Genomic DNA, 57671 nt, shown 5'->3' with positions numbered 1-57671 from the left:
TGGTCGGCGCATCGCCGCTGCAGGTGGAATTTTCGCTGGTGCGCATCGGCGCGCACAAGGCCAAGAACACCTCCGAAGAGCATCTGCTTGCTTTTTACGAGACCTGGGAAGAAGTGAAGCACCGCAAGTTCGACGGCTTCATCATCACCGGCGCGCCGATCGAGCTGCTGGATTATGAAGACGTCACCTACTGGAAGGAAATGCAGGAGATCTTCGAGTGGACGGCCACCAATGTCCACTCGACGCTGAACGTCTGCTGGGGCGCCATGGCGGCGATCTACCATTTCCACAAGGTGCCGAAATATACGCTGACGGAAAAGGCCTTCGGCGTCTATCGCCACCAGAACCTGAAGCCCTCCTCGGTCTACCTCAACGGCTTCTCCGACGATTTCGCCATTCCGGTCTCGCGCTGGACGGAAGTGAAGCGCGCCGACATCGAAAAAGTGCCAGGCCTGCAGATCCTGATGGATTCGAGCGAGATGGGCGTCTGCCTCGTGCACGAGCAGGCCTGCAACCGGCTCTACATGTTCAATCACGTGGAGTATGATTCCACATCGCTGGCGGACGAATATTTCCGGGATGTGAATTCGGGCGTGCCGATCAAGATGCCGCACAACTACTTCCCGCATAACGACCCGGAAATTCCCCCGCAGAACCGGTGGCGCAGCCACGCGCATCTGTTCTTCGGCAACTGGATCAACGAGATCTACCAGACCACGCCGTATGATCTGGAGGAGATCGGCCAGGAAAGGTCATAGGCTTGTTCATTCCCTTCTTCCTGAAACTGAAGGAAGCGAAGGTACCGGTGACGCTCCGGGAATTCCTGTCGCTGCTTGAAGGAATGGAAGAAGGGATTGCCGACTATGATGTTGAGGCCTTCTACTATCTGGCCCGCACGACGCTCATCAAGGACGAGCGCTTCATCGATCGCTTCGATCAGATTTTTGCCGACTATTTCCGCGGCGTCGAGGCGATCGGCGGCAATACCGAGGGTGATGCGGTCGAGCCGAGGGCCATACCCGAGGAATGGCTGCGCAAGCTCGCCGAGCGGCATCTGACCGAAGAGGAAAGACGAGAGATCGAGGCGCTCGGCGGCTTCGACAAGCTCATGGAGACGCTGCGCCAGCGGCTGGCCGAACAGAAAGGCCGGCACCAGGGCGGCTCGAAGTGGATCGGCACGGCAGGCACCTCCCCCTTCGGCGCCTATGGCTACAATCCGGAAGGCGTGCGCATCGGCCAGGAAACATCACGCCACCGCCGCGCGGTAAAAGTCTGGGATCGGCGCGACTTCCAGAATCTCGACGACGGCGTCGAGCTCGGCACCCGCAACATCAAGGTGGCCCTGAAACGCCTGCGCCGCTGGGTGCGCGAGGGGGCAGCCGAGGAGCTGGACCTCTCCGGCACCATCCGCTCCACCGCCGAGCATGGCTATCTCGACGTCCAGACCCGACCGGAACGGCGCAACGCCGTCAAACTCCTGATGTTCTTCGACGTCGGCGGCTCGATGGACGACCATATCCGCGTCGTCGAGGAACTGTTTTCCGCCGCCCGCGCGGAGTTTCGCCACATGGAATATTTTTACTTCCACAACTGTCTCTACGAGGGCGTGTGGAAGGACAATCGCCGCCGGCGCGTCGACATCACGGCGACGAATGACCTGATCCGCACCTTCGGCCCCGACTACCGCATCGCCTTCGTCGGCGACGCCTCCATGAGCCCTTATGAGATCACTCAGCCAGGCGGCTCGGTGGAGCACTGGAACAAGGAGGCTGGCGAGACCTGGCTCGCCCGAATGACCGGCCATTTCCGCAAATGCATCTGGATCAATCCCGTGCCGGAAAGCTATTGGGGCCATACGACCTCGATCTCGATGATCCGCCGGCTGATGACCAATCGCATGTACCCCCTGACGCTCGGCGGGTTGGAAAAGGCGACGAAGGAATTGTCACGCTAAGGCTGGATCAGCCTGGGTTTTGCAATAGTCACGCGCGCACTGTTCTGCTGTACCCTCCTGCCTGGCCCCTCACCCCAACCCTCTCCCCGCTAGCGGGGAGAGGGGGCTCTACGGCGACCTCACCACGAACCAAAGGCCAAGTCATCTGCCACTGTCGTCCCCTCTCCCCGCAAGCGGGGAGAGGGCTAGGGTGAGGGGCTGTTACAGAAACAGACCGCTCTGTCATAGGCATTGCACACTTCCAGCGCAGCGTAGCGTCTCGAGAACTAGGCGGAGCCTTGCCTCTCCTCCGCCCGCCTCTAAATTTCGCCATCGGACAGGTTGCGGAACCGCACGAATGGAGGCAGGGTCTGGCCTCACATACTCAAAAGCGATGGATGAGTTGATATGACGGAAAGCACTTTGCAGCGGGAAGTTTTTGGGACGACGGCCGATGGGGATACCGTTTATCGCGTCAAGATCGTCGGCGGCGGCCTGACGGCGCATATCATGTCATGGGGCGCGGTCATCCAGGATCTGCGTCTTGACGGCCACGGGCCTTCGCTCCTGCTCGGCTTCGACGATTTTGCCGATTATCCCGCTCATTCCTCCTATTTCGGCGCCACGCCCGGCCGCTGCGCCAACCGCATTGGCGCCGGCCGCTTCACGCTTGATGGTAAGCAGTACCAGCTCGAACTCAACGAGAAGGGCGTCACACATCTGCACGGCGGCAAGGACAATATCGCCAAGCGCAACTGGACCATCGTCGAGCACGATACCGACCGCGTCGTCCTGAAGATCGTCGATCCCGATGGCCGCGCCGGCTATCCCGGCAACTGCACGATCCAGGCGACCTATTGGGTGCATGGCAACGGCGAACTGTCGGTGACCTACGAATCCACAACCGACCAGCCGACGCTCGCCAATGTCTGCCAGCATGCCTATTTCAACCTCGACGGTCGTGACGATGCGCTCGGCCACGACATCATGATCGCCGCCGATCACTATACGCCGACGGACGACAAGCAGGTCCCGACCGGCGAGATCCGCTCCGTCGAGGGCACCGTCTTCGATTTCCGCGAGATGTCGCCGATGAAGCGCTTCGACGGAAGCGAACAGGCGCTTTACGACCACAATTTCTGCCTGTCGACCGAACGCACCGCCAAGCGCTCCGTCGTGCTCGCCCGCAGCGTCAATTCCGGCGTGTCGCTTGAGGTCCGCACCACCGAGCCCGGCGTGCAGTTCTATACCGGTTTCAAGCTGGACGTGCCGGTTCCCGGCCATGACGGCCGCAAGATCGGCCCGTTCGCCGGCTTCTGCCTGGAAACGCAGGTCTGGCCCGACGCCATCAACCACGAAGGCTTTCCCAATGCCGTGCTCCGCCCGGGCGAGGTGTTGCGGCAGGAAACGGATTACATCTTCACCAAGAACTGAGTTGGGCATGTCCCGCTCACTTGAAAAATCGGCCGGGCGTCCAAAACGCCCGGCCGATTCTTTTTTGCGATGCGACCAAATTCACCTTGTGAATTGGTTCTAAATAGGTTCTATATAAACACCATGGATAGAACCAGTTTGATCCTCGAATTGAGCAATCGCGGTTTGAGCGACGGGACCGCGAGCGGACCGCTGTACAAGCGCCTGGCGCAGGCACTGACCGGCTTGATTCAAGAGGGTCTGCTGAAACCGGGTACGGCGCTTCCGGGCGAGCGCGATCTCGCCGGCGCCCTGCAGATCGGCCGCGTCACGGTGAGAACCGCCTATCGCGACCTTCTCACCTCGGGCGTCATCGAATCCCGCCACGGCAGCGGCACCTTCGTTTCGCAGCATGTCGAGCGCATCGAACAACCGCTCTGGCGCCTCTCCTCCTTCTCCGCCGATATGCGCTCGCGCGGTCGCGAACCGGCGGCGCGCATCCTGTCACGTACCGTCAGCGCGCCGGCGCCGGAGGAATCGTTCCTGCTAGGTCTCGGCCTTGATGAGCCCGTGCTGCGGCTTGACCGCCTGCGCCTGGCGGATGGCCAGCCGCTTGCCATCGAGCGCGCCGTCGTTCCCATCAAATTCCTTGGCGAAGACGCCATATCCGAAGGCTCCCTCTACGATGCGCTCGCCGCCAAGGGCTTCAAGCCGGTGCGCGCCCAGCAAAGGCTGACCGCCGTGACGCTCGACCCCACCTCCGCATCGATCCTGACCGTCAAGGCCGGGGCGCCAGCGCTTCTGATCGAGCGCGTTTCCCGCCTGGCCGACCAGCGCGTCGTTGAATACACCCGCTCGCACTATCGCGGCGATGCCTATGATTTTGTTGCTGAATTGAGAATTGGAGATGACCTATGAGCGAGACCCAATCCCTGATGCTGACGGAAGCCGGCCAATCGCCTGAGGTGGTTGCTACGCTGCTTGAAAAGGAAAAGCCCGCTTTCGCCGAGATCGCGAAGCTCTTCTCCTCGGGCCGCCCGTCGCTGATCACGACGGCAGCGCGCGGCTCGTCCGACCACGCCGCCACCTTTTTCAAATACCTCCTGGAAATCTCCTGCGGCATCCCGGTCGCCTCCGTCGGCCCGTCGATCGCCTCGGTCTATGGCGCGCCGCTGCACCTGAAAGGCGGCATCCACTTCACTGTCTCGCAATCCGGCGGCAGCCCCGACATCATCGCCATGCAGGCTGCGGCCAGGAAGGGCGGCGCCACCACCATCGCCGTCGTCAACGTCACCGACAGCCCGCTTGCCAAGGAAGCCGACATCGTGCTCGGCCTCAATGCCGGCAAGGAACAGAGCGTCGCCGCCACCAAATCCTTCATCGCCTCGGTCGCAGCCCTTGCCGGCGTCACCGCTGCGGTTTCGCAGGATAAGGCACTGATCGACGGCCTTGCCAAGCTGCCGGAAGCGCTGGCCGCTACCTCAGGCATCGACGGCAAGGCTGCCGAGGATGTGCTCTTCAATGCCTCCTCGCTCTATACCGGCGGTCGCGGCCCCGCATTTGCGATCGCGCTGGAAGCGGCACTGAAGGCCAAGGAAACCGCCGGCCTTCACGCCGAAGCCTTCTCGCTGGCCGAACTCATGCACGGCCCGATGCGCCTCGTGCAGCCGGGCTTCCCGATCGTCGCCTTCTCGCCCGACGATGCCGCCTTCGCCAACAATGCCCAGGCGCTCGAACGCCTGCAGAAACTCGGCGCGACCGCCGTCTCCTTCTCGACCGCACCACTCGCCGGCATCAACCTGCGCATGCCCAGCACCGGCAACGGCCTGCTCGATCCGCTGGTATCGCTGCTATGCTATTATCGCCTCATCGAGTCGGTAACGCGTCGCAAAGGCTTCGATCCGGACAAGCCGGCTAATCTTCTCAAGGTAACGGAGACCATGTGATGGACTACAAGGTCTTTACCGGCGCCCGCATCTTCGATGGCGATCGCTTCCATGAAGACAGCGCGCTTGTCATCGGCAATGGCCGCATCCACGCCATCACCGGCGCCAATGACGTACCCGACAATGCCGAGACGATCGCGCTGAACGGCGGTGTGCTTGCTCCCGGCTTCATCGACGCTCAGGTCAATGGCGGTGGCGGCCGTATGCTGAATGACGAGCCCTCGGCCGACTCCATGTACATGATCGCCGCCGGGCACCGCCCCTACGGCACGACATCGCTGCTGCCGACGCTCATCACCGATGTCGCAGCCGCCACAACGGCATCCATCGAAGCGGCCGTCGAGGCCGTGAAGGCCAATCGCGGCGTCGCCGGCCTGCATCTGGAAGGCCCGCATCTGGCGCCGGCCCGCAAGGGCGCGCATCTTGCCGAACTGATGCGCCCGGTCGAAGATAGCGACGTCCGGACCTTCATCCGCGCCCGTGAGGAAATCGGCACGCTTCTGGTGACGATTGCAGCCGAGCAGGTCACGGAGCGGCAGGTGCAGGCGCTTGCCGAAGGCGGTGTCATCGTCAGCATCGGCCACAGCGATTGCACGGCTGAAGCTGCCGATGCGCGCTTCGATGCCGGCGCTCGCGGCGTCACCCACCTTTTCAACGCCATGAGCCAGATGGGTCATCGCATGCCGGGTCTCGTCGGCGCGGCGATCGACCACCCCGCTCCCTGGTGCGGCATCATCGCCGATGGCCACCATGTCGACCCGATCGCGCTCCGCGTCGCGCTGCGCGCCAAGCGCGGCGAGGGCCGGCTGTTCTTCGTCACAGACGCGATGTCGCTCGTCGGCACCGATCTTCCGAGCTTCACGCTGAACGGCCGCACGGTCTATCGCACCAAGGGTGGCTACTGCTCGAAGCTGACGCTGGACGACGGCACGCTGGCCGGCTCCGACGTCGATATGGCCTCGACGATCCGTTATGGCGTCAATATTCTTGAGCTGCCACTGACTGAGGCCCTGCGCATGGCGACGTCCTACCCCGCCCGCTTCCTGCGGCTCGCCGACCGCGGCCATCTCACGCCCGGAACCCGCGCCGATCTCGTCCACATCAACGACGGCATCGAAGTCACGGAAACATGGATCTCCGGCCAGCCTTCGGCCTAAAATTTGAAAAGGAGGCGCGGCATGAGCGCAGTCACGGACAGCTATTTCACCGCCCTCATCGGCCGGCTGGAAACCTTGCGTGAAACGCTGGCCGAGCCCATGGCCCGGGCCTCGGCCGCCATCTGTGCGGCCGCGCGTGCCGATCGTCGTGTCTATGTCTTCGGCACCGGCCACTCGCATATGCTGGCCGAAGAGGTGCATTATCGCGCCGGCGGCCTCGCCTTCACCATCCCCGTGCTTGTAGGCTCCGCCATGCTGCATGAAGGCGCTGTCATCAGCTCGGTCTATGAGCGCACCGAAGGACTCATCCGCCCGGTCTTCGAACGCTACGGCATGCAGCCGGGTGACGTGCTGGTCATCGCCTCCAATTCCGGCGTCAATGCCGCGCCGATCGAGGCGGCGGATTATGGCCGCGAAATCGGCGCGACAGTCATCGCCATCACATCGCTTGCCTATTCGGCCGCCATCGCCAATGGCCGCCGGAGACTGGCCGATATCGCTGATATCGTGCTGGACAACGGCCTGCCGCCAGGCGATGCCATGATCGACCTGCCGGGCACGGAGCTGAAGGTCGGGCCAGCCTCGACGGCCGTCGGTACGACGGTCCTGAACGCGATCTTCGCCGATGTCGCCGCCGAACTCTGCAAGGATGGCAATCCGCCCGTCTACCTCAGTGCCAATATGCCGGGCGCCAAGGAAACCAACCAGCAGCTGGTTAGGAAATACCGGCCGCGCAATCCGCATCTTTAAGGCGGCTACGGGAAAGCTCTCAGCAGCTTCCTATCTGAAGCCGCGTAAAAACAATCAGATAGAGCGGCTGAGCGTTTCCCGTGAAACACCCAGCCACTTCGTCAGGTATCATTGTGCCGCGGCATCGGTGGCCGAAGACTCCTGAGCGGTTTCCGCCTGCTTGCGCCGCCGGCGCAGGACGACGTAGAAGACCGGCGTCAGGAACAGGCCGAACAGCGTGACGCCGAGCATACCGGAGAAGACGGCCGTGCCGAGAGACTGGCGCATTTCCGCGCCGGGGCCTGTCGCGATCATCAGAGGCACGACGCCGAAGATGAAGGCAAAGGCCGTCATCAGGATCGGGCGCAAACGCAGATGGCTGGCCTCAATCGCCGCCTCGACGGCACTCTTTCCCTCAGCCTGCGCCTGTCGCGCAAACTCGACGATCAGGATGGCGTTCTTGGCTGCAAGGCCGATCAGCACGATCAAGCCGATCTGGGTGAGGATATTGTTGTCCATCCCCCGGAGATGCACGCCGATCAATGCCGCCAGAACCGCCAACGGCACGATGAGGATGATGGCAAGCGGCAGGATCCAGCTCTCATACTGCGCCGACAGCGCCAGGAAGACGAAGATGACCGACAGCGCGAAGATGTAGATCGCCGTATTGCCGGTATGTTTCTCCTGGTAGGCGAGTTCCGTCCATTCGAAGGTCGTTCCCGACGGCAGCAGGTTCTTTGCTATCCCCTCCATAGTGTCGAGCGCCGTACCGGTGGAGACCCCCGGCCCCGGATTGCCCTGCACGGGAACCGAAACATACATGTTGTAGCGTTGCACGAGCGTCGGTCCGGTCGTATCGCGGATGTCGACCAGCGTGCCGAGCGGCACCAGCGCACCGGTCGCCGAACGAACCTTCAGTGCCAGAATATCCTCCCGCTCCATGCGATATTGCTGATCGGCCTGCGCCCGCACCTGGTAAACGCGGCCGAAGGCATTGAAGTCGTTGACGTAGGATGTGCCGAGATTGATCGACAGCGTCTCGAAGATATTCGGGATCGGCACGTTGAGCGCCCGCGCCTTGTCGCGGTCGATCGCCAGGAAATATTGCGGACTGTTGGCTGAGAATGTCGTAAAGACCCCGCTGACACCCTTGTTCTGCGCGGCAACGCCCATCATCTGGTAGGCGAGCGGCAGGATGCGGCGCATGTCCGGATTTTCCCGGTCCATGATCTGCATCTTGAAGCCGCCGGAATTGCCGATGCCGCGGATCGACGGCGGCGGGATGGCGATGATGAAGGCTTCCTGGATGCCCTGCAGGCTGCCGAAGAGCTGTCCGATGATCTTGGTGGCGCTATCTCCGCTCTTCAATCGCTCTTCGAACGGCTTGAACGGCGTAAAGATGACACCGGAATTGGATGCATTGGTAAAGGTCGCGCCGTTGAAGCCGGCGAAGGCAACGGCGTTGGCAATGCCCGGCGTCTTGGAGATGATCTCGGTCGCCTTCTGTATGACGGCATTGGTGCGCGCCAGCGAGGCGCCATCAGGCAGCTGCACGACGACGATCGCATAGCCCTGGTCCATGGTGGGAACGAAACCCTGCGGCACGATCCTGCCCATATACCATGTGCCGGCCAGCAGCCCGGCGAAGACGAGAAGCGCGCAGGCGAGCGCCGCCCATGTCGTCACAAGGTGGCGCACGATCCAGGAATAGCCGCGGCTCATCCGCTCGAAGCCGCGGTTGAACCCGTCTCCCAAGGCGCGGCCGAACCGCGCGAAGATATTGTTGGATTTCTCGTGGCTGTGCGGGCGCAGCACGATCGCCGCGATCGCCGGTGAGAGTGTCAGCGAATTCAGACAGGAGATCGCCGTCGCGACCGAAATCGTCACCGCGAACTGTCTGTAGAACTGACCGGAGATGCCTGGGATAAACGCCGTCGGCACGAAGACCGCGATCAGCACGAGCGAGATCGCAAGCACGGCCGTGCCCACCTCGTTCATCGTCACATGCGACGCCTCCTTCGGCGTCATGCCGAGCGACAGATTGCGCTCGACATTCTCCACCACCACGATCGCATCGTCGACGACGATACCGATGGCAAGCACCAGGCCGAACAGCGTCAGCATGTTCAGCGAGAAGCCGAAGGCGAGCAGGAAGGCGAAGGTGCCGATCAGCGAAACGGGGATTGCGACGATCGGAATGATTGCCGTTCGCCAGGATTGCAGGAACACCAGCACGACGATGGCGACGAGAATGGCCGCCTCGAAGATCGTCTTGTAGACCTCGTGGATCGACTCGGCGATGAACTCGGTGGGATTGTAGATGATGCGGTATTCAAGCCCCTGCGGAAAATCCTGCGACAGGTCCTCCATCGTCTTCTGGATGTCGGCAGCGGCGGCAAGCGCATTCGTACCAGGCCGGGCGAAGACGCCGAGCGCAACCGCCGGACTGCCGTTCAGATAGCTGTTGGTGACGTAATCCTGAGCGCCAAGCTCGATGCGCGCGACATCCTGCAGCTGTACGAGACGGCCATTGCCTGTTGCCTTGACGATGACATAGCGGAATTGCCGGGCATCGGAAAAGCGCCCTTGCGTTGTCACCGTATATTGGAAGGCATTCGTGCCCGAGACGGGCGGGCCGCCGATGGAGCCGCCGGATACCTGCACGTTCTGGTCCCTGAGGGCCTGCACGATGTCGCCGGCAGTCATGCCGTAGGCCGCGAGCTTTTCCGGATCGAGCCAGATGCGCAGCGAATATTGCCGCTCGCCGAAGAGCTGCACGTCGCCGACGCCATCCAGACGGACGAGAATGTCACGGATGCGCGTGCGCGCGTAGTTGGAAATATAAAGCTGATCGTAACGGTTGTTCGGCGACAGGAGGTGCACGACCATCATCAGGTCCGGCGAGCTTTTGACCGTGGTGATGCCGATGCGGCGAACGTCGTCGGGCAGGCGCGGCTCGGCGATGGCGACGCGGTTCTGCACCAGCACCTGCGCCTTGTCGAGATCGGTGCCGAGCTTGAAGGTGATTGTCAGCGCCATGGAACCGTCGGCGCTCGAATACGAGGACATATAGAGCATGTCCTCGACACCGTTGACCTCCTGCTCGATCGGCGTTGCCACCGTATCGGCAATGGTTTGGGCGTCAGCGCCGGGATAGGAGGTACGCACGACGATTGTCGGCGGCGCGACTTCGGGATATTGCGCCACGGGCAGCTGGAAATAGGCAATGCCGCCGACGATCAGCAGCACGATGGATAGGACCGACGCGAAGATCGGCCGATCGACGAAGAAATGGGAAAACCTCATTGGCTCGTCCCCTGTGCATCGGCCTGAGCCGGCGGCTCGTCATTCGTCGCCTGCTGCGGCAGCTCGATCAGCTGCGGCGTCACCTTGACGCCGGGCCGAATGCGCATCAGCCCGTTGACGACGATGGTCTCGTCGCCGGTCATGCCGTCGCGGATGACACGATAGCCATAAAGCTTCGGCCCGAGGCGGACGGACTTCGGCGTGATGTTGCCGGCGGTATCGACGGTATAGACGACACGCTGGTTCTGGTCGGAACCGATGGCCTCATCGGGAACAAGGATCGCCTTGTAGCTGTTGGACCCTTGCACCTGAACGCGCCCGAACAGGCCGGGCTGCAGGATGAAATCGGGATTGGGGAAGCTGGCACGGACGCGGATCGTACCGGTTTCGTTGTCGACGCGGTTTTCGGCAAAATCGAGCTTGCCCTTGAACGGCTTCTGACGGGAATCGGCAATGGTCACGGTCACATCGAGCCCGCCGCCGCCCTGCTGCAGGGCGCTCCCGTTCTTGCGGGCCTCGTCGGCATAGGAGAGCAGCCGGCGCTCGTCGACGTCGAAATAGAAATCGATGGGATCGAGCGAGACGATGGTCGTCAGAACGGTTTGGTCGGCCTGCACGAGATTGCCGACGGAGATCAGCCGCCGGTCGATGCGGCCACTGAGCGGCGCGGTAATCTTGGTGAAATCCATGTCGAGATTGGCACGGTCGACGGCCGCCTGCGCGCCGCGCACATTCGCCTCGGCGGAGACGAGATCGCGGCGGCGATCATCGAGGGTCGACGCCGACTGGCTGCCTGTTGTCGACAGCGATTGCGCGCGCTTGAATTGCGCATCGGCAAGCGTGAGTGATGAGTTTGCCACTTCGAGCGAGGCCGTCGATTCGTTCAGCGCGGTCACGAATGGCCGCTGGTCGATGACGAAAAGCAGGTCGCCCTGCTTGACCATGGCGCCATCCTTGAAATGCACTTCTTGCAGGTAGCCACCCACCCGCGAGCGGACGGAAACTTCATCGACCGCCTGGAAGCGCCCGATGAATTCATCGCTGTCGACGACATCGCGAATGACAGGCTTGGCGACCGTGACGGGCGGGGCCGACGGAGCACCTTGGGCGAGCGCTTGAGCGCTTGAGAAAACGGCAATAGCACAGCTTAACAAAACGGCACGCGGCAGCATCGGCATGAAGCCCCCCTCGAAAAACCGCATGCGGCATCAAGCGCCGTCATCACGGTAAGCGCTCACGAAATTTGTCTGCAACTTTCCACGAAGGACCTGTCGCCATCAGGCGCAATCCAATCAGGTCACTTCGGACTTCCCCAACATGCGCCACGGGCCGCGTCGGCCCGGGGGTATCAACCGGCTCGTCGTCCGGCAGCATGCGTTAATGTATAAACGGTTTATCGGATTCGACAACAGGGAATGAGCCGGCTGCGACCGAGCGCAACCGATTGTTTTTACTGCATAGTAAAGACGCGCATAGGATGAGCAGATACGAGCCTTAGCCCTCCAGCTCCTCGCGCAGCATTTCGAGCTCCAGCCATTCCTCTTCCATCTTGGTCAGGCTTTCGCGTAGCTTTTCCATCTCCGCCGCAAGACGGTTGAACGTAGCGGCATCCTTGGAAAAGAGGTTCGGATCGGCCATCTTCTTTTCACGGGCAGCAATCTCGGCTTCAGCCTTCGCCATTTCCTTCGGCAGATTTTCGAGCGCGAATTTCTGCTTGTAGGAAAGCTTGCCTTTACCCTTCGAGGTATCTGCAGTCGACGCAGCGGCTTCGGCCGATTTCGGCTTTTCAGCTGCCTTCTCCGCCCGCTTGCGCTCCTCGATCGCCCCCTTGCGCTGGGCGAGCATGTCGGAATAGCCGCCGGCGTATTCGATCCAGCGCCCATCAGGCTCTTCCGGATCGGCGGGCGCAATCGTTGAGGTCACGGTGCGGTCGAGAAAGTCACGGTCATGGCTGACGAGGATGACCGTGCCGGAAAAACCGGAGACGATTTCCTGCAGCAGGTCGAGCGTCTCGATATCGAGATCGTTCGTCGGTTCGTCGAGGATCAGGAGATTGGTCGGCCGCGACAGGATGCGCGCCAGCATCAGCCGGGCACGCTCGCCGCCGGAAAGATTCTTGATCGGCGTGCGCGCCTGCTCCGGCTGGAACAGGAATTCCTTCATGTAGCCGGTCACATGCCGCTGCTCGCCGTTGACGAGCAGGTTCTCGCCGCGACCGTCAGTCAGATAGTTGGCGAGCGTATCTTCCGGGTTCAGCTCCTCGCGCTTCTGGTCGAGCGTGGCGATCTCCAGATTGGTGCCGAGCTTCACCGTGCCACTATCCGGCTCCAGCTGGCCGGTCAGCATCTTCAGAAGTGTCGTCTTGCCGGCGCCGTTCGGGCCGACGAGACCAATGCAATCGCCACGATGCACGCGGATCGAGAACGGCGCGACGATGGTACGATCATTATAGGTCTTGGTGATCTTGTCCGCCTCGATCACCAGCTTGCCGCTTTCCTGCGCATCGGAAGCAGCCGCCTGCACCGTGCCCAAAGCACCTTTGTGACCGCGATAGCGCGAGCGCATGTCCTGCAATTCGCCGAGCCGGCGCATGTTGCGCTTGCGCCGGGCCGTTACGCCGTAGCGCAGCCAGTGCTCTTCGCGCTCGATCTGCTTGCCGAGCTTGTGCTGCTCCAGCTCTTCGGCTTCCAGCACCTGATCGCGCCAGGCTTCGAAATGGGCGAATCCTCTGTCCAGCCGGCGCGAGGTACCGCGATCGAGCCAGACGGTCGCGGTCGAGACCTTCTCCAAAAAACGTCGGTCGTGCGAGATCAGCACCAGCGCGCTGCGGCTCTTCTGCAACTCGCCTTCCAGCCATTCGATGGTCGGCAGGTCCAGATGGTTCGTCGGCTCGTCGAGCAGCAGAATATCCGGCTCCGGCGCCATGACGCGGGCGAGAGCCGCGCGACGCGCCTCGCCGCCGGAAAGATTCTTCGGATCTTCCTCGCCGGTCAGGCCGAGATGGGAAAGGAGATAGGTAACGCGATAGGGATCGTCGCCAGGCCCGAGGCCGGCTTCGGCATAGGCGGCAACCGTCTTGTAACCGGCAAAATCCGGCGCCTGCTCGAGATAACGCACGGTCGACGACGGGTGGCGGAACACTTCGCCCGATTGCGCCTCGACGAGACCGGCGGCGATCTTCAAGAGCGTCGACTTACCAGAGCCGTTGCGGCCGACAAGGCAGATCTTGTCGCCCGGCTCCACCTGCAGGCCGGCACCGGAGAGCAAGGGCGCACCGCCAAAGCTCAGGAAGATGTCGTCGAGTTTCAGAATGGGAGGGGCCAAGATCAGACTCCGGAAAGGTCATAAGGGCGGGCAAGGACGATCGCCCTGCCGCTGCCGAGCGAGAAGCGCACATCGCCTTCCGCCACGTTGGAAATGGTGCGCGATCCACCGAAGGACAAATGGAAATCGCGCAAGGGGTATCGGGCATTATCGATGAACAGGCCCGTCAGATCGCTGAACCCGAGAACGGAGAACAGCGAACCGGCCGGCAGCGCCAGCGTCAGATCGCCGGGCGGAAGCGGCACCGCCTCCTCGTCACCGGAAGTCAGCAAGACATCGAGGCCCTTTTCGGCGAGATGCACGCCATAAAGCAGGTGCTGGATCGCATGATCGGAGCGTTCGCCGCCCATGGCACCCGCCAGGATCAGTCTTTTGGCACCGCGATCGATCGCTTCCGAGACGGCGATCTCGCCATCAGTCGCCGCTTTCGCTGCCGGATAGGGCTGCCTGGGCACATTGGGGAAGGCGGCCTGCAAATCTGCAGGTGTGGAATCGAAATCGCCGACCCACAGTTCAGGCTTCACACCAAGCGCGATTGCATGGCGCATGCCGCCATCGGCCGCGATGAAACGACTGCCGGAAACCGCAGCGCGCAACCGCTCCGTCAGACGGAGCTCGCCGCCAAGCAAGATGGTGAAGGTGGTGGACTGGCTCATGAGGCATGCCCATAGCGCAAAGTCATATCCCTAGGGAAGAGTACCATGGGCAAGAACGGCTGCGACGGCGGCTCAGTCGTCCGTTTCCTTGATGCGCGCCTGGAAAACCTGCTCGTAGCCGCTGACATAACGGTCGAACAGCAGCGAGAAGCTCTCGATCTCCTCCGGCGTCCAATCGGCAAAAATGCTGCCGATGACGGAATATTTCTGCGCCTGGATTTCCGACAGCAATCTTTGGCCGAGCGCGGTGAGCACCACGACGATGCGACGCGCATCCGCCTGCGATGCCTTGCGCCGCAACACGCCGCGCGTCACCATGTCGGCAACGATGCGGCTTGCCCGCGACGGGTCGATACGCAGCATCTCGGCAATCGTGCCGACCGTGACTTCACCCGTTGCCTCCGCCCGCCTGACGACATCGAGCACGTCGAGATGCGACAGCTCGAGACCCGGCGCCACGCTCTGGATGGCAAGCCTGCCGATCATGCGGCGGCCCGTCAGCAGACGCATGCGCGTCATCGCATGGCCGATGCGCAGGAGATTCTCGTCGTCGGTCAGGGCCTGGGCTTCAATTTCACGTGTATTCGTCGCAGATGTCATCTTTCCACCATATCAGAGGCAGAAAACAAATAAAACATGCAAACAGCATTCACCTGTCATTGACAATTATATGCTATTGGCACATATATCTCAACTATGAAAACCGGGGCGTCCCGCGCATTCGATCGACCGCGCAGCGTTTCGGCCAAGCTCGGATTTCCTGCCCCATGGACATGCAGACAACCTTCACGCCGCTCGTGGCGGATCATAAGCGGCGGCTTATCCTCTTCCTGTTTCTGATGACCGCCATGTTCATGGCAACGCTCGACAACCAGATCGTCTCGACGGCACTGCCGACGATCGTCGGCGAGTTCGGGCATCTGGAGCGCTTCGGCTGGATCGGCTCGGCCTATCTTCTCTCGCTCTCCGCCGTCATGCCCGTCTACGGCAAGCTCGGCGATCTCTTCGGCCGCAAATATGTGATGATGACGGCGATCGCCATCTTCACGATCGGCTCCGCCGTCTGCGGCCTTGCCGTCTCGATGGATACGCTGATCGCCGCCCGCGTCCTTCAGGGCCTCGGCGGCGGCGGCATCCTCGTGTCGATCTTCGCCGTCAACGCCGACCTCTTCGAACCGCGCGAACGCGCCCGCTACCAGAGCTATTCGAGCCTCGTGCTCATGGCTTCCGGCGCCATCGGCCCCGTTCTCGGCGGCACGATGAGCGATCTCTTCGGCTGGCGCTCGATCTTCCTCGTCAATGTGCCGATCGGCTTTATCGTACTGGCCGGCCTTGCCACCATGCTTCCCTATCGCAAACCGGCCCGACGCCCGAAGATCGACTATGCCGGCGCGATCGTTCTTGCGCTGACGACGACGAGCATCGTGCTTGCCGCCGACGGTACGGAGCTTTTCGGATCGCTGCTGTCGCCGCAATGCCTCGGCATCATCGCTTTCGGCGTGATCTGTGCCATCGCCTGGGTTTTCATCGAGCGCCGCGCACCAGAGCCCATCGTGCCGATGACGCTGTTTCGCAATCCGACATTCGGCCTTCTGCTGATCATCTCGATCACCAGCGGTGCCGTTGCCATCGGCATGGTGAATTATTTCGCGCTCTTCCTGCAGACGACGACGGGCCTTTCGCCCTCGATGGCCGGGCTGCTGTTCATTCTCCTGACCGGCGGCATCGTCTGCGGTTCGCTCTCCGCCGGCCGGCTGATCGCCGCGAGGGGCCGCTACAAGCCCTTCGCCGTCGCAAGTGCTGCCTGCAGCGCCATCGCATTCGGCGCGCTTGCCTTCCTGCCAGCCGGCACGCCCATCGTCGTCATCGGCGGCCTGATGCTGCTGCATGGCATCGGCATCGGTCTTGCGCAGCAGGTGCCTGTTATCGGGGTACAGAACGCAGCAGCTGCCCGTGACGTCGGTGCAGCAACCGGCGCCGTCACGCTTTCGCGCATGGGCGGCGCCTCGATCGCCATTTCCGTCTACGGCGCCATCATCGCCGCCAAGCTCGGCAATGTCGGAATCTCCATATCAGGCGTATCCGATATCGAGCAGCTGACGCCGAAGATGATGGCAGCCTTGCCCGACGCCACCCGCGAAGCGGTCGCCAATGCCTATGCGAGCGCCTTCAGCCCGCTGTTCATGACGGCCGCCGGCATCTGCCTGCTTGGCCTTTTGACCGCGCTGACGCTGAGGAACGTGCAGCTTCCGGGTGCCGCGAAGAAATTCGACAACAGCACGACAGCGGCCGCGCATGCGGCCGAGTAACCTCCCTCCGCCTGCAATCGACAAGGGAATCATTTCCCTTGTCATCCCTTCGTCACAAGGCTAAATCTGCCGACGCTCTAACGGGGTGCCCTGTGTTCTTTTGAACATCTGGCTGAGAGGCTTTCACCGGCCAACCCGCGGAACCTGATCCGGCTAACACCGGCGGAGGGATTAGACGCGTGACGAAATCATAGCGCCCTTTTCCCCTTCAAGACGAAACCAAAAAAGGAGGCGCTGTCATGCAACACCGTTCGCTATTGTCATTCTTCGCCGGCCTGGCCCTTGCCGCCGGAACGACGTTCTTCGTCGCGCAGCCTGCCGCTGCAGCCGACAAGACGCTCACCATCTACACCTATGAAAGCTTCACCGCCGACTGGGGTCCGGGCGCCAAGGTCAAGGCCGCCTTCGAGAAGACCTGCGGCTGCACGGTCAACTACGTCGCCGTCACCGATGGCGTCGCACTTCTCTCGCGCCTGAAGCTGGAAGGGACGGGCACCAAGGCCGATGTGGTTCTCGGCCTCGATACCAATCTCGTCGATGAAGCCAAGGATACCGGCCTGTTCGACACCAGCGGCGTCGATACCTCGACCCTCAAGGTTCCCGGCAACTTCAAGGACGATGTCTTCGTGCCTTACGATTACGGCCATTTCGCCGTGATCTACGACAGCCAGACGGTCAAGAACCCGCCGAAAAGCATGAAGGATCTCGTCGAAGGCGACCCCGCCCAGAAGATCGTTATCGAAGACCCGCGCACCTCGACGCCCGGCCTCGGCCTGCTGCTCTGGGTCAAGTCGATCTATGGTGACAAGGCCGCCGATGCCTGGGCAAAGCTCAAGGGCCGCATCCTGACCGTCACCCCCGGCTGGTCGGAAGCCTATGACCTCTTCACCAAGGGCGAAGCGCCGATGGTCCTTTCCTATACGACATCGCCTGCCTATCACATGATCGAGGACAAGACCGACCGCTATCAGGCGGCCGCTTTCTCGGAAGGGCATTACATCCAGATCGAGGTCGCCGGCCTCATCAAGTCCTCGCCGAACAAGGAGCTTGCGCGCGACTTCCTGAAGTTCATGATCTCGCCCGGCTTCCAGGATATCATCCCGACAAGCAACTGGATGATGCCGGCCTCGGCGACTTCGGAGCCGCTGCCGGACGCCTTCAGCAAGCTCGTGGTGCCCTCGAAGACCTTCCTGATGAGCCCCGCCGACGTCGATAAGAACCGCAAGGCCTGGATCGACGAATGGCTGGCCGCCACCAGCGGCAACTGATGCCTTGACGATACTCACGGCACCAGAGCGAAGACGCGCCATTTCCGGCGGGGCATTCAGCCTCGCCGGCATCGCGCTCTTCGTGGGGATCGCTGTGCTCGTTCTGCTCGCCGCCGGCATCGAATCCGGCGGCACCAATCCCCTGACAGATCCCTACTTGCTGCGCGTCCTGCGCTTCACGCTGCTGCAGGCAGTGCTCTCGACGCTGCTTTCCGTTGTGCTCGCCATTCCGGTCGCGCGCGCACTGGCGCGCCAGCCGCGCTTTCCCGGCCGATTGTGGCTGATCCGGCTGATGGCCGTGCCGATGGGCCTGCCCGTGCTGATTGGCGCGCTTGGCCTGCTCGGCATATGGGGCCGGCAGGGGCTGCTCAATCAGGCACTCGCCACCCTCGGCCTGTTGCAGCCCGTCAGCATCTACGGTCTTACCGGCATCCTGCTTGCGCATGTCTTCTTCAACATGCCGCTCGCCTGCCGGCTTATGCTTGCCGGGCTGGAGCGCGTGCCGGCGGAATACTGGCTCGTGGCCGGTGGGCTAGGCATGCGGCCCGCCTCGGTCTTTCGCTTCGTCGAATGGCCGGTCCTGCGCGGCCTCATTCCCGGTATTGCTGGCCTGATCTTCATGCTCTGCGCCACCAGCTTCACACTGGTCCTGATCCTTGGCGGCGGTCCGGCTGCGACGACGCTGGAAGTGGCGATCTATCAGGCGCTGCGCTTCGATTTCGATCCGGGCCGTGCCGTCATGTTGTCGCTGCTGCAAATCGTCGTCACGCTCCTCGTCCTCGGCGCCATGACGCTGTTTCGCGCCCCCGACGATCATGGGTTGACCAGCGGTCGCGCCCTGCGACGCATCGATGGGCAGGCGCCGGCAGCCAGAGCGGTTGACGCCCTTCTCCTATCGCTCGCCACGCTCTTTCTCGGCCTGCCGCTCGCTTCGGTCGTCGTCACCGGCCTTGAGGCAAATCTCTTCAAGCTCGCTGGCCAGCCGATCTTCCTGCAGGCGGTTGTCACCAGCCTGGCGATCGCGCTCGCCGCCGGGCTTCTGGCCGTCCTGATATCCTTTGCGATCATTCGCGCCCGATCAGCGATATCGGCAGACCGCCGCAAGACCATCGGCCTGCGTGGCTTCGCACTCGCACTGAGCGGAAGCGCCTCGCTCATCCTGCTGGTCCCGCCGATCGTGCTGGCAACCGGCTGGTTCCTGGCGCTCCGGCCATTGGGCGATCCGAGCCGCTTCGCCGCCATTCTGATCGTTATCATCAACGCGCTGATGGCGCTGCCCTTCGTTATCCGCGTCATCGAGCCGGCCTATGCGGTCCATGTCAGCCGCACCGAGCGGCTGGCGGCAAGCCTCGGCCTGCACGGCATTTCCCGCCTTCGCCTCATCGATTGGCCCGGCTTGCGCAAGCCGCTCTTTACGGCACTCTCCTTCGCCATGGCCCTGTCGCTCGGCGATCTCGGCGCCGTGGCCCTCTTCGGCTCGGACAGCCTGATGACCCTGCCCTGGCTGGTCTATAGCAAGCTCGGCAGCTACCGCACCAATGATGCCGATGGATACGCCTTGATCCTTGGCCTGGTATGTCTTCTCCTGACCATTGCCGGCACGGCCGGCCAGGGCGCACGCGATGACGAAAGCAGGCGACATGACTGACGGCAATGACATCAGGGAACAGGGCATCGCCATGGCCGGTGTCGAGTTGCGCCTCGGCACCCATGATTTTCACTTCGACTGCACCTTGCCACAAGGCAAGATCATCGCCGTCGCCGGACCGTCAGGATCAGGAAAATCGACCTTCCTCAATTTGCTAGCCGGCTTCGAACCGCCGGATCGGGGCCACATTCTGCTTGCCGGACAAGACGTAACCGGCCTGCACCCCGCCGAACGGCCCGTGTCGCTCGTCTTCCAGGACAACAACCTCTTTGCCCATCTCGACCTCTTCACCAATGTCGGTCTCGGCATCAGCCCATCGCTGAGGCTCTCGGCGCAGGATCGGCAAAGGGTCTCGAAAGCCCTGGCGCGCGTCGGACTGCCTGACTTCGAGGCGCGCAAGCCGGGCACGCTCTCCGGCGGCGAACGGCAGCGCGCCGCCTTCGCACGGGCGCTGGTACGCGACAAGCCGATCCTTTTGCTCGACGAACCCTTCGCCGCCCTCGATCCCGGCCTGCGCTCCGGCATGGTCGAACTCCTGAAAACCCTGCACCGCGAAACCGGCAACACGGTGCTGATCGTCTCGCATGATCCGGCCGAAGTGCGGCGCCTTGCCGACCACGCCGTCTTCATCGATGGCGGCACGATCAGGCTCGCCGCTCCCATCAAGACTTTCCTGGAAACGAACGGCATTCCGGCATTGACCACATTTCTGCAGCATTGATTGCACCGCAGCATCTTGCCGCCGGTTTTGCCTTAATTTCGTCGCGGCAAGCGGCTGAAAGTCCTGGGGAATGCTTGCTAAAATACAACGCCGCCACATTTAAACGGAGTCTCGCTATGCAACCGGTGCCAAAATCGGCTACAGCAAGGGGTGGAGACCGTCCGGGTAAATGCGGATCGATGGGGGCGGAAGTAACCTTTGTCGGCGCGCGACGATGATCGGCCCGGTAACGATCAACCGGATTTGACGCCGAGCCGGCATGACAGCGAAATGAGTAGGATACAGGTCCTGAAGCAGAGCAAGCGAGCAGAACGAAGGATCAGTGCGACCGTCGCAGCCCGTTTGCGCCGCTTTGTCCCCTTCCTTGCGGCCGCATTGATATTGAACAGCTGCCAGACGGTGCTGGACCAATCCTATCAGCCGAGCGTTTCCCCCTCCGCCAATCCGCAGATCGTCTCCGAAGTCCAGAAGAACGATCCCCGCGCGCAGATGGGCGCTCGCGAGCATCCACGCATCCTTGCGAGCTACGGCGGCGAATATAAGGATGCCAAGACCGAGCGGCTCGTCGCCCGCATCGCCGGCGCGCTCACCAGCGTCTCGGAAAATCCGCAGCAGTCCTACCGCATCACCATTCTCAATTCGCCCTCGATCAACGCCTTCGCGCTGCCGGGCGGCTATCTCTATGTGACGCGCGGTCTCTTGGCGCTCGCCAACGACGCTTCTGAAGTCGCCGCCGTGCTGTCGCACGAGATGGCGCACGTCACCGCCAATCACGGCATCGAGCGGCAGAAACGCGAGGAAGCCGAAGTCATCGCCAGCCGCGTCGTTTCGGAAGTCCTGTCGAGCGATCTCGCCGGCAAGCAGGCGCTCGCGCGCGGCAAGCTGCGTCTCGCCGCCTTCTCGCGCCAGCAGGAGCTCCAGGCCGACGAGATCGGCATCCGCACGCTCGGCCAGGCCGGCTACGATCCTTATGCTGCCGCCCGCTTCCTGAACGCCATGGAAGACTACAGCCGCTTCATGTCGGCCAATTCCGATGCCGACCAGAGCCTGGACTTCCTTTCGAGCCATCCGAGCACGCCGCAGCGCATCGATCTTGCCAAGGCGCATGCCCGCGAATTCGGTGAGGAAGGCAAGGTCGGCGACATCGGCCGCGATTATTATCTGAACGGCATCGATGGCCTGCTCTATGGCGACAGCCCCGAGGAAGGCTATGTGCGTGGCCAGACCTTCCTGCATGGCGGCCTGGGTATCCGCTTCGACGTGCCGCCCGACTTCCGGATCGACAACAAGGTCGAAGCCGTCATGGCGACTGGCCCCGGAGATATCGCCATCCGTTTCGACGGTGTTGCCGATACCCAGAACCAGAATCTGACGAACTATATTTCCAGCGGCTGGGTCACGGGCCTCGATCCCAATTCGATCCAGTCGATCACCGTCAATGGCATGCCCGCTGCGACAGCACGCGCCTCCGCCGATCGCTGGGATTTCGATGTCACCGTCATTCGCGATCGCACGCAGATCTTCCGTTTCCTGACGGCAGTGCCGAAAGGAAATATCGCCCAGCTCGATCAGACCGCCAATGTCCTGCGCGCGAGCTTCCGGCATATGACGCCGGAAGAGGCGGCTTCGCTGAAGCCGCTGCGCGTGCGTGTCGTCACCGTCAAGTCTGGCGACACCATCACCACGCTCGCTGCCCGCATGATGGGCACCGATCGCAAGCTCGACCTGTTCAAACTGATCAATGCCCTACCAACCGGGGCAACGATTGCACCGGGCGACAGGGTCAAAATTATCTCGGAATAGATCGGCTCTTCTCCCAGCCGGGAGAAGATCTGCCTCAGGCGTAGCTTGCCATGCGCGGGTCTGCATCGACAAGCGCGTTGCGGAGCTTGTCCATGGCGCGGCTTTCGATCTGCCGCACGCGCTCCTTGGAAATGCCGAGATCGGCGCCAAGCTCTTCCAGCGTTGCGCCATCCTCGACAAGGCGACGCGCCCGGATGATCTTCATTTCGCGCTCGTTGAGATGCTTCAGCGCCGATGCCAGCCAGATGCGACGGCGTTCGCCATCGATCATGTCGGAGACCTGCTCGTCGGGAAGAGGCTCGTCGCTGATCAGAAAATCGATGCGTTCGGCGCTTTCGGAATCACCGGCTATCGAAGGCGCCTGCAGCGAGGTATCGCTACTGGAAAGGCGCGCATCCATCGTCTGCACGTCGGCGAGGCTGACGCCGAGCGTGACGGCGATTTCCTCGTGGATGGACTGGACGGTGACGCTGGAATTGCTGCGGGCAAGCTTGGCGCGCAAGCGGCGCAAATTGAAGAACAGCGCCTTCTGGGCGGAACTCGTGCCGCCGCGTACGATCGACCAGTTGCGCAGGATATAGTCCTGGATCGAAGCGCGTATCCACCAGCTTGCATAGGTGGAGAAGCGAACCTCACGTTCCGGTTCGAAACGGGCAGCGGCCTCCAACAGGCCGACATAACCTTCCTGCACCAGATCGCTCATCGGCAATCCGAAATTACGAAATTTCCCCGCCATGGAAATGACGAGGCGCATATGGGCGGTTGCGATCTGATTGCGGGCACCACGATCCTCGTGGTCCTTCCAGCGAATGGCGAGATCGTGTTCTTCATCGCGATCGAGATAGGGAGCAGCCATCGCAACTTTGATCATGCGCCGATCTGCAGACATATTCGTCATATGCATCTCCTGGGTTCGGCCTCAAATCGTCTCTATGCCGCGGTCGACGAAAAGGGCAGCAAGCATCGTTTCCGAACATCGCTGTTCGGATGGAAATCAATGAATGAAATTGCGAATTGGAAACCGATATCCGGCTGACCGGATGATCGATGACTAGTCTAGTTCGATCTCATCGAACGGGTCTGGCGATTGAAGCATCTTCAGATCGCCGGGGAGCTTCGAGTGAAAACGCATAGGCCGGTCCTCGTGAATGTCTATAATACGGTCTGTATGGAACCCCTTCTCCACAGGAGCGCACCCACACCGACCGCCAACACGAGGCTTAAACGCGGCAGAACGGAAAAGGTTCCAAAGAAAAAACCCGGCACGAAGGCCGGGTTTTTTGAAGCAATGGTGGCGTCTTGGCCTTATGCGGCTTCGTCCTGCGAGTCGTCGTCGTCGACGACTTTGCCGCGCTTCGGGCCTTTGTTCAGATTGGTCTCGACAAGGCGAACGGCTTCGGTTTCCGACATCTTGTTGACGGCGGCAATTTCGCGCGCCATGCGATCAAGAGCAGCTTCGTAAAGCTGGCGTTCGGAATAGGATTGCTCCGGCTGGTTCTCGGCGCGATAGAGATCGCGAACGACCTCCGCGATCGAGATCAGATCGCCGGAATTGATCTTGGCATCGTATTCCTGCGCGCGGCGCGACCACATGGTGCGCTTCACGCGGGCCTTGCCCTGCACGACCTTCAATGCACGCTCGACGAAATCCGTCTCGGAAAGCTTGCGCATGCCGATACTCATGGCCTTGGCCACCGGCACCTTCAGACGCATCTTGTCTTTCTCGAAGTCGATTACGAACAGCTCGAGCTTCATGCCTGCGACTTCTTGTTCTTCGATCGCAGTGATCGTGCCGACACCATGGGCCGGATAAACGATCGCTTCACCAGTCTTGAAGCCGTGGCGTGCTGCTGAAGGTTTTTTCTGCTGGGTCGTCATTCTTTTCAAAAACTCCCTGTTACGCGCCCCGTTAGGGCCGGGGTGCCGGGTCAGTCAGGCCCGGATGAGACGGACGTACCGTCGGGTCACTTCATCCTGGTCCAGCCAGACTTATGCAAACAGAAACCCATCCATCGCGATCCGGGACCCGACAACACAATACGTTGATATGTCAAGGAAACCGCGTACGGATTGGTGATTTGCTTTCGTGATGGTTTTGGGCATGCGAAATGCCGCAGTGGATCAGTGTGAGGAACCTATCACAAAAATCTGAGGAAATCAATAATTTGCTGCACGCGCGCCAAAATGGCCACGTTGACCGACCAGCGGCCCAACGGCAATGATTCGCTTTCTGCGATATCGACTACACCTTTATCGACGGCCTGTCACGACCTTCGATCAGTCGCCCGCACCGGGATTGGTCGAGAAATATTTCTCGAATTTACCCTGTTCGCCGTCCATTTCCTTGGCTTCCGGCATCGGGTCGCGCTTGACCGTGATGTTCGGCCAGATGGCGGCGTATTCCGCATTGACCTTCAGCCACTTGTCGAGACCCGGCTCCGTATCGGGCTTGATCGCCTCGGCAGGACATTCCGGCTCGCAGACACCGCAATCGATGCATTCGTCGGGATGGATGACGAGGAAGTTCTCGCCTTCGTAGAAGCAGTCGACGGGGCAGACTTCCACGCAGTCGGTGTATTTGCAGCGGATGCAATTGTCGGTCACGACATATGTCATGAAGCACTCCAGGAATGTCTCTAGTTCCCGCGGATGCGCAACCTGGAACGTCGCACCTTTCCACGGAGCCGAACGGGCAGACGAATGCGTCACGCACAAACGCGCCGTCCGGCGGGTTACCGGCAGGTTGATCGTGAGGTATCGACTTTGTCAGCCAATTTCAAGGACAAACAATCTTGAAAACCGCCCGCGACAGGCAGAGTTTTCTAATCGTCGTCGGAGGTGAGGCGGTCGATTGCGCGCCGATCCCGTTTCGTGGGTCTGCCGCTGCCCGGCGCTCGCAACGCCTGCTCGAACGGGGTGAGACGTTTTGTCTCATCCGGGGGCGGCGTCAGATCTTCGTAAAGCAGCTTGGCTTCCTCGAATGGCCCCCTGCGATCGCCGGGTGCGCGCACGATCAGAATGACGTCGCGCCGCTCGAGCGACAACTCGATGCGGTCGCCAGCCTTGACGCCGAAGCTCGGCTGGGCCACCCGCTCGCCATTCACCCTGACGCTGCCGTTCTGCACATAGAGCTGCGCCAGCGAGCGGGATTTCACCATGCGGGCAAAGAACAGCCATTTGTCGATACGCTGGCGCGAACCGGAAAATGGCTGTTTCTCGTCCGTCATGACCTATTTCTTCATCTGCTCCTTGAGGGCAGCAAGCTTTGCGAAAGGAGAATCCGGATCGATCGGCTTTTCCTTGCGCGGCGGCTTGGCTTCGAAACGCAACGGCTGCGACGCGCCGCGATTGTTGCGATCGTTCCGCTCACCGCGCTCCTGACGATCACCCCGTTCGCCGCGATTGCCCTGATGCTGGGGACGGCCACCTTCGCGATTGCCGCGCGGACCCTTGTTGTCGCCGCCGCGAGCTTCACGATTGTCGCGCCCATCGCGACGATCACGACCACCCTCGCGATTGCCTTCGCCGGCTGCCTGCTCGCCACCGCCACGGCGATTGCCGTGCTGACCACGGCCTTCGCCCTGCTGGCCGCGACGATCACCATGGCCACGACCGCCCTGGCGCTGCTGATGGTCGCTTCGACCACCCAGACGCCAAAGCAGAACCGGCTTGGGCTCAGCCGCTTCCGCGACAACGGCTCCAGCTTCGGTAGCCTCGGCAACCTCAGTCGCCACGGCAACCGATTCAGCCGAGACATCCGCAGCCGGAGCTGCTTCCTGCGCAACGGCTTCCGTTTCCTTAGCCGGCTCGTCGCTCGAACCATCGGCATCGTCATGATCGGCTTTTTCGGCAACGGCGTCAGCTGCCGGTGCCGCTGGTGCTGCGGCCGCATCCTGCTGAGCGAGGAAGGCCGTGGCCTCCTCCGCCTTCACCGCATCGGCGCGATAACCGAGGCCCTTGAGGATTTCTTCCATGTCCTCAAGCGTCGCGCCGAGGATGGAGAGCATCGCAGTCGTCGTCGTGAAGCGACGGCCGTCATAGGCGCCGTCGGGGCGCGAAGCCTGGCCGGGCTTCCACTGCAGCAGCGGACGAATGAGGTCCGCCAGGCGCTCCAGAATATCGATACGCACCGCGCGCTTGCCGAGGAACCGGAAGCCCGCAAGCTTGTAGAACGTGCGCTCATAGCCCGGATCGGTGACGACCGAGGTGCGGCCGGCAGCAAGAACCGGGATCAGATCGCCATAGCCCGGCTTGTCGAGACCATCATTCTTCAGCGCCCAGAGCAGCGTGATGAGTTCGGCCGGAGCCGGCTTCAGAAGCGCGGGCACGAAAATATGGTAGGCGCCGAAGCGAACGCCGTAGCGGCGCATGGAGGCGCGCCCATCCTGATCCAGCGACTTCACTTCTTCCGTGACGTCGCGGCGGAACAGAACGCCGAGGTTTTCCACCAGCTGGAAGGCCAGCCCCTTGGCAAGGCCCTGCAGATCCTCAGCGCGCTGCAGATCGTCCAGCGGCTTCAGGATCGTGCTGATGTGGTGGTTCACAAAGCGCTCGATACGCGCCGCGACATGATCGCGCGCATTGCCCGTCAGCTGCTCGTCGGCGAGCAGGATGACGCGCGGACGCATGACGTGATCGCTGCCCGAAAGCCGCGCCACGGGATCGCCGAGCCAACGCACCAGGCCATCGGCGCTGATCGCGAGATCGCCGTTGCCGGCCGCATGCATGCGTGCGGCACGTGCCTCGAATTCCAGCGCCAGCGCCTTCTGCGAGGCCGTCTGGACAGCCTTGGCATCCGGGCCTTCGGTCCCTGCGATAGGCGTGAACCGGAATCCGGTCAACTGTCCCACATGATGTCCCTCAACGAAGACATCTCCATTCACACTGATTTCAGCTTCCAGCATCGCATTCTCTCTCAGGCGCTTCATGAGCACAGATGTCCTGCGATCAACAAAGCGTTTCGTCAACCTCTCATGTAACGCGTCGGACAATCGATCTTCGATTTCCCGCGTCTTTTCTTGCCAGTGTGTCGGATCGGCAAGCCAGCCGGGCCGGTTCGACACATAGGTCCAAGTCCTTATCTGCGCGATTCGCGCCGAAAGCGTGTCGATCTCGCCATCCGTCCGATCGGCGCGATGCACCTGTTCGGCAAGAAATTCCTCCTTCACCGTGCCATAGCGCACAAGGTCGGAAAAGAGGGCGGCAATGAGATCGGCGTGCTGGGCAGGCGTAATGCGCCGATAGTCTGGAAGCGCACAGGCCTCCCATAATTTCTCAACCCGAGCCGGGTTGCTGGCAAGATCGACTATCTCCAGATCGCGTGACAGATATTCCAACGCCTGCTGGTCTACCGCAGGCAGCGCCCGCGTCAAGCCCTGCACGCGAGGCGCGTCTTCCAAACTTGCACGCAACGCCGCAATCGAAGCAAAATCCAGATCCTTGGTGCGCCATTGCAGCACCTTGACCATGTCGAATTCGTGTCCCTCGATCCGGCGCACGAGTTCGTCGTCGAAGGGATCCACCTGCCCTGTCACGCCGAACGTGCCGTCCTTGAGATGGCGGCCGGCGCGACCGGCGATCTGGCCGAGCTCGGCCGGATTAAGATTGCGGAACTGATAGCCGTCGAACTTGCGATCCTGGGCGAAGGCGACGTGATCGACATCGAGATTGAGGCCCATGCCGATCGCATCGGTGGCAACCAGATATTCAACATCGCCGGCCTGGTAGAGCGCGACCTGCGCATTGCGGGTGCGCGGGCTGAGCGCTCCGAGAACGACGGCCGCGCCGCCGCGCTGACGGCGGATAAGCTCCGCGATCCCGTAAACCTCGTCGGCGGAAAAAGCGACGATCGCGGTGCGCTGCGGCAGCCGGGTGATCTTTTTCTGCCCAGCATAGAAAAGATGGGAAAGCCGCGGCCGCTCCAGAACGGTAATACCAGGCAGAAGCTGCTCGAGGATCGGCCGCATGGTACCCGCGCCAAGCAGCAGGGTTTCATCGCGCCCGCGCAGATGCAGGATACGGTCGGTGAAGATATGACCCCGCTCAAGATCGCCGGCAAGCTGCACCTCGTCGATGGCGACGAAGGAGGCGCGTGTCTCGCGCGGCATGGCCTCGACGGTGCAGACCGAATAACGCGCATTGGGCGGCGATATCTTTTCCTCGCCGGTCACGAGCGCGACATTGTGCGCCCCGACCTTTTCGACGACGCGCGTATAGACCTCGCGGGCAAGCAGCCGCAACGGCAGGCCGATCACGCCGCTGCCGTGTGCCACCATGCGCTCGATGGCATAATGGGTTTTGCCGGTATTGGTCGGTCCGAGCACCGCGGTCACGCCGCGTCCGCTCAGGATCATGGGCTGCGAAGTCTGAGTCATAGGTCCGTGCATAGGCGAGAAACTACCGTCTTCCGATCAGCATGTTCCTCTTGGAGGAAACGAACAGATGACGACCATATGTGACAAAGGCAAGACCCGAATGAAAAAACAGATAAAGCAACAATCGATTTCATATTTGATCGCTTCAACCACAAGCTACATTTTGGCTGCACCCCATGCGAGTCCCGGCGATTCCGGAACAGCTTGAGAACGAATCGGAGACGAATCGCTGACTCCGTCGGGTTCCTTATTTGTTCACGACTACATATGGATTTCAATGAAAAGATTCCCACCAAATGCTGAATCCTGTTTGCGCAGCTTTTCCAAGGCAAAAGGAGTCAAGCGGAGAATCCTCAGCCAGCGAAATTTCGCGTCGTATCATGGTTAATGATCTGTAAATAATGAAGTTTCCCATGAATCAGCCGACGGCGTTAACATCCAGGCCAAAGCCGGAACGAATCGGCGACGAATCGCAGATTCCAAGCGATTCCGTTTTTGTTCTCCACAACATCTAGCGTTTCCGCAGCAAGGACACACCGGACTCTGAATGGTTGAGAGCCGGATTCCGGTCGAATCTGCGATTGTGATTAATCTTTTAGCGAGCGCAGCTATAATGAATCGACAAATACACGCAAAAGGTGCAGCCATTAACACATCGATCAAACCCGGAACGAATCGGTGACGAATCGCGGATAGGGGCAGGTATCGTATTTGTTCACGGCTACATGTTGTATTTCGTCGGAACAGGATCGCGAAATAGCACTGCCATGAATGAACGAGCCGCCCGCAGGCCTGCCGCAAATTAACCGATCGGCCGACGAAAACACCATCTACGCGATCCGCCTGTGGTTCTGCTTCGCCCTTCCGGCGCCGCTGACGGCGCGCCTGAGGAGCCTCGCCGTTAACCCAAGTCCAAATAGAGAACGAATCGCCGACGAATCACAGACATCAGGCCTTTCCCGTTTCGTTCACCACAACCCATTGTATTTTAATCATATTTTAACCATACGAGCAGGTCTCCCGTCGTTCCCGCAACCGTCACACGATGTCATCGCATTAACGTTTCCCTGAAAATCCGGGCCACTGCGCACTCGCATTTTTATTTCTTAGCCGGAACAATTATCGAGCACGCAAGTTTCTATGAACAGAATTGAGGAACTCAGCCCATTCCCTGGAAGCAGATTTGAGCTGGAGCGCTGGAAGGATAACGCCGGATCGGAAAGCGATATCGGCGGGATATTCAAGCGATGGACATGGAGGAGACACATCATGCTTGGTACGGTATTGCTTGTGATACTGATTCTGCTGCTGATCGGCGCACTACCCAGCTGGGGTTACAGCCGGGCATGGGGGTATGGCCCATCGGGTGGTCTCGGGCTTGTTCTCGTCATTGTCCTCATTCTGTTATTGATGGGGCGGATCTGATCCGCAGGTTATTGTCAAAACCTCGCAACACTAGGGAGCTAACACCATGAAGAAGATCATCGTCGCGATCGCCCTCCTCGGCGCATTGGCATCGTGCACGTCAACGGAAAAAGGCACGGCCATCGGCGCCGGTACAGGCGCGCTGATCGGCGGCGTAGCCACGCATAGCTGGGGTGGCGCTGCTGTCGGCGCAGTCGCTGGCGGCGTGGTCGGCAACCTCATCGGACGTTCGGAAGATCGTCGCGGCTATTGCATCTACCGCGACCGCTATGGTCGCCGTTATGAAGCTCGCTGCCGCTAAAGCCGGCATCACCTGACCGATCGTTTTTGATGGGCGGTCAGGACCCGTTCTTGAAACAAACTCACGGAACGACAGTTCCTTCAGGAAAATCTCTTTCCCGCGCCATCGGCCGCGGGAAGGTAGCAGTGTTTTGAGAAAGGAACGGCATCATGGCCGCAATCATCGCAAGCATTGCAGCACTCGTGCTCATCGGCACGACTTTCTACGCGCTCGCCAGCGCGGCAAGAGCACGCGGCAAGGAAAAGCGGCAGGTAGCCCTTGAAGCCGTCGTCCTCGAATTCAAGCCACGGCAGCGACAGCAGGCAAATTCAAACCAGGGATGATTGCGGGCCTGGGCCTGGGAATTCCTATCCGCCCTTAAAACGGCCTGAAGCGGTTCAGCCTTCCGAAAAAGCTCCGAACCGCTCCATCTCATTGCCTTTGCATAGCTTCGGGCGGGAACACTGCCCTGCGCTTTCGCTGGAATCGCTTAGACGAAGAACTGGCCGCCATTGGCTGTGATCGTCGATCCCGTGATGAAGCCGGCATCGTCGCTGGCGAGGAAGACCGCGATGCGGGCGATTTCCTCTGGCTCACCGAGACGTCCAACGGGAATCTGCGGGATGATGCGCTCGTTCAGCACCTTTTCCGGCACCGCCAGCACCATCTCCGTACCGATATAGCCCGGGCAAATCGCATTGACCGTGATGTTCTTGGCAGCACCTTCCTGGGCCAGTGCCTTGGTGAAGCCGAGATCACCGGCCTTGGCGGCGGAATAGTTCGCCTGCCCCATCTGCCCCTTCTGGCCGTTGATCGAGGAGATGTTGATGACGCGGCCGAAGCTGCGGTCGCGCATGCCCTGCCAGACCTGATGTGTCATGTTGAACAAGCCGGTCAAGTTGGTGTTGATGACCTCGTGCCACTGCTGCGGCGTCATCTTGTGGAACATGGCGTCGCGGGTGATGCCGGCATTGTTGACCAGGACGTCGACGTGGCCGAGATCGTGCTCGACCTTGGCGATGCCTTTGCCGCACGCCTCATAATCGGTCACGTCCCACTTGTGCACCGAAATACCCGTCACATCGTGGAAAGCGCGGGCCTTTTCGTCGTTGCCGGCATAGGTCGCCGCCACCTTATAGCCCGCATTGTGCAGCGCCATCGAAATGGCAGCCCCGATGCCGCGCGTACCCCCGGTTACCAATGCCACTCTGCTCATGTGCCACTCCCCTTTGTTGCTGCGGAGGCTGGACGCCCGAATGCCGGGTCGCCCGCTCCGTTTTCACCACTTCTTCCGGAAATTTCGTTCAAGACGCTTAGAGCATGATGCCGAAAAATGTGAGCGGTTTCGGACGACATCATGCTCTGCTTCTTTGATTCTAAAGCGGATTCAGATTTTAGGTCGAACAGACCTAAAATCATCCGGCTCTAGAGCGCCTCGAAGCACATGGCGACACCCATGCCGCCGCCGATGCACAGCGTGGCAAGCCCCTTGCGGGCACCGCGGCGCTTCATTTCGAACAGCAGCGTATTGAGGACGCGGGCGCCCGAGGCGCCGATCGGGTGGCCGATCGCGATCGCGCCGCCATTGACGTTGACGATCGACGTATCCCAGCCGAGGTCCTTGTTGACGGCGCACGCCTGGGCGGCAAACGCCTCATTGGCCTCGACAAGATCGAGGTCGTTGACGGACCAGCCGGCCTTCTCCAATGCCTTGCAGGAGGCCGGGATCGGTCCGGTCCCCATGATCTGCGGGTCGACGCCGGCCGTTGCCCAGGAGACGATGCGGGCCAGCGGCTGGATACCGCGGCGCGAGGCTTCCGTTTCGGTCATCAGCACGGCAGCGGCGGCACCGTCGTTGAGGCCGGAAGCGTTGCCGGCCGTAACCGTGCCTTCCTTGTCGAAGGCCGGGCGCAGCTTCGTCATGGCATCGATCGTCGCGCCGTGGCGGATATATTCGTCGGCATCGACGATGATGTCGCCCTTGCGCGTCTGAATGGTGAAGGGAATGATCTCGTCCCTGAAGCGGCCAGCCTTCTGGGCGGCTTCGGCCTTGTTCTGCGAGGAAACGGCAAACTGATCCTGCTCCTCGCGGGAAAGCTGCCATTGGCGGGCGATATTTTCCGCCGTAATGCCCATGTGATAGCCATAGAAGGCGTCCGTCAGGCCATCCTTGATCATGGTGTCGATCATTTTCATGTCGCCCATCTTGGTGCCCGAGCGAAGATTGGCAGCATGCGGCGCCATCGACATGGATTCCTGGCCGCCGGCGACGATGATCTTGGCGTCACCCGTCGCGATCTGCTGCAGGCCAAGTGCGACGGCGCGCAGGCCAGAGCCGCAAAGCTGGTTCACGCCCCAGGCGGTCGCTTCCTGCGGAATGCCGGCCTTCATCGCAGCCTGGCGGGCCGGGTTCTGCCCTTCGCCGGCCTGAAGCACCTGGCCGAGAATCACTTCGTCGACTTCCTTGGCATCGACACCGGCGCGCTCCAGCGCACCCTTGATCGCAGCCGCGCCGAGTTCATGCGCCGGAACGGTCGCGAAAGCGCCGTTGAACGAACCGACCGCGGTGCGGGCAGCGCTGGCGACGACGATGGATGAACTGCTCATGGAAGCCTCCTCACAGAATGGACACGTATATGAGGCGAAACTGTCAAAGCTTTGCTTCTGAGTCAAACAGCAAGAATTTTCATCGTGCAGATTTCACGAAGCTGTCACCGCCTTCAAAAAATCCAATCAAAGGAAAGGCCTTGCCGCATCGCACAAACCGATTGTCACCAAGCTTCTTTTGCGTCTACACTCCGGAGTGGAGGAATATTCCATACAATCAGACGGGGCCAGGAGACTGATAATGGCAAAGAATGAGGGCCAGATCGTAATCAAGAAGTATGCCAATCGCCGCCTGTACAATACCGGCACCAGCACCTATGTGACGCTGGACGATCTGGCGGAGATGGTGAAGAAGGGCGAGGAATTCATCGTCCAGGACGCCAAGAGCGGTGAAGACATTACGCATTCGGTCCTGACACAGATCATTTTCGAACAGGAATCGAAGACCGGCAACACGCTGCTGCCGATATCCTTCCTGCGGCAGTTGATCGGCTATTATGGCGACCAGATGCAGATGGTCGTGCCGAGCTTCCTCGAGCATTCGATGCGCGCCTTCACGGAGCAGCAGACCCAGATGCGCGAGCAGATCAATCGCGCTTTCGGCGAAACGCCTCTCGGCAAGAACCTGCAGTTGCCCATGCAGATGGTCGAGGAACAGGTCCGCCGCAACACCGAGATGTTCCAGCAGGCCATGCAGATGTTCTCCCCCTTCATGCAGCCGCCGGCCAAGGAAAGCCGCAAGGCCGAAGCCAAGGACATCGACGAGCTGAAGGAACAGCTCCGCGCCATGCAGAACAAGCTGGATAGCCTTTGATGCAAGGCAATGCGCTCATGAATTCTTGGAGAATTTTCACCCCCCTCTGTCACTGACGTGACATCTCCCCCACAAGGGGGGAGATTGGTAACGCGCGGCACTTTCTCGCCTCAAGCGACAATCGCAACTGCAGAAACTAAATCAGTTTGCTTGCCGAAGCGGGGCGACATATTCCCAACAATCTCCCCCCTTGTGGGGGAGATGTCCCGAAAGGGACAGAGGGGGTATCAGCCGTATGGCACAAGAGCGGTCGCTTCGTCCCACCAACACGCCCCGATCCAAACAGAAAAAGGCCGGCGAAGCGCCAGCCTTCTCATTCATGCCAACAAGGCAGCGCTAGATTATGCGCTTTCCTTCGGCGTCAGAACCTGACGGCCGCGATACATGCCGGTCTTCAGGTCGATGTGGTGCGGACGACGCAGTTCGCCGGAGTTCTTGTCTTCGACGTAGGTCGGAGCCTTCAGGGCGTCAGCAGAGCGGCGCATACCGCGCTTGGACGGGCTCGTTTTTCTCTTCGGTACAGCCATTCTCGTTACTCCATGTACGGACGAAACATATCCACGGCCAGCAAGGCGGCCGAAACAGACATGCATCAATTTCGGAAATTGGGCGGGCTTATACATGGCTTGCCGGGCTTTGACCAGTCCCTTCCCGCATTTTTTGCCGGTCGCGCCGGATTCTCGAATATTCGGGGGCGAATCTGGCGGTCAAGCCTCGTCCTGCGGCACGATCCATGTTTCCTTCAGCGCCGCTTCTTCCCATTTCTTCCAGGCAGGCAGAGCTTTCATGACAGCCATATAGTCCCCCGTATCAGCGGAGACGGCAATATCGTACCGTTCCAGGCGGCTGACGACCGGAGCGAACATGGCATCGGCTCCGGAGAATGCTCCGAACAGGAAGGGGCCGCCGGAGCGGGAACGAGCCTCGCGCCAGATGGCTTCGATGCGCGCCACGTCTTCCATCACCCCTTCCGGCAGGTCGAGGCGGCTTACCGGGCGACGCATGTCCATCGGGCAGGCATTGCGCAAGGCACTGAAGCCCGAAAGCATCTCCATGCTGTAGGATCGCGCCAGTGCGCGGGCCTGCCGATCCCTGGGCATAAGACCGGCATCGGGGAAAAGCTCGGCCACATATTCGATGATGGCAAGCGACTCCCAGACCTTGAAGCCGTCATGCACCAGCATCGGCACCTTGCCCGTCGGCGAAACCTCGCGAATGTTTGGATTGCCCGCCGGAAAATCGAAAGGGATCAGCATTTCCTCGAAAGCTATGCCGCAGCCTTCGAGCGCGATCCACGGCCGGAACGACCAGGAGGAATAATTCTTGTTGCCGATATAGAGGGTCAGCTTGCTCACGATCTTGTTCCTTTTTAGCGTCGGAACTCGAAGGGGAAGAGTTCTCGAAATGGTTCATGTCCTCGAACGCACGGGAAGCCGGCTATCCGATCGTCATTGGTAGATCACCCGCCCTTACGTCATGGTCAACAATGCCAGATGACGCCAAGCCGATCGAACGACAAGTTCTGATCTCAATCATAAAGGCATTTGATATATGCGTCGGCATTGCGCGCGCGGCGCTGGATCAACGAGGCGAGCTGGCTGAGGCCCCGTCCCGGCTTGCTTGCCACCCGATCGATCGGATTGGGAAGCGATACGGCAAGAAGGGCTGCCTGACGTGCCGTGAGCTTGGAGGCCGGCACCTTGAAATGGTGGCGTGCCGCCGCCTCGATGCCGTAGATGCCCGGTCCCCATTCGGCGATATTGAGATAGATCTCCATCATCCGACGCTTCGACCAGACGGCCGAGGCGGAAACCGCAAGCGGCAGTTCCAGTGTCTTGCGCACGAAGGAGCGGCTGTTCCATAAAAACAGGTTCTTGACGGTCTGCATCGGGATGGTGCTGCCGCCGCGGGTGGATTTGCCGCTCAGCGTCTCCTCGACGAGAACCCGCATCTCGCCCCAATCGACACCACCGTGAAAGCAGAACTGCCCGTCCTCCGAGACCATGACGGATTTCACCAGCACCGGCGCGATTTTATCCAGCGGAACCCAGCGACGGTCATATCCCTGAAAGGTGACGGCATCGCCTATCATCAGGGTGGAAACGGGATGGATGAACGGCAGCACATAGGCGATGATGAAGAAGTAAGGCAGCAGCAAGAGGGCGATCAGGACGAGGACGATGCGCTGCCAGAACGGCCGGTCCCTGAAGCGCGCCAGCAGGGAGGAGCGTCGCGGCACCTCGGCTTCCTCCTCCTCATTGTCCGTCGATATGTCCAAATGCCTGACGTCCACGGTCGCTCCATCCCGGTAGGCCTTCATATATCCGGGAAACGCTCTGATGCTGCACTCGTCATATCGTCTACACAAAGCGATGACCAGAGTGCGACGCAATTCCCCACCCGGCTGTTGACAATTCTCGTTGCCAGCAACCGCCTCTCATGCCAAACAGCGGCCATGGACAGCACCGATACCTCATTCGAACAGCGGCTCAGGGTCAATGCCGGCAAGACCGAGGCACTGCTGACGCGGCTGCTGGCCGATACCGGCCTCAATGACGAGATCGTCCGCCCCGACAGGCTCCTGAGCGCGATGCGTCATGGCGTCCTGAACGGAGGCAAGCGGCTACGACCCTTCCTCGTCATGGAATCTGCGGCGCTTCTCGGCGGCAATGCAGAAGCGGCGCTCAGGGTCGGCGCGGCACTCGAATGCGTGCACTGCTATTCCCTCGTCCATGACGACCTGCCTGCCATGGACGACGACGACCTGCGCCGCGGCCAGCCGACGGTGCATATCGCCTTCGACTACGCCACCGCGATCCTGGCGGGCGATAGCCTCCTGACCTACGCCTTCGACATTATCGCAGCACCCGAAACGGAGCTGCCGGCGGACCGGAAAATGGCGCTCGTGCTGGCGCTGTCACGCGCGGCCGGCATCGGCGGCATGGCTGGCGGCCAGGCGCTTGATCTCGCCGCGGAGAAAGAAACGCCCGACGAAAACGGCATAACGACGCTGCAGGCGATGAAGACGGGCGCACTGATCCGTTTTGCCTGTGAGGCCGGCGCTATCATCGCTGGAGCTTCGACCGAAGACCGCAAGCGCCTTCGGACCTTCGGTGAAAAGATCGGCCTTGCCTTCCAGCTTGCCGACGACCTGCTCGACCTGACGGCCGACGCCGCCACCATGGGCAAGGCGACCGGCAAGGATGCCGCCCGCGGCAAGGGAACGCTTGTCGCCCTGCACGGCCGGGAATGGGCCGAAACGACGCTCGCAAAGCTGGTGAACGACGCCGCCGACCTGCTGTCCGGCTATGGCGACAAGGCGGATGTCCTAACGGAAACCGCCCGCTTCGTTGCGAACCGCAAGAGCTGATTCCGAAGACTTCCACACGGTCTTGCCCGACGGCGGACGAATGACCTTCCGACGAGAATAGCGATGGGCATCTGCCATCCATTCCGCTACGGCTACCCATTCAGCTGAGGAATGTCACCATCACAAGAATCCATGGCATCGCCGGGTGATTTCCGCTGCATTCTATGACACATTCCGGCACCGTGTTGACCTGTAGACGTGGAATTCTTCGCGCCGGCCAACGCTTCGGGAATAGTCTCCATGCGCGAAACGCTTGCCTATCTGCCGCACATCCTGCCGGCCTACATCGCTTATATCATTGCCGTCATCAGTCCCGGCCCCGCCATCATGGCCATCATCGGCACATCGATGACCCATGGCCGCAAGGCCGGCATGACCCTGGCGCTCGGCATCTTCGGTGGCTCGCTAACTTGGGCGATTGCCGCCGCGGCGGGTCTCGCCACGCTGCTGCAGACCTATGCGATGGCGCTGGAGGTTCTGAAGATCTTCGGCGGCCTCTATCTGCTCTACCTCGCCTACAAGGCATTCCGCGCCGTGCGAGCGAGCGGAGAGCTTCCGACCGCCACCGAAGGCCCGAAAACGCCCAGCTTCAAATCGCTGATCCTGCGCGGCTACGGCATCCACGTTACCAACCCGAAGGCCATCTTCGCCTGGCTCGCCATCATCGCGCTCGGCATGCCGCAGGGCGCACCAGGTTCGGTCGCGCTGCTGATCATCGGCGTCTGCGGCGTGACCGGCTTTCTGGCGTTCATGGGCTATGCGATCCTGTTTTCGACCTCGCATGCGCTGAAAATCTATCGCAATGCGCGCCGCTGGATCGAGGGCGTCATGGCCGGCTTCTATTGCTTCGCCGGCATCAAGCTGCTGACGAGCAATATATAACCCCGGTCTCCCTGGCGGCGGGTCACTCCGCCGCGACGTTCTTCTGGCCGAACCGCTTCTCGATGTAGTCGGTCACCAGCGCCTCGAAGTCGGAGGCGATGTTCGGGCCGCGCAGCGTCATCGCCTTCTGGCCATCGATGAAGACAGGTGCGGCCGGCGTTTCGCCGGTGCCGGGCAGCGAAATGCCGATATCGGCATGCTTGCTTTCGCCCGGACCGTTGACGATGCAGCCCATGACGGCAACGTTCAGTGCCTCGACACCAGGATACTTCTCGCGCCAGACCGGCATGTTCTTGCGGATGTCGTTCTGGATGTTCTGCGCGAGTTCCTGGAAGACCGTCGACGTCGTACGGCCGCAGCCGGGACAAGCCGCGACGACAGGGATGAACTGACGGAAGCCCATGACCTGCAGCAATTCCTGCGCCACCTGCACCTCGCGGGTGCGGTCGCCATTCGGCTCCGGGGTCAAGGAAACGCGGATCGTGTCGCCGATACCGTGCTGCAGCACATAGCCCATGGCGGCGGAAGAGGCGACGATGCCCTTCGAGCCCATGCCGGCCTCAGTGAGACCAAGGTGAAGCGCATGGTCGGAGCGCTCCGACAGCATGGAGTAGACGGCTATCAGATCCTGCACCTGGCTGACCTTGGCCGACAGGATGATGCGGTTGCGCGGCAGGCCGATTTCCTCGGCAAGATCGGCCGAGATCAGCGCCGACTGCACGATCGTCTCACGCGTCACCTGCCGGGCCGACAGCGGCGAACCTTCGGCCGCATTCTTGTCCATCAGCGCGGTCAGCAAATCCTGATCGAGCGAACCCCAGTTGACGCCGATGCGCACCGGCTTGTCGTAGCGGATCGCCATCTCGATGATCTCGGCGAACTGCTTGTCCTTCTTGTCCTTGAAGCCGACATTGCCGGGATTGATGCGGTATTTCGCCAGCGCCTCGGCGCAGGCCGGATGATCGGCGAGCAGCTTGTGGCCGATATAATGGAAATCGCCGATCAGCGGCACGTCCATGCCGAGACGCAGCAGCCGCTCGCGGATCTTCGGCACGGCGGCAGCGCTTTCATCGCGATCGACGGTGATGCGAACGAGCTCGGAGCCGGCTTTGTAGAGGGCAGCGACCTGGGCGACGGTCGAATCGACATCGGCCGTGTCGGTATTGGTCATGGACTGCACGACGACGGGGGCACCGCCGCCGACGATCACGCCGCCGACATCGACGGCAACGGAGGAGCGGCGCGGTTTCGGGTCGAAATCGGTGGCGGACGACATGGAAAGCTCTCGCAGGCCTTTGAAACGGGTGCCTTTCAGGTGGATCACGAAGCGGCCGTTGTCAACCGCTGCGGCGATCTCTTTTGATCGGTCGGGCTTTAGCCGTTACCGGGCAAAAACGACGAAATTAATGCTTGGCATCTCCAATGCCGTCAGCGTAGCGCGCCAGCGACGACAGCGCCAGCACGACCAACAGCATCACCGGCAGCGCCATCAGCACCGGCGAGAAGCCGACATGCTCGGCGGCAAAGCCGATCGCCGACGGGGCGACCAGCATGCCGGAATAACCGAGCGTCGTGACGACCGAAATGGCGATGCCGGGCTGCAGCCCCGGAATGTTGCCGGCCGCCGAAAACGCGATCGGCACCATGTTGGAAATGCCGATGCCGCAGAGCGCAAAGCCGAGAATGGCGATCTCGGCATTCGGCGCGAGCGCTGCCGTCAGCATGCCGACGATGGCAAAGACCGTGCAGACCCGTAGCGTCTTGATGGCGCCGAGCCAGTCGCGCACGAAATCGCCGGCAAAACGCATGGTCGCCATGGTGGCCGAGAAAGCGGCAAAGCCGAAGCCCGACAGCGCCACCGACGCGCCCTTTTCCTGGCTGAGATAGAGCGCGCTCCAGTCGAGCACCGCGCCCTCCGGCACCATACAGAACAGCGCGACCATGCCGAGCAGCCAGGGAAGTGGAATCATCGGCAGCTTTGCCTTCGGCTTGGCCTCATCATGATGCGGCTGATCGCTTAGGACCATCGGCCAGGCAAATACCAAGAAAACAATGGCGATGGCGGTCGAGGCTTCGGCATGGCCTAGAATGCCCCAGCGCGAGATCAGTAGCCCGCCGATCGCCGAACCCAACAGGCCGCCCAGGCTCCAGAAGGCATGGCAGGAGGACATGATCGCCCGACGCATGGATTTTTCGACCGAGACGGCATTGGCGTTCATCGCCACATCCATGGCGCCGATGAAACCGCCGAAGAGAAAGAGCGCGATCGCCGCCGTCCAGACATTCGGCGCCAGCGTCAGCGCCAGGATCATAGGCAGCAGCAGCACCGCAAAGGCCTGCACGACAACGCGCGAGCCGCGCACAGCGATCTGCGCGCCGGCGAGCGGCATCATGACGAGGGAGCCAACACCGAAGACGAGGATCATCAGGCCGAGCTCGAATTTGGACAGTTGCAGCCGCTCGGCGAATTCGGGAATTTTCGGTGCCCAGCAGCCGACCATGAAGCCGTTCATGAGAAACATCAGCGACACCGCAGCACGCGATTTGGTGAAAAACGGGCTCCTGCGCTCCTTCAAGCCCTCCATTCTCATCCCGTTGTCCATGAAAATTCCTCCAAATTTGCGCCGCAGTCTATTTAAATCGATTGAAATCTCAACGATCGAAAAAGCCGAAACGGTCACATTTCGTCTCCGTCTGTTAAAGCGGAGGCAAAGACGCCACAACCCCGAATAAATCATTCATATGCGCACGCCATCGGCAAAATGTCCTATTGACGCCGAAAAAGTAGGCTCCTATCGGTTGAGGCCTGAAAGATTCTTCAGCCGGCCCCAAGTCGGGTCATCCTCTGGTGCATCCCCGTGAAAAACTCCATCGGCTATGGCATCCTGCTTACGGTGTTTGCCTACATGCTGTTCACTGCGCATGATTCGGCGGTGAAGCTGCTCGTCGCTTCCATCCCCGTCTGGCAAGTCCTGTTCATCCGAAGCTGCACCATTCTTGCCGGCTGCTTCGTTTTCGAAGGTCCGGCGCTCGTCCATAAGGTGGCGCGCTCGCCGATCATCAAGCCGATGATCGTGCGCAGCATCATCATCCTCATCGCCTGGATTTCCTATTATTCGGCCGCCTCCTATCTGCAGCTCGCCGAGGTGACGACACTCTATTACGCAGCGCCAATCGTCGGCACGATTCTGGCGACCATCGTGCTGCGCGAAAAGGTCACCATCGCCCGCTGGATGGCGGTCGGTGTCGGCTTCTGCGGCGTGGTGATTGCCTCCAATCCCGTCGGCCTGTCGATCTCCTGGCCGGTCTATCTGGCGCTGCAGGCAGCCGTCCTCTGGGCATGCGGCATGGTGCTTTTGCGCAAGACCGCACTGCACGAGAAAAGCCATATCCAGATGGCCGTCTCCAACATCATGTTCATCATCCTGACCGCGGGCATGGCGATCATCCACTGGCAGACGCCGACGCCGTTTCAGATTGTCCTGCTCGGCTTGACCGGCATCATCGCCGGCGCCGGCCAGCTCGCTCTCTTCGAAGGCATGCGCCAGGCACCCGTCTCGGTGCTCGCGCCGTTCGAATATACCTCGCTGGTCTGGGCCTTCCTGCTCGGTTACCTGATCTGGGGCGATATCCCCGGCGCCAACACCTTCATCGGTGCCATCCTGATCCTCAGCGCCGGCTTCATCATCATTATCAGCGAGCGGATGAAGCGGCGAACGGCCGCGGCTTGATGACCGCCGACCACTGTTACAATCATAAAAGCCTATATTCTGTACAGACACACATATAGGTTGCGATTCGATCTCTTTTGCCACGACATCAGACAAGGCATCGGCATGGTGAACGTTGCAGCCCTCGAAGAGTGATTGGAATCGGATACCGCATGATCCCTGGCCGCATTATCTTCCTGAATGGCACATCCAGCGCAGGCAAATCGACCTTGGCGAAAGCACTGAGAGAAGTGCTGCCGGAGTTTTGCTACTATGCCTCGGATCAATTGGCAGATGCAGGTTTTCGGGCGTTGAAACGTAACGCCGCCGCGGGGTCACCGGGTGAGCGCAGCAGATTCTTCGATGGATTTCATCGCTCCATCGCTGCCTTCGCCAATGCCGGCAACGATCTGATTGTGGAGCATATCGTCGAGGAACAGAGCTGGGCCGACCACCTCGAAAGTTTGCTGGCGAATCTCGACGTGTTCTGGGTCGGTGTGCATGCACCGATCGAAGAGGTTGAACGTCGCGAGAGAGAACGTGGCAACCGCTATATCGGCGAAGCCCGTTACCATCTGAAGACGCACAACTACTGCCGATACGACCTGGAAATCGACACCACCCGGCCGCTCGACACATTGGTGGCACTCATAGTCGAAGAATGGGAAAAGCGGCGCACGGCGGCGACTTGAACCGGATCAATGCGTTTTCCGCAGGCACAAGCGCAAACCGCCAGGCGAGCGAAACTCCCAACCCGCAACAAGATGTTGGATTTCATTCCGCGACAGCGGCGGTCCGTTCGACGGGTCGTGGCCGCCGCATCAGAAAAGCCTGCATCGGCCGTTCGAAGAATTTGAAAAGCGCCACCGAGATCCCGATCGTGCAAAGCGTGACCAGCGTCAATATTCCGGTCACAACGGGCAGGGAGAGGTGCTTGCCCAGCAATTTGACCGGAAGCTGAAACGTGTAGGGGTGAACGAGGTAGAGCGAGTAGGACGCGTCTCCCAGCAGAACCGGAATGGCCCATAGTTTCCCGGACGGCAGCCGCATGAGCAGGAAGCCCAAGACGAAAAGGATCGCAAACAGGCTCGAGGCGAAGAGGCTGGGACCGGCAAGTGTCACAATAAGGAAGTAGGCCCCGCATGCCAGGAGAACGAGCACAAAGGCGGCGACATTCGACCCGCTCCTGATGGCGCTATAAGCCGAATACGCCTTGTGAAGCATCATGCCGAGAACGAATTCGATCAGTATCGGATTTGTATAGAAACGCCATTCGACGGATCCCGCGGGCCAAATCGCATGCAGCGCGATCAGGAAGAGGATGGCTGCGGAGGCAAACCAGGTTGCCCTGGCGCCAAAGATCAGGCAGGCACCGTAGATTACGTAGAAAAACACCTCGTAACAAAGCGTCCAGCCCAGGAAAAGGATCGGTTGTACGGCGCCTCCGCTTTTCTGATAAGGGATGAAAAGAAGAGATTTGATGACCGTGTCCACGGTCACCACAGTCGAATTGAGCAGGTTGGGCTTCACGAGCGCGATCAAGACGATCACCAGCGTCAGCAACCAGTAGAGCGGAACTATTCTCGCAACGCGCTTGCGTGCGAAATAGACAAGCCCGCGTCCCGGATCGGAGGAGTAGCTGATGATGAAGCCGCTCAGAACGAAGAAAATGTCGACGCCGGCGGCGCCCATGTCGAAATAATTGCGATCGACATGGTACTCGAGCACAAGAGTGCGTCCGAAATGAAAGAGAACGACAGAGAAGGCGGCCACAAACCGGAGAAACTGGAGAGAGTCCAATTGTTTCGAGTTTGGCCGCCGAATGGAAAGCACCTGCTCGTTAACCATGACGGCCCCGATCCGCTTTGATTGCTTGTTCCAACACATCCGCCATTGCCGCCTGGGTGCTGCGGCTTGGATGCCAGTTGCATCCAAAATCCTTCGGTTTGACGCGCAAATTCAGATATCGAAGGCGGCTTTCGCCTTTCGCGACGCTCGTCTGGACGGCGGCCTTGATTGCTTTCTCGGCCGTATCGAAATCCTTCTGAGGCATCATCGGCCCGAGCGCGGCGTAGAGATACGCTTTTGGAAACTGATATCTGAGCCTGGAGAGAAGCTTGGCGTATTCCCCGCCGAAATCGCCGGGATTCTTGCCGTCCGAAAAGTCGTTCGTCCCCAGATTGATGACGACGGCGGAAACGCGCTCGTCGGGAAGGCCGGGCGCACCGCTTCTCAACAACGTCCCATTGTCGATGACGTCAAGCATGGTTTTCGTGCCCTCGCGAGCACGCGAAAGGCCGATGCCCGAAACCGCGAGCGTCGTAAGCTCCATCCCGAGGCTACGCGCTGCGACAGCGGCATATGTCAGATATTGATTTTCAGTTCCGGGGCTGAATTTGCATCCGGGACCGACACCCTCGACGCCGTAGCCTGCAGTGATGGAGTCTCCTATTGCCACCATCTCTTCGGTCGATGCCTCTGCTGGGAGGAACGACCCGTCTGTTTCGGCGGAAACGAATGTGGTATCGCCAACCCATCCTTCGGTGCGGCGCGTCGCGCGAACGCTATGGGCGCCTCGCTGCAAGCCATCGGCAAGCTGGTATCGGTGCTGCCCCGCCTGCAGATCAAGGCGCTGGGGAACACCGTCCAATTCGATCTCCAGGCTGTTTTGTCCGGTATCGACGAGGGTAACCGAGAGCGAGGTGCCTTCGAAACGCAGCGCAAAGCCGCTGCCGGGCCAGCCAAAAGCTGCATCGCTGGCTGCAACACGGCCGATCCATTTCGATGGCCGCTCGATCGTATCCGCCGCAAAGGTTGGAAAGGTTGGTATGAATACAGACACGCTCAGAAGAAGTGACGCAGCCACGACGTGAAGCTCACGAACCGGCCAAGGCCGCCAGCGCGCTATGATGGACAATTCGTCACCTCTTCGGGCTGTGTCAGATCAATTCCTGCACTGCAATTCCTAATAGAAACGCATTTTGATTGCCGCCCGCGTCTCCCGGCAAACCGATAGGAGACCTTGATAGCGCGCATGCCCTGCATGAATAATGCCGCACCAAAGACACAACCAAATGCTGCAATAGGCAACATTGAGAGAAATGGAGCAACGTTGGGAGAAGTAGGGCAACATCGAGAATTGTCACTATGCTGCGCTGCCACATTGGTCAGCAATTATCGACGGAGACGGAAGCCTCGTCTCTCCTGACGGCTCGATCCGCTGTTCTTTGAGAAAAATATTCGCAATTGCCCATTTATCTCGCAGTTTTCTACGCTTTCGCGATGCAATTTTTCTGCGATGTATGCGACATTGAATGAAACCGCTCCAGAAACGGAAGAGAACGATGAACTGGTTGAAGACTGTTGCCGCCGCCGCCCTCGTGCAGGCTGCATTCCTGCTCCCCGCCCATGCCGGCGAAAACCTCAAGGCGATCCAGTCGGCCGGCGTATTCAAGGTCGGCACGGAAGGGACCTATGCGCCCTTCACCTTTCATGACGAGAGCGGCAAGCTGACCGGCTTCGACGTCGAGATCGCCGAAGCGATCGCCGGCAAGCTTGGCGTCAAGGCGCAGTTCCTGGAAGGCAAGTGGGACGGCCTGATCGCCGGCCTTGATGCCAACCGCTACGACGCCGTCATCAACGAAGTCGGCGTCACCGAAGCTCGCAAGAAGAAGTATGACTTCTCCGAGCCCTATATCGCCTCCAAGGCCGTGCTGATCGTCAAGGACAGCAACACCGACATCAAGGATTTCGCCGATCTCAAGGGCAAGAAGTCCGCGCAGTCGCTGACCAGCAACTTCGGCAAGCTCGCAACCGAGGCCGGCGCCGAGCTCGTCGGCACCGATGGCTTCGACCAGTCGATCCAGCTGGTCCTGACCGGCCGTGCCGATGCGACCATCAACGACAGCCTCTCCTTCCTCGATTTCAAGAAGCACAAGCCCGACGCTCCGGTGAAGATCGTCGCACAGCAGTCCAACGCCGATTTCTCCGCCGTCATCATCCGCAAGGGAGAGCCGGAACTGCTTGATGCGATCAATAAGGCGCTGGCCGACATCAAGGCTGACGGCACCTATGACAAGATCTCCAAGAAATACTTCGGACAGGATGTTTCGAAGTAAGAGGGCATAGGCAGCGACATAAAACTGTGAAAAAGATGCGTCCGGGGTCACCTCCGGACGCATTCTCTTATCGAAAGGCTTCTCCGTGGAGCATTGGTTGCAACTGATGTGGGAGTCATTGGGCACGCTGCTTTGGGCAGGGCTCGTCTTCACCATCCCGCTCACCTTGATTACCTTCGTCCTCGGTCTGCTGCTCGGTTTGCTTACTGCCGTCGTCAGACTGTTCGGCCCGGCGCCGCTGGTGGCGATCGCCCGCTTCTATGTCTGGGTGATCCGCGGCACGCCGCTGCTCGTACAGCTCTTCGTCATCTTCTACGGCCTGCCGAGCCTCGGCATCCTGCTCGACGCCTTTCCGGCCGCCGTCATCGGCTTTACGCTCAGCGTCGGCGCCTATACGTCCGAAATCATCCGCGCCGTCATCTCCTCCGTGCCGAAAGGTCAGTGGGAAGCGGCCTATTCGATCGGCATGAACTGGCGCCAGGCCATGAGCCGCACCATCCTGCCGCAGGCAGCGCGCGTTGCCGTGCCGCCGCTGTCGAACACCTTCATCTCGCTGGTCAAGGATACGTCGCTCGCCGCCGCCATTACCGTGCCGGAGCTGTTTCAGGCCGCGCAGCGCATCGTGGCAACGACCTACGAGCCGCTGATCCTTTATATCGAGGCCGCCATCATCTATCTCGTGCTCAGCACCTTCCTGTCGACGCTACAGGGCTACCTCGAACGCCGCTTCGCCCGTTCCGGCGGCACGCTGGAGGCACAGGCATGATCGAGCTTTCGCATATCGAAAAGCGCTTCGGCGACAACGTCATCCTCAAGGACATCAGCCTGATGATCCCCGAAGGCACGGTGACGGCACTCGTGGGGCCCTCCGGCGGCGGCAAGAGCACGCTGCTTCGCTGCATCAATCTCCTGGAAATCCCGACTGCCGGCACGATCCGCATCGGCGACGAGACGGCTACTTTCCAGCCGGGCAAAAAGCCCGCATGGCAGGAGATCCAGAAGATCCGCCGCCAGACCGGCATGGTCTTCCAGAATTTCCAGCTCTTTCCGCATCAGACCGCAATCCAGAACGTCATGGAAGGCCTGACGACCGTGTTGCGCTGGCCGGCCGAGAAGGCCCGCGCCCGCGCCGTCGAGCTTTTGACTAAGGTCGGCATGGCCCACAAGATCGATGCCTGGCCCTCGACGCTTTCGGGCGGCCAGCAGCAGCGCGTGGCGATTGCCCGCGCGCTCGCCCCCTCGCCGCGCGTGCTGCTCTGCGACGAACCGACCTCGGCGCTCGATCCGGAACTGGCGGCCGAAGTGGTCGATGTGCTGGGCAAGCTCGCCAATGAAGGCACGACCATGGTCATGGCAACCCACGACCTGCGGCTTGCCTCGAAGATTGCCAACAATGTCGTGTTTCTGGAAGCGGGCAACATCGTCGAGACCGGCTCCTCGCGCAATGTCTTCTCCAATCCTTCGCAGGAGCGGACGAAGCAATTCATCTCAACACTGAATTCCGGGCTCAGCTACGACATCTGAGCCCGCCGACCTGGGCCGAAAATGGCTTCATATTGGGGCAAAGCCGCGCATTGACGCTGGGCCGCTTTGCGGTTAGCTCTAATCTCATGGATACGGCACTCGTTCTCGTAGTGGTAGGAAGGCGCATGGGCAAGATGGTGTAACCATCCGGCGAAAGCACCCATGCGCGGTAAGCAGGCTCCTGACGGGGCCTTTTTTATTGCCTGAAATCCGGGCAGCGCCTCGTCAGATCACCCTCGACTCCCCATCCATACGACGGACAAGGCCATGACGCACACCGAAAGCCGCATCGATCATTCATCCAAGCAAGCAACCGACGATACGACCACCGAAAGAACCGCCGCACAGCCGCGGCTGATAACCCTCATCCTGCTCTCGGCGCTTGCCGTGTTGCCGGTGAATATGATCCTGCCATCGTTGCCGAAGATCGCTGTGGCATTCCACGCCGATTTCGCCCTCGTGAACCTCTCCGTCGCCGGCTTTTCCATCGTCACGGCAGCCCTTGAAGCCATCGGCGGCGCGATATCGGATCGGTTCGGCCGCAGGCCGGTCGTCCTGACGGCGCTCTCGATCTTCATCGTTACCTCGATCGGCTGTGTGTTCGCTCCGAATATCGGCATCTTCCTGCTGTGCCGCATGATGCAGGCGTGCATCGGACCCTGCTACTCCGTCGCGCTCGTCATCATCAAGAAAACCTCAAACGATCGCGAGGCAGCAAGCAAATTCGGCTATCTCGCCATGGGATGGGCGCTGGCACCCATGGTCGGCCCGCTGTTCGGCGGCTCGCTGGACGAAGTGTTCGGCTGGCAGGCAAGCTTCGTCGTCCTCGCAATCCTCGGCATCGCAGCCTTTCTTCTGTCTCTGCATGAATTGAAGGGATCGAGGGCGCCTGCATCAGGTACACGCAGAAACTACATCGCCTCCTATGGACTGCTTCTGCGTTCGCAGCGGTTCTGGGCCTATACGCTCTGCATGGCCTGCTCGATGGGCGTGCTTTACATCTTCCTCGGTGGGGCGCCGCTCACGATCGGCGACACGCTTGGTGGCTCGAGCGCTATGCTCGGCTTCTATATGGGCCTGGTTCCCGCCGGCTTCATTCTGGGCAGCTATCTGGCCGGCCGCTATGGGGCACGCATTCCGCTCGGCATGATCCTTGTCATAGCGCGGTTTCTGACCTGTATCGGCTTGATATCAGGCCTTGCCCTGTCGCTGTCCGGCACGACTCATGTTTGGGCGCTCTTCGGCCCCTGCATCTTCATCGGCATCGGCAACGGCCTCACCATGCCGGCCGCCAATAGCGGCGCGATGTCGGTACGATCAGATATGGTCGGGACGGCCGCGGGGCTCGCCGCCGCCATGCGGATATCGGGCGGCGCGGTCATCGGCTCCATTGCCGGACTATTCCTTGAGCGATCACCGACGATCCATACCCTGTTCGTCCTGATGCTGATGTCAGCATTGCTCGCGCTGCTGGTGGCATTCTGGGCTGCCTTCGCGGAGCGGCGCAAGACGGGTTCGGTTACATGACCAGCGGATTGTTTTCACACCGGTCCGATCTTGTAGTCCTTCGCTTCCCGCCGCACGCGTCCAAAGCCGGTGATGTGGCCGCCGGCGACGATCCAGCCTTCGCGGGCCGCATCTTCCAGAGCCACTTGGCGGGTTCTGGCAGCCTGCCCTGGATCGAGATCATAGGCTAGGCCGATCTTCGGATCGCCGGGCTGCAGATCCCCCACATGCAAGGTATCGCCCCAGATCAGCAAGGAATTGTCGCCGCCGCAAAGCAAATAGCCTGTGTGGCCGGGCGTGTGCCCCGGCAGCGAACGCGCCTCTATGCCAACAAGCACTTCGCCTGGCCCGATCCGCCTTATGCGCGCGCCGTAGATGCGCTGCAGCTGCTCGGCAATCTTGAAGCCGCCGCGTCTCGCCTCCGGCAGCGCCTCACGCTCAGCCTGGTCAGTGAAGAAGGCGATATCACGCTCCGGTACGAACACCTCTGCATGCGGGAAGTATGGCTCGTCGCCATCGAACAGACCGAGTGCATGATCGCCATGGATATGGGTGAGCAAGACGCCCTGGATTTCATCCGGCGAAACACCCGCTTCCTGCAATGCCGATCGTGCATGGCCGTATTTCGGCCCCCATGACGTACCCGTGCCGGCATCGATCAGAAGAACCCCGGCAGGCCCGCGCAGAAGGAAGCAGTTCACATCCACCTGAAGCGTCGGCTTGCCCCAGCTTGCGATCGCGTGCTGCCGGGCAGCATCGCCATCCGCGTGGATCAACATATCCGCCGGCGCCTCGAAGAGGCCGTCGAGCAGAAGTGTAACGTCGTATTGCCCGATATGCAGGGAACGATCAGTCATGGCTGCGCCTCTGTCCGAAAAGCTGCACAAAAAGGGCCGGATTGGAGCCGGCCCTTTTCGTATCTCTATGGACGCTCAGGCGCCGTAGACGACAAGCAGATCCTTGGCATCGATCTGGTCGCCGGCGCGCACCAGCACTTCGGAGATCGTGCCGTCCTTTTCGGCGTGCAGTGCCGTTTCCATCTTCATGGCCTCGATGGACACGAGCACGTCACCGGCCTTGATCGCCTGACCGGGCGAGACGAACACCGTCGAGATGACGCCCGGCATCGGCGCACCGACATGGGCGGCATTGCCGGTCTCGGCCTTGCGGCGCACGGCACTGCCGGAAGCACCATGGGCGCGATCCGGCACCTTGATGCGGCGCGGCTGGCCGTTGAGTTCGAAGAACACCGTCACCATGCCCTTGTCGTCGGTCGTCGTCATCGCCTGGTTGACGATCACGAGCGTCTTGCCCTTCTCGATCTCGGCAAACAGCTCGTCGCCTTCCTTCAGACCGTAGAAATAGGCCGGCGTCGGCAGCACCGAGACGGGGCCGTAGGTGTCGGCGGCCAGCGCATAGTCGGTGAAGACCTTCGGATACATCAGGTAGGAGGCGAATTCGAAGTCGTCGACCTTGCGCTCCAGCTTGGTCTCGATGACCTTACGCTCGGCATCGAGATCAGCTTCGGCAAGCAGGGAGCCGGGGCGAACGACATAGGGTTTGTCGCCCTTCAGCGCTTTCTTTTGCAGCGCTTCCGGCCATCCCGACGGCGGCTGGCCGAGATCACCCTTCAGCATCGAGACGACCGAATCCGGGAAGGCGATATCCTTGGCCGGGTTTTCGACATCGGCAACCGTCAGGTCCTGGCTCACCATCATCAGCGCCATGTCGCCGACGACCTTGGAGGATGGCGTCACCTTGACGATATCGCCGAACATCTGGTTGGCATCGGCATAGGCCTGCGCCACCTGGTGCCAGCGGGTCTCGAGACCGAGCGAGCGGGCCTGTTCCTTGAGGTTGGTGAACTGGCCGCCCGGCATTTCGTGAAGATAGACTTCCGAAGCCGGACCCTTGAGGTCGCTTTCGAAGGCGGCGTACTGGTGGCGCACGGCTTCCCAGTAGAAGGAGATGCGGCGGATCCATTCGGGATCGAGCCCCGGATCGCGCTCGGAACCCTTGAGGGCTTCGACGATCGAGCCGAGGCAGGGCTGCGAGGTATTGCCGGACAGCGCATCCATCGCCGCATCGACGGCATCGACGCCGGCGTCGACCGCAGCAAGTACGGTTGCAGCGGCAATGCCCGATGTATCATGCGTGTGGAAGTGGATCGGCAGACCCGTCGCCTCGCGCAGCGCCTTGAATAGCACCTTGGCGGCCGCCGGCTTCAGAAGGCCGGCCATATCCTTCAGCGCGATGATGTGGGCACCGGCCTTTTCCAGCTCGACGGCGAGATCGGTATAATATTTCAGATCGTATTTCGGGCGCGCCGAGTTCAGGATATCACCCGTGTAGCAGATCGCCGCTTCGCAGAGCTTGTTCTCCTCGGCAACGGCATCCATCGACACGCGCATGTTTTCGACCCAGTTCAGGCAGTCGAAGACACGGAAGAGATCGACGCCGCCCTTGGCTGCCTGGCGGACGAAGTATTTCACGACATTGTCGGGATAGTTGGTGTAGCCGACGCCGTTGGCGCCACGCAGCAGCATCTGCAGAAGCAGGTTAGGCGCACCCTCGCGGATCAGCGACAGGCGCTCCCACGGATCTTCGGTGAGGAAGCGCATGGAGACGTCGAAGGTGGCGCCGCCCCAGCACTCCAGCGACAGAAGCTGCGGCAGGGCGCGCGCATAGGTGCCGGCGATGCTGGCGATGTCATAGGTACGCATGCGCGTCGCAAGCAGCGATTGATGGCCGTCGCGCATCGTCGTGTCGGTCATCAGCACGCGCTTCTCGCCGCGCATCCATTCGGCGAATTTCTGCGGGCCGAGCTTGTCGAGGAGCTGCTTGGTTCCATCCGGAATAGCGCTGTCGATATAGGGCAGCACCGGTTGGGCGGCCTTTGCCGAAGGCTCCGGACGGCCGCGCGTTTCGGGATGGCCGTTGACCGTGACGTCAGCGAGATAGGTCAGAAGCTTCGTGGCGCGGTCCTGGCGCTTGACCTGCTGGAACAGTTCCGGCGTGGAATCGATGAAGCGCGTCGTATAGCTGTTGTCGCGGAATTTCTCGTGCGTGATGATCGCTTCGAGGAAGGTAAGGTTCGTCGCGACGCCACGGATGCGGAATTCGCGCAGCGCACGGTACATGCGGGCGATCGCCTCCTGCGGGTTCGGCGCCCAGGCCGTCACCTTCACCAGCAGCGGATCATAATAGCGGGTGATGATCGCACCCGAATAGGACGTGCCGCCGTCCAGACGGATGCCGAAACCCGAAGCCGAACGATAGGCGGTGATGCGGCCGTAATCCGGAATGAAGTTATGCTCCGGGTCTTCCGTCGTCACGCGGCACTGCAGCGCATGGCCGTTGAGCCGGATGTCTTCCTGCTTCGGAACGCCCGATTCCGGCGTGCCGATGGCAAAGCCGTCGAGGATATGGATCTGCGCCTTGACGATATCGATGCCGGTGACGACTTCGGTAACGGTATGCTCGACCTGGATACGCGGATTGACTTCGATGAAGTAGAATTTGCCGGTATCGGCATCCATCAGATATTCGACGGTGCCGGCGCCGACATAATTCGTCGCCTTGGCGATCTTCAGCGAATAGGCGGCCAGCTCCTGACGCTGCGCATCGGTAAGATAGGGCGCCGGCGCACGCTCGACGACCTTCTGGTTGCGGCGCTGAACCGAACAGTCGCGTTCGAACAGGTGCACGACATTGCCGTGCGTGTCGCCGAGGATCTGGCTTTCGACGTGGCGGGCGCGCTCGACGAGCTTTTCGAGATAGACCTCGTCCTTGCCGAAGGCGGCCTTCGCTTCGCGCTTGGCCTCCGTCACTTCCTTGGCGAGATCGGCCTCGGAGCGGATGGCGCGCATGCCGCGGCCGCCGCCGCCCCAGGAAGCTTTGAGCATGACCGGATAGCCGATCTCGGCCGCCATCTTGGCGACTTCCTTCATATCGTCAGGCAAGGGATCGGTGGCCGGCACGACGGGCACGCCGACCGAGATCGCGAGATTGCGGGCGGCGACCTTGTTGCCGAGCTGGCGCATCGTATCGGCGCGCGGGCCGATGAAGATGATGCCGGCGGCATCGCAGGCATCGACGAATTCAGGGCTTTCCGACAGAAGACCGTAGCCCGGATGGATCGCGTCGGCGCCGGAAAGCTTGGCGACGCGGATGATCTCGTCGATCGACAGATAGCTCTCGATCGGCCCGAGATCACGGGCAAGATGCGGACCGCGGCCGACCTGATAGCTCTCGTCCGCCTTGAAGCGATGCAGCGCGAGTTTGTCTTCCTCGGCCCAGATGGCCACCGTTTTTATGCCAAGCTCGTTGGCGGCGCGGAATACGCGGATGGCGATTTCGGAACGGTTGGCAACCAGGATCTTGGAAATGGGCAATGCTGTCTCCTCACGGCATCGAAACGGGCAATGCTGCACCCGCGAAGAGAATTCTTAACTTCTTGTCACGGGAAGTTCAATTTCTCCTGCGACATCCGACATCAAAATAGTTGCCGTTACGGAATAAGTCCGTTTCTGAAAGCGATGGCGACGATGTGCTGCCGATTTCTGGCCTTCAGCTTTTCCTGGATGCTGTTCATGTACCAGTCGACGGTATGATTGGAAATCTTCAGCAGCCGGCTGATCTCGATCGAGGTCATGCCGTCGGCCAGATGGTTGAGCACCTCCATCTCGCGCTTGGTCAGTTTCAGATCGGCCTTCCCCTGTTCCTCGAGCGATTGCGCTTCGTCACGCAGCTCCAGAAGCCGCCAGAAAGCCTTTCTGGCCACGGCATCGAAGAGCGAAAGCTCCGTCGGGGAAAGATCGACCGCCTCACCGCCGATCGTCATGCTGCCGAGCAGGCCGCTTCGTCCGTGAATCGGAAAAATATAGCCGTCGATAAGCCCGTTGGCACGGGCATCCGCCATCATCTGCTCCATCCGGCGCCGGAGCGGATCCGATTTGTGCGCAGTCACGGCATCGCTCCAGCGGAAGGGGCGCTGCGCCCGGGTGGCATAGCGCGCTACAGGGTCGACGAGCATGTATCTCTTGCGGACATAGGTCAGCGGCCATTGATCGGGCCAGCGGCCCGCCAGCATGAAGTTGGCGATATCGACATTCGGCCGCGTCTGCCTCAGCAAACCGTAGAAATCGAATTTGTAGGAACGGAGCACAAGCTCGAGCTCGGCCACGACATCCTTGGTACGCTTGCATTCTTCGATGACCACAAGCAATTGTATTAGCGAATGGATATTCACATTTACCCCTCGGCCTCGCAGCCTGAATTATCGGCGGACGAGCATTGCCACCCTGCTCGCCAGGCCCCCTAGCGCGCTTAATCGCCGGCAACATACTCAGGCCGACGCGAAATTGAACGCCTTTGGCGATTTTTTTGCCATTCAACCCTGAATGGCCGCCTTCGGCGTGACTTAATAGTAACGGATGATGCCGCGGCGGGGTCGTTCCCAAAGTGTCACATTTCTGCGGCGGCCGATAGCACCTGGCTGCGACGGCACGCGCTGCGCGGGAAATTCCCTTGAAAAAACAGCTTCAGATTCCGTTAATCGCCGGTTCAGGTACCGATCTGTAGTGTCGCAGCATTCCGAGTTTTGCTGATGCACAGAGGGTGCCTGACGTGTCACTGTTCAAAGTCTATGCAAGAGCCCTGAAGTATCTTGGCGCGTATCGATACCGCGTTTGGATGGTCGTGATCGCAAACATCGCGCTTGCGATGACCACCATCTATGAACCGGTTCTGTTCGGCCGCATCTTCGACGCCATTGCCAAGAAAGAAGCCGTCACGCCGACCATGGTGCTGTGGGCCGGCTTTGCCGTCTTCAGTGCTGTCGCCTTCATCGTGGTGTCCCGCGAGGCCGACCGCCTTGCGCATGGCCGCCGCGCCTCCCTGCTCACCGAAGCATTCGGCCGCATCATCTCGATGCCGCTCTCCTGGCATAGCCAGCGCGGCACGGCGAGCGCGCTGAACACGCTGCTGCGCGCCTGCGAAGCGCTGTTCGGCCTGTGGCTCGAATTCATGCGCAACCATCTGTCGACCGCCGTTGCGCTCGTCATCATGATTCCGACAGCCATGGCCATGGACCTGCGCCTGTCCGCAGTCCTCGTCCTGCTCGGCGTCTTCTACTGGATCATCGGCCGGCTGGTCATGAATCGTACGAAAGATGGCCAGACCTCGGTCGAAAGCCACTACAATACCGTCTTCTCGCATGTGAGCGACTCGATCAGCAACGTTTCGGTGCTGCACAGCTACAACCGCATCGAAGCTGAAACCAAGGCGCTGAAGTCCTTCACCGAACGTCTGCTGGAGGCCCAGTATCCGGTCCTCGACTGGTGGGCTCTTGCCGGCGCTCTGAACCGCACGGCCTCGACCGTGGCCATGATGGCGATCCTGATGATCGGTACCGTCCTCGTCCAGGACGGCAGCCTGAGCCTTGGTGCGCTGATCACCTTCATCGCCTTCGCCAACGTGCTGATCGGCCGCCTGGAGCAGCTGCGCAACTTCGCCAACCAGATTTTCGAAGCGCGCGCCAAGCTCGTGGACTTCTACACGCTGGAAGATTCCGTTCGTGACCGCGAAGAGCCAGCCGGCCTTGCCGAAATCAAGGACGTCAAGGGCGAAGTGGAGTTCCGCGACGTATCCTTCGGCTTCGCCAACTCCTCGCAGGGCCTGCACGACATCTCCTTCACGGTGAAGGCCGGCCAGACCGTCGCCATCGTCGGCCCGACCGGCGCTGGCAAGACGACGCTCGTCAACCTGCTGCAGCGCGTCTTCGACCCGCAGAAGGGCCAGATCCTCGTCGACGGTCACGACATCACCAAGGTGACCCGCAAGTCGCTGCGCCGCTTCATCGCCACCGTCTTCCAGGATGCCGGCCTGCTGAATCGCTCGATCAGCGACAACATTCGCCTCGGCCGCGAAGGTGCGACGCAGGAAGAAATGGTTCGTGCCGCGCAGGCCGCCGCTGCCAACGACTTCATCGAAACCCGCGAAGGCGGCTACGATACCCGCGTCGGCGAGCGTGGCAACAAGCTCTCGGGTGGTGAACGCCAGCGTATCGCAATCGCCCGCGCCATCCTCAAGGATGCGCCGATCCTCGTGCTCGACGAAGCCACCAGCGCGCTCGACGTCGAAACCGAAAACCGGGTCAAGACGGCGATCGACAACCTGCGCCAGAACCGCACGACCTTCATCATCGCGCACCGCCTGTCGACGGTTCGCGAGGCCGACATGGTCCTCTTCCTGGACAACGGCCGCATCATCGAGAACGGCAGCTTCAACGAGCTCAGCCAGAGCAACGGCCGCTTCGCCGCCCTGCTGCGCGCCAGCGGCATCCTGACGGACGAGGAAGTCCGCAAGGCACACACGACGGAGCACGAAGCCGCCTGATCTTCGCAAGGGGTCCAAGATCAAAGCCGGGAGAGCGACGCTCTCCCGGCTTTTTGCTGTCTAGAGCATTTCCAGGAAAAGTGCGTAGCGATTTTCCGTCCGGAATGCGCAAGGAAACAAGAGCCTAGAGCGTTGTCGCGATTCGAAGAAAAGCGGAAATGCTTTAGGCTTGGCGACAATCGCCGCCCAGGCACGATGCCATATTCGATGTATGCCCCTTATCTCAAATCGATATGCCTCCCAACCTCAGCCCTTTCCCCGCCTGCGGCAGGGCAATTGCATATGAACTGAAGTCGTTGCCGCGTCCCCTTTGTAACTTCCGTTTATCCGCTATTGGCGCTGTAGTGCCGGTTGCGGTTGGGGATGGAAGACCGCCGCTCCTTTGGGACAGCAAGCCCGTGGGAGAGCTTGGGTCTCCGTCCGCCATTCCATTGAACCCGAACAGTCGCCGGGGCCGCTTGCGAAGGCAAAGCCCGCTTAGGCAAGGATGGGATCAGATGGAGACGATCGTTGGTATCGATGTTTCGAAGAACCGGCTCGACGTGGCGGTCGTACCGCAGGGTGAAGCCTTCGCTATCGGCAATGATCATGCCGGCATCGATGAATTGATTGGTCGGCTGAAGACCATCGGCGCTGATGCGATCGCACTTGAGGCGACGGGCGGCTTCGAGACCCTGGCGGTGGCCGAGCTGTCATCAGCGGGGTTGACGGTCCTCGTCGTCAATCCGGCGCAAGTGCGTGCCTATGCCAATGCCATTGGCCGCAGGGCCAAGACCGATCCGATCGATGCCGCCGTCATCGCCGCCTTCGTCCTGGCGACGAAGCCTGAGATCCGGCCGTTGCGCGACGCCGAGACGCAAGCTCTTTGCGAACTCGTGGCCCGTAGGCGGCAGATTGTGCAGATGATCGTGGCCGAGGAGAACCGGTTGCGCATGGCGCTGGCAAAGCAGGCGCAGAAAAGCATCAAGCGATTGCTGACGGCCTTGCGTCGCGAGCTGGAAAGTCTCAATGCCGATCTCGACGACCATATCCGCAAGTCGCCGGTCTGGCGGGTGCGGGAGGAACTGCTGACCTCGGTGCCGGGCGTCGGGCCGACGACGGCCCGCACGCTGTTGGCCGAACTGCCCGAACTCGGCAGTCTCGACCGACGCCAGATAGCATCACTGGCAGGCCTTGCCCCCTGGACGCGGCAATCGGGAAAATGGAAGGGCAAGAGCTTCATCAGTGGCGGCAGGGGCAAGGTGCGCGCCGTCCTCTTCATGGCCGCCCTCGTCGCCAGCCGCCATAACCCAAGCCTCAAGGCCTTCCGCGACCGTCTCGTCGCCCAAGGCAAGCCCAAAATCGTCGCCATCGTCGCAACCATGCGAAAACTGATCACCATCCTCAACGCCATCATTCGAGACAATAAGCCATGGCAAAACGCTTGACTGATAAGACAGTCGCTCTCCCC

The 57671-nt window shown here is 60.9% G+C and carries 48 protein-coding genes and 1 riboswitch (1 of these 49 running past the window's edge); of the genes, 26 read left to right on the top strand and 22 right to left on the bottom strand.

The window, feature by feature from the left end; translation table 11 throughout:
* The 7 genes from metA to GA0061103_RS31515 form a co-directional block, all read left to right on the top strand.
* On the top strand, positions 1-758 hold the 3' portion of the coding sequence (gene metA / locus GA0061103_RS31545) for a homoserine O-acetyltransferase MetA (protein ID WP_092719064.1). 169 nt of this gene lie to the left of the window's left edge; the window shows 758 of its 927 coding nt (coding positions 170-927); its start codon lies off the left edge, out of view; its stop codon occupies positions 756-758.
* A gap of 2 nt (positions 759-760) precedes the next feature.
* Positions 761-1954, top strand: a complete 1194-nt coding sequence (locus GA0061103_RS31540) for a vWA domain-containing protein (RefSeq protein WP_092719059.1) — start codon at positions 761-763, stop codon at positions 1952-1954.
* A 387-nt stretch (positions 1955-2341) separates the two neighbouring features.
* Positions 2342-3367, top strand: a complete 1026-nt coding sequence (locus tag GA0061103_RS31535) for an aldose epimerase family protein (protein WP_092719056.1) — start codon at positions 2342-2344, stop codon at positions 3365-3367.
* A gap of 123 nt (positions 3368-3490) precedes the next feature.
* Positions 3491-4264 (top strand): GntR family transcriptional regulator, encoded by a 774-nt coding sequence (locus GA0061103_RS31530; RefSeq protein ID WP_092719053.1) that lies wholly within the window; start codon positions 3491-3493, stop codon positions 4262-4264.
* Positions 4261-5292: an SIS domain-containing protein gene (locus GA0061103_RS31525; protein ID WP_092719050.1), complete on the top strand. Its 1032-nt coding sequence runs from the start codon at positions 4261-4263 to the stop codon at positions 5290-5292. Before GA0061103_RS31530 ends, GA0061103_RS31525 begins: the two co-directional genes overlap by 4 nt.
* A complete protein-coding gene (gene nagA / locus GA0061103_RS31520) occupies positions 5292-6449 on the top strand; it encodes an N-acetylglucosamine-6-phosphate deacetylase (protein WP_092719046.1) in 1158 nt (385 codons plus the stop codon). The genes GA0061103_RS31525 and nagA overlap by 1 nt, the downstream gene beginning before the upstream one ends.
* A gap of 21 nt (positions 6450-6470) precedes the next feature.
* Positions 6471-7199 (top strand): SIS domain-containing protein, encoded by a 729-nt coding sequence (locus tag GA0061103_RS31515; protein ID WP_092719043.1) that lies wholly within the window; start codon positions 6471-6473, stop codon positions 7197-7199.
* A 108-nt stretch (positions 7200-7307) separates the two neighbouring features.
* Here GA0061103_RS31515 and GA0061103_RS31510 read toward each other — a convergent pair whose 3' ends face one another.
* The 5 genes from GA0061103_RS31510 to GA0061103_RS31490 form a co-directional block, all read right to left on the bottom strand.
* A complete protein-coding gene (locus GA0061103_RS31510) occupies positions 7308-10484 on the bottom strand; it encodes an efflux RND transporter permease subunit (protein ID WP_092719040.1) in 3177 nt (1058 codons plus the stop codon).
* Positions 10481-11662, bottom strand: a complete 1182-nt coding sequence (locus tag GA0061103_RS31505; protein WP_092719295.1) for an efflux RND transporter periplasmic adaptor subunit — start codon at positions 11660-11662, stop codon at positions 10481-10483. Before GA0061103_RS31505 ends, GA0061103_RS31510 begins: the two co-directional genes overlap by 4 nt.
* 316 nt (positions 11663-11978) lie before the next feature.
* Positions 11979-13808 carry an ABC-F family ATP-binding cassette domain-containing protein gene (locus GA0061103_RS31500; RefSeq protein WP_092719037.1) on the bottom strand — a complete coding sequence of 610 codons (1830 nt, stop codon included), beginning with the start codon at positions 13806-13808 and terminating at the stop codon, positions 11979-11981.
* Between the two features lie 2 nt (positions 13809-13810).
* Complete coding sequence (locus GA0061103_RS31495; protein ID WP_092719034.1) at positions 13811-14464, bottom strand: thiamine diphosphokinase; 654 nt, start codon at positions 14462-14464, stop codon at positions 13811-13813.
* Between the two features lie 72 nt (positions 14465-14536).
* Entirely contained in the window at positions 14537-15064 is a 528-nt protein-coding gene (locus tag GA0061103_RS31490) for a MarR family winged helix-turn-helix transcriptional regulator (RefSeq protein ID WP_092719031.1), read from the bottom strand.
* 167 nt (positions 15065-15231) lie between these two features.
* Between GA0061103_RS31490 and GA0061103_RS31485 the strand changes: the two genes are divergently transcribed.
* The 5 genes from GA0061103_RS31485 (at position 15232) to GA0061103_RS31465 (ending at position 22213) form a co-directional block, all read left to right on the top strand.
* Positions 15232-16773 (top strand): MDR family MFS transporter, encoded by a 1542-nt coding sequence (locus GA0061103_RS31485; RefSeq protein ID WP_092719029.1) that lies wholly within the window; start codon positions 15232-15234, stop codon positions 16771-16773.
* A 71-nt stretch (positions 16774-16844) separates the two neighbouring features.
* A riboswitch (TPP riboswitch) is annotated at positions 16845-16961 on the top strand.
* 51 nt (positions 16962-17012) lie between these two features.
* Positions 17013-18041: a thiamine ABC transporter substrate binding subunit gene (gene thiB / locus GA0061103_RS31480; protein ID WP_092719026.1), complete on the top strand. Its 1029-nt coding sequence runs from the start codon at positions 17013-17015 to the stop codon at positions 18039-18041.
* A gap of 10 nt (positions 18042-18051) precedes the next feature.
* On the top strand, positions 18052-19689 hold the full coding sequence (gene thiP, locus GA0061103_RS31475) for a thiamine/thiamine pyrophosphate ABC transporter permease ThiP (RefSeq protein ID WP_092719292.1): 1638 nt from the start codon (positions 18052-18054) through the stop codon (positions 19687-19689).
* Complete coding sequence (locus tag GA0061103_RS31470) at positions 19682-20410, top strand: thiamine ABC transporter ATP-binding protein (protein WP_092719022.1); 729 nt, start codon at positions 19682-19684, stop codon at positions 20408-20410. Before thiP ends, GA0061103_RS31470 begins: the two co-directional genes overlap by 8 nt.
* Before the next feature lie 270 nt (positions 20411-20680).
* On the top strand, positions 20681-22213 hold the full coding sequence (locus GA0061103_RS31465) for a M48 family metalloprotease (protein WP_245304934.1): 1533 nt from the start codon (positions 20681-20683) through the stop codon (positions 22211-22213).
* Positions 22214-22247: 34 nt separating this feature from the next.
* Here the strand turns inward: GA0061103_RS31465 and GA0061103_RS31460 are convergent, their stop codons facing one another.
* From GA0061103_RS31460 to GA0061103_RS31440, 5 genes are all read right to left on the bottom strand, one after another.
* The gene (locus GA0061103_RS31460) at positions 22248-23111 is read right to left on the bottom strand and encodes an RNA polymerase factor sigma-32 (RefSeq protein WP_092719018.1); all 864 of its coding nucleotides are present in this window, start codon (positions 23109-23111) and stop codon (positions 22248-22250) included.
* A gap of 407 nt (positions 23112-23518) precedes the next feature.
* The gene (locus tag GA0061103_RS31455; protein ID WP_069611538.1) at positions 23519-24091 is read right to left on the bottom strand and encodes a CarD family transcriptional regulator; all 573 of its coding nucleotides are present in this window, start codon (positions 24089-24091) and stop codon (positions 23519-23521) included.
* Between the two features lie 399 nt (positions 24092-24490).
* Entirely contained in the window at positions 24491-24829 is a 339-nt protein-coding gene (gene fdxA / locus GA0061103_RS31450) for a ferredoxin FdxA (protein WP_092719014.1), read from the bottom strand.
* Positions 24830-25035: 206 nt separating this feature from the next.
* The gene (locus tag GA0061103_RS31445; RefSeq protein WP_092719009.1) at positions 25036-25440 is read right to left on the bottom strand and encodes an RNA-binding S4 domain-containing protein; all 405 of its coding nucleotides are present in this window, start codon (positions 25438-25440) and stop codon (positions 25036-25038) included.
* 3 nt (positions 25441-25443) lie between these two features.
* Positions 25444-28587, bottom strand: coding sequence for a helicase-related protein (locus GA0061103_RS31440; protein ID WP_092719003.1), 3144 nt, complete (start codon positions 28585-28587; stop codon positions 25444-25446).
* Between the two features lie 1269 nt (positions 28588-29856).
* Here GA0061103_RS31440 and GA0061103_RS31435 point away from each other — a divergent pair.
* The 3 genes from GA0061103_RS31435 (at position 29857) to GA0061103_RS35175 (ending at position 30636) form a co-directional block, all read left to right on the top strand.
* Positions 29857-30012, top strand: a complete 156-nt coding sequence (locus tag GA0061103_RS31435) for a DUF3309 family protein (protein ID WP_075853478.1) — start codon at positions 29857-29859, stop codon at positions 30010-30012.
* A gap of 46 nt (positions 30013-30058) precedes the next feature.
* The gene (locus tag GA0061103_RS31430; RefSeq protein WP_092718999.1) at positions 30059-30313 is read left to right on the top strand and encodes a YMGG-like glycine zipper-containing protein; all 255 of its coding nucleotides are present in this window, start codon (positions 30059-30061) and stop codon (positions 30311-30313) included.
* 149 nt (positions 30314-30462) lie between these two features.
* Entirely contained in the window at positions 30463-30636 is a 174-nt protein-coding gene (locus GA0061103_RS35175) for a hypothetical protein (RefSeq protein ID WP_167376676.1), read from the top strand.
* Between the two features lie 146 nt (positions 30637-30782).
* Here the strand turns inward: GA0061103_RS35175 and phbB are convergent, their stop codons facing one another.
* Both phbB and GA0061103_RS31420 read right to left on the bottom strand, forming a co-directional pair.
* Entirely contained in the window at positions 30783-31508 is a 726-nt protein-coding gene (gene phbB, locus GA0061103_RS31425; RefSeq protein ID WP_092718996.1) for a beta-ketoacyl-ACP reductase, read from the bottom strand.
* Positions 31509-31717: 209 nt separating this feature from the next.
* Positions 31718-32899, bottom strand: coding sequence for an acetyl-CoA C-acetyltransferase (locus tag GA0061103_RS31420; RefSeq protein ID WP_092718991.1), 1182 nt, complete (start codon positions 32897-32899; stop codon positions 31718-31720).
* Between the two features lie 241 nt (positions 32900-33140).
* Between GA0061103_RS31420 and phaR the strand changes: the two genes are divergently transcribed.
* Positions 33141-33713, top strand: a complete 573-nt coding sequence (gene phaR, locus GA0061103_RS31415; RefSeq protein ID WP_092718986.1) for a polyhydroxyalkanoate synthesis repressor PhaR — start codon at positions 33141-33143, stop codon at positions 33711-33713.
* Positions 33714-34054: 341 nt separating this feature from the next.
* Here phaR and rpmF read toward each other — a convergent pair whose 3' ends face one another.
* From rpmF to mtgA, 3 genes are all read right to left on the bottom strand, one after another.
* Positions 34055-34240: a 50S ribosomal protein L32 gene (gene rpmF / locus GA0061103_RS31410; protein ID WP_003543812.1), complete on the bottom strand. Its 186-nt coding sequence runs from the start codon at positions 34238-34240 to the stop codon at positions 34055-34057.
* A gap of 180 nt (positions 34241-34420) precedes the next feature.
* Positions 34421-35068 carry a glutathione S-transferase family protein gene (locus GA0061103_RS31405; RefSeq protein WP_092718981.1) on the bottom strand — a complete coding sequence of 216 codons (648 nt, stop codon included), beginning with the start codon at positions 35066-35068 and terminating at the stop codon, positions 34421-34423.
* Positions 35069-35241: 173 nt separating this feature from the next.
* Positions 35242-35991, bottom strand: coding sequence for a monofunctional biosynthetic peptidoglycan transglycosylase (gene mtgA, locus GA0061103_RS31400; RefSeq protein ID WP_425349572.1), 750 nt, complete (start codon positions 35989-35991; stop codon positions 35242-35244).
* Positions 35992-36168: 177 nt separating this feature from the next.
* Here mtgA and GA0061103_RS31395 point away from each other — a divergent pair, with 177 nt between their 5' ends.
* Complete coding sequence (locus GA0061103_RS31395; protein WP_092718975.1) at positions 36169-37083, top strand: polyprenyl synthetase family protein; 915 nt, start codon at positions 36169-36171, stop codon at positions 37081-37083.
* Between the two features lie 240 nt (positions 37084-37323).
* Positions 37324-37965 (top strand): LysE family translocator, encoded by a 642-nt coding sequence (locus tag GA0061103_RS31390; RefSeq protein ID WP_092718970.1) that lies wholly within the window; start codon positions 37324-37326, stop codon positions 37963-37965.
* A gap of 22 nt (positions 37966-37987) precedes the next feature.
* Here the strand turns inward: GA0061103_RS31390 and ispG are convergent, their stop codons facing one another.
* Both ispG and GA0061103_RS31380 read right to left on the bottom strand, forming a co-directional pair.
* Positions 37988-39241, bottom strand: a complete 1254-nt coding sequence (gene ispG / locus GA0061103_RS31385) for a flavodoxin-dependent (E)-4-hydroxy-3-methylbut-2-enyl-diphosphate synthase (RefSeq protein ID WP_075853470.1) — start codon at positions 39239-39241, stop codon at positions 37988-37990.
* Between the two features lie 127 nt (positions 39242-39368).
* Positions 39369-40568 carry an MFS transporter gene (locus GA0061103_RS31380; protein WP_092718964.1) on the bottom strand — a complete coding sequence of 400 codons (1200 nt, stop codon included), beginning with the start codon at positions 40566-40568 and terminating at the stop codon, positions 39369-39371.
* A 255-nt stretch (positions 40569-40823) separates the two neighbouring features.
* On the opposite strand from GA0061103_RS31380, the gene GA0061103_RS31375 reads away from it, so the two are divergent.
* Together GA0061103_RS31375 and GA0061103_RS31370 are read left to right on the top strand one after the other, a co-directional pair.
* Positions 40824-41696 carry a DMT family transporter gene (locus tag GA0061103_RS31375; RefSeq protein WP_092718962.1) on the top strand — a complete coding sequence of 291 codons (873 nt, stop codon included), beginning with the start codon at positions 40824-40826 and terminating at the stop codon, positions 41694-41696.
* A 152-nt stretch (positions 41697-41848) separates the two neighbouring features.
* Positions 41849-42367, top strand: coding sequence for a phosphotransferase-like protein (locus GA0061103_RS31370; protein ID WP_092718959.1), 519 nt, complete (start codon positions 41849-41851; stop codon positions 42365-42367).
* An 82-nt stretch (positions 42368-42449) separates the two neighbouring features.
* On the opposite strand, the gene GA0061103_RS31365 is transcribed toward GA0061103_RS31370, so the two are convergent.
* Entirely contained in the window at positions 42450-43523 is a 1074-nt protein-coding gene (locus GA0061103_RS31365; protein ID WP_167376675.1) for an acyltransferase family protein, read from the bottom strand.
* Positions 43516-44541 carry an SGNH/GDSL hydrolase family protein gene (locus tag GA0061103_RS31360; protein WP_141694489.1) on the bottom strand — a complete coding sequence of 342 codons (1026 nt, stop codon included), beginning with the start codon at positions 44539-44541 and terminating at the stop codon, positions 43516-43518. Before GA0061103_RS31360 ends, GA0061103_RS31365 begins: the two co-directional genes overlap by 8 nt.
* A gap of 478 nt (positions 44542-45019) precedes the next feature.
* On the opposite strand from GA0061103_RS31360, the gene GA0061103_RS31355 reads away from it, so the two are divergent.
* From GA0061103_RS31355 to GA0061103_RS31340, 4 genes are all read left to right on the top strand, one after another.
* Complete coding sequence (locus GA0061103_RS31355) at positions 45020-45793, top strand: amino acid ABC transporter substrate-binding protein (protein WP_092718946.1); 774 nt, start codon at positions 45020-45022, stop codon at positions 45791-45793.
* An 85-nt stretch (positions 45794-45878) separates the two neighbouring features.
* Positions 45879-46559, top strand: coding sequence for an amino acid ABC transporter permease (locus tag GA0061103_RS31350; RefSeq protein WP_092718944.1), 681 nt, complete (start codon positions 45879-45881; stop codon positions 46557-46559).
* Positions 46556-47317 (top strand): amino acid ABC transporter ATP-binding protein, encoded by a 762-nt coding sequence (locus tag GA0061103_RS31345; protein ID WP_092718941.1) that lies wholly within the window; start codon positions 46556-46558, stop codon positions 47315-47317. Before GA0061103_RS31350 ends, GA0061103_RS31345 begins: the two co-directional genes overlap by 4 nt.
* A 267-nt stretch (positions 47318-47584) precedes the next feature.
* Positions 47585-48844 carry a multidrug effflux MFS transporter gene (locus GA0061103_RS31340; protein ID WP_092718938.1) on the top strand — a complete coding sequence of 420 codons (1260 nt, stop codon included), beginning with the start codon at positions 47585-47587 and terminating at the stop codon, positions 48842-48844.
* Between the two features lie 14 nt (positions 48845-48858).
* Here GA0061103_RS31340 and aidB read toward each other — a convergent pair whose 3' ends face one another.
* From aidB to GA0061103_RS31325, 3 genes are all read right to left on the bottom strand, one after another.
* Positions 48859-49680: an AidB family quorum-quenching N-acyl homoserine lactonase gene (aidB, locus tag GA0061103_RS31335; protein ID WP_092719283.1), complete on the bottom strand. Its 822-nt coding sequence runs from the start codon at positions 49678-49680 to the stop codon at positions 48859-48861.
* A 75-nt stretch (positions 49681-49755) separates the two neighbouring features.
* Positions 49756-53217, bottom strand: a complete 3462-nt coding sequence (gene pyc, locus GA0061103_RS31330) for a pyruvate carboxylase (protein ID WP_092718935.1) — start codon at positions 53215-53217, stop codon at positions 49756-49758.
* Positions 53218-53333: 116 nt separating this feature from the next.
* Positions 53334-54074 carry a helix-turn-helix transcriptional regulator gene (locus GA0061103_RS31325; RefSeq protein WP_092718930.1) on the bottom strand — a complete coding sequence of 247 codons (741 nt, stop codon included), beginning with the start codon at positions 54072-54074 and terminating at the stop codon, positions 53334-53336.
* A 377-nt stretch (positions 54075-54451) separates the two neighbouring features.
* Between GA0061103_RS31325 and GA0061103_RS31320 the strand changes: the two genes are divergently transcribed.
* Both GA0061103_RS31320 and GA0061103_RS31315 read left to right on the top strand, forming a co-directional pair.
* Positions 54452-56221 carry a glucan ABC transporter ATP-binding protein/ permease gene (locus tag GA0061103_RS31320; RefSeq protein WP_092718925.1) on the top strand — a complete coding sequence of 590 codons (1770 nt, stop codon included), beginning with the start codon at positions 54452-54454 and terminating at the stop codon, positions 56219-56221.
* 497 nt (positions 56222-56718) lie between these two features.
* Entirely contained in the window at positions 56719-57648 is a 930-nt protein-coding gene (locus tag GA0061103_RS31315) for an IS110 family RNA-guided transposase (protein WP_092708808.1), read from the top strand.
* The last annotated feature ends 23 nt before the right edge of the window (positions 57649-57671 follow it).

The organism is Martinezella multihospitum (assembly GCF_900094585.1).
GTDB classification, from domain to species: Bacteria; Pseudomonadota; Alphaproteobacteria; order Rhizobiales; family Rhizobiaceae; genus Rhizobium; species Rhizobium multihospitium.
Note: the sequence above shows the minus strand (reverse complement) of the source record. Positions and strands in the feature narration are given on the sequence as shown.

Coding starts and splice junctions, on each gene's coding strand:
- GA0061103_RS31365 (WP_167376675.1), bottom strand. CDS start 43,523: ATGGTTAACGAGCAGGTGCTTTCCATTCGGCGGCCAAACTCGAAACAA.
- GA0061103_RS31440 (WP_092719003.1), bottom strand. CDS start 28,587: ATGACTCAGACTTCGCAGCCCATGATCCTGAGCGGACGCGGCGTGACC.
- GA0061103_RS31460 (WP_092719018.1), bottom strand. CDS start 23,111: ATGACGAATATGTCTGCAGATCGGCGCATGATCAAAGTTGCGATGGCT.
- GA0061103_RS31495 (WP_092719034.1), bottom strand. CDS start 14,464: ATGAGCCAGTCCACCACCTTCACCATCTTGCTTGGCGGCGAGCTCCGT.
- nagA (WP_092719046.1), top strand. CDS start 5,292: ATGGACTACAAGGTCTTTACCGGCGCCCGCATCTTCGATGGCGATCGC.
- GA0061103_RS31345 (WP_092718941.1), top strand. CDS start 46,556: ATGATCGAGCTTTCGCATATCGAAAAGCGCTTCGGCGACAACGTCATC.
- GA0061103_RS31430 (WP_092718999.1), top strand. CDS start 30,059: ATGAAGAAGATCATCGTCGCGATCGCCCTCCTCGGCGCATTGGCATCG.
- fdxA (WP_092719014.1), bottom strand. CDS start 24,829: ATGACATATGTCGTGACCGACAATTGCATCCGCTGCAAATACACCGAC.
- rpmF (WP_003543812.1), bottom strand. CDS start 34,240: ATGGCTGTACCGAAGAGAAAAACGAGCCCGTCCAAGCGCGGTATGCGC.
- GA0061103_RS31505 (WP_092719295.1), bottom strand. CDS start 11,662: ATGCCGATGCTGCCGCGTGCCGTTTTGTTAAGCTGTGCTATTGCCGTT.
- GA0061103_RS31455 (WP_069611538.1), bottom strand. CDS start 24,091: ATGACGACCCAGCAGAAAAAACCTTCAGCAGCACGCCACGGCTTCAAG.
- aidB (WP_092719283.1), bottom strand. CDS start 49,680: ATGACTGATCGTTCCCTGCATATCGGGCAATACGACGTTACACTTCTG.
- GA0061103_RS31340 (WP_092718938.1), top strand. CDS start 47,585: ATGACGCACACCGAAAGCCGCATCGATCATTCATCCAAGCAAGCAACC.
- GA0061103_RS31470 (WP_092719022.1), top strand. CDS start 19,682: ATGACTGACGGCAATGACATCAGGGAACAGGGCATCGCCATGGCCGGT.
- phaR (WP_092718986.1), top strand. CDS start 33,141: ATGGCAAAGAATGAGGGCCAGATCGTAATCAAGAAGTATGCCAATCGC.
- GA0061103_RS31490 (WP_092719031.1), bottom strand. CDS start 15,064: ATGACATCTGCGACGAATACACGTGAAATTGAAGCCCAGGCCCTGACC.
- GA0061103_RS31515 (WP_092719043.1), top strand. CDS start 6,471: ATGAGCGCAGTCACGGACAGCTATTTCACCGCCCTCATCGGCCGGCTG.
- GA0061103_RS31420 (WP_092718991.1), bottom strand. CDS start 32,899: ATGAGCAGTTCATCCATCGTCGTCGCCAGCGCTGCCCGCACCGCGGTC.
- GA0061103_RS31535 (WP_092719056.1), top strand. CDS start 2,342: ATGACGGAAAGCACTTTGCAGCGGGAAGTTTTTGGGACGACGGCCGAT.
- GA0061103_RS31445 (WP_092719009.1), bottom strand. CDS start 25,440: ATGACGGACGAGAAACAGCCATTTTCCGGTTCGCGCCAGCGTATCGAC.
- GA0061103_RS31435 (WP_075853478.1), top strand. CDS start 29,857: ATGCTTGGTACGGTATTGCTTGTGATACTGATTCTGCTGCTGATCGGC.
- phbB (WP_092718996.1), bottom strand. CDS start 31,508: ATGAGCAGAGTGGCATTGGTAACCGGGGGTACGCGCGGCATCGGGGCT.
- GA0061103_RS31465 (WP_245304934.1), top strand. CDS start 20,681: ATGAGTAGGATACAGGTCCTGAAGCAGAGCAAGCGAGCAGAACGAAGG.
- GA0061103_RS31380 (WP_092718964.1), bottom strand. CDS start 40,568: ATGGACAACGGGATGAGAATGGAGGGCTTGAAGGAGCGCAGGAGCCCG.
- GA0061103_RS31525 (WP_092719050.1), top strand. CDS start 4,261: ATGAGCGAGACCCAATCCCTGATGCTGACGGAAGCCGGCCAATCGCCT.
- GA0061103_RS31355 (WP_092718946.1), top strand. CDS start 45,020: ATGAACTGGTTGAAGACTGTTGCCGCCGCCGCCCTCGTGCAGGCTGCA.
- GA0061103_RS31395 (WP_092718975.1), top strand. CDS start 36,169: ATGGACAGCACCGATACCTCATTCGAACAGCGGCTCAGGGTCAATGCC.
- thiB (WP_092719026.1), top strand. CDS start 17,013: ATGCAACACCGTTCGCTATTGTCATTCTTCGCCGGCCTGGCCCTTGCC.
- ispG (WP_075853470.1), bottom strand. CDS start 39,241: ATGTCGTCCGCCACCGATTTCGACCCGAAACCGCGCCGCTCCTCCGTT.
- GA0061103_RS31315 (WP_092708808.1), top strand. CDS start 56,719: ATGGAGACGATCGTTGGTATCGATGTTTCGAAGAACCGGCTCGACGTG.
- GA0061103_RS35175 (WP_167376676.1), top strand. CDS start 30,463: ATGGCCGCAATCATCGCAAGCATTGCAGCACTCGTGCTCATCGGCACG.
- GA0061103_RS31530 (WP_092719053.1), top strand. CDS start 3,491: ATGGATAGAACCAGTTTGATCCTCGAATTGAGCAATCGCGGTTTGAGC.
- GA0061103_RS31510 (WP_092719040.1), bottom strand. CDS start 10,484: ATGAGGTTTTCCCATTTCTTCGTCGATCGGCCGATCTTCGCGTCGGTC.
- GA0061103_RS31370 (WP_092718959.1), top strand. CDS start 41,849: ATGATCCCTGGCCGCATTATCTTCCTGAATGGCACATCCAGCGCAGGC.
- GA0061103_RS31390 (WP_092718970.1), top strand. CDS start 37,324: ATGCGCGAAACGCTTGCCTATCTGCCGCACATCCTGCCGGCCTACATC.
- GA0061103_RS31485 (WP_092719029.1), top strand. CDS start 15,232: ATGGACATGCAGACAACCTTCACGCCGCTCGTGGCGGATCATAAGCGG.